Origin of the sequence: Campylobacter concisus (genome assembly GCF_902460575.1) — a bacterium.
GTDB classification, from domain to species: Bacteria; Campylobacterota; Campylobacteria; order Campylobacterales; family Campylobacteraceae; genus Campylobacter_A; species Campylobacter_A concisus_AW.
Window position 1 is genome coordinate 420,265 of the sequence record NZ_CABPUY010000002.1, and the last position, 57,671, is coordinate 477,935.

Sequence of the window (57,671 nt, forward strand, 5' to 3'; positions counted from 1 at the left end):
GACTCGAGTTACGAGGCCGTCCCCTTATCCCCCTTTTTAAATCCCCCAATCCCCTCGCACGTTCAAAGTGGCATGCCCCAGTGCTAACGCACTGCATGCATTTCAAAAACTAGGACAAATTTTAAAATTAGAGCTGGCATATAATGCTTCTAAATTTAGTGGCGAATATCTATGAGCCCTAAATTTAGTAAGTTGCTAAGGCGAGCGAGTAAGATTTAAAATTTGTCTTGCGATGTATGCATTTTATTGAAATCCCAGTAATTTTAAAATTTTATTCGCTCATAAATTTTAAAATTTACTAGAGTTTTTAACCGTATATTATTTGTTTTAAATATTAAATTTTCACTATAATTTTTCCTGTCATAAAACATATATAATTGTGACAAACCTTGCCAAATATTAAAAATATCTTGGATATAAATTTTTTAACATCATATCAATTGTATTTTCGAGAAATTGATTAAATAAAAAATAAATTTAACCCATTTTATATGTTACTTTTCTACACATCATTTAATAAAATTTTTAATATATTTTTTTAAGATTAATAAAAAATAAATCTATATAATAATTTATATTTTTGATTTTAAATTTACGATTTTGTGCTCTTGGCAAGGCTCTTTTTTATAAAAAATCTTTGAAGCAATTTATAATTTAAAAATTTAAGTTTCTCAAAATTTAGCCGATGTAAATCAGGTGTAAATTAAGCTTTGCAAAGTTAATATTTGTTTAACTTTGTGTTAAATCTTTCAAGGAGAAAAAATGAATCGACGAGATTTCATCAAAAGTGCTGCAGCTAGTGCTGCTTGTGCTAGTGCCGGTATCGCTGTGCCAAGCTCGCTAAGTGCGGCAAACGAAGCTGAAAAAGGCTGGCGTTGGGATAAGGCTGCCTGTAGATTTTGTGGAACCGGATGTGGCATCATGGTTGCTACAAAAGAGGGCAAGATAGTAGCTGTAAAAGGCGATCCAGAAGCGCCAGTAAACCGTGGTCTAAACTGTATCAAAGGCTACTTTAACGCTAAGATCATGTACGGCGAAGATAGGATCACTCATCCACTTTTACGTGTAAATGAAAAGGGCGAATTTGACAAAAAGGGTAAATTTAAGCAAGTAAGCTGGAAGCAAGCATTTGACGTGATGGAAGCTCAGTTTAGAAAGACTTATGACGAGCTTGGACCTCACGGCGTTGGCGTGCTTGGCTCTGGTCAATACACAATCCCAGAGGGCTATGCAGCAGTTAAGCTTATGAAAGGTGGCTTTAGAAGCAACAGCATCGATCCAAATGCAAGACACTGCATGGCAAGTGCGGTTGTTGGCTTTATGCAAGTTTTTGGTATCGATGAGCCAGCAGGCTGCTTTGATGACATCGAGCTAACTGATACCATCATAGCTTGGGGCGCAAATATGGCTGAGATGCACCCGATCCTTTGGGCGCGCGTGAGCGATAGAAAGCTTAGCGATCCTGATAGAGTAAAGGTCGTAAATTTAAGCACCTACTCAACTAGAACATCAAATTTAGCTGATATCGAGATCATTTTTGCTCCGTCATCTGACCTTGCTATCTGGAACTACATCGCTCGCGAGATAGTCTATAGCCACCCAGAGATGATAGACGAAGAATTTGTTAAAAAGCACTGCGTCTTCACAACTGGTCCAGCTGACATCGGATATGGCCTTCGTCCGGACATCCATCACAAAAAATATGCTCCAAGCGAGCTAGACACCGCTGCTACTGAGAAATCAAAAGTGTTAAGCGAGGCTGAGGGCGTTACGCTTTCTTATCTTGGTCTAAAAGCTGGTGATACACTAGAAAACAAAAATGCTGCCAAGGCTGATGCACACTGGCAAATAACATTTGAAGAGTTTAAAAAAGCTCTTGCGCCTTACACACTTGACTTTACAGCTAAGGTAGCAAAAGGCGATCCAAACGAAGATATCAATGAATTTAAGAAAAAACTAAAAGCACTTGCTGATCTTTACATCGAGAAAAACCGCAAAGTCGTTAGCTTCTGGACTATGGGCTTTAACCAACACCAACGCGGCACATGGGTAAATGAGCAAGCTTATATGGTGCATTTCTTGCTCGGCAAGCAAGCACTCCCAGGCTCAGGCGCCTTTTCTCTAACTGGCCAACCAAGTGCGTGTGGTACTGCAAGAGAGGTTGGAACATTCGTTCACCGCTTGCCAGCTGATATGGTTGTCGGCAATCCAAAACACAGAGAGATCACTGAGAAAATTTGGAAACTACCTGCTGGCACACTAAGCGGCACTCCAGGCTCACACTATGTAAAAATGATGCGTGATCTTGAAGATGGCAAGGTTAAATTTATCTGGGTTCAAGTAAATAACCCATGGCAAAACACTGCAAACGCAAACCACTGGATCAAAGCAGCTCGCGAAATGGACAACTTCATCGTCGTAAGTGACCCTTATCCAGGAATTTCAGCAAAAGTAGCTGACCTTATCCTCCCAACTGCGATGATCTACGAAAAATGGGGCGCATACGGCAACGCTGAGAGAAGGACACAGCACTGGAGACAGCAAGTGCTCCCTGTTGGCGAAGCGATGCCTGATATCTGGCAGATGCTTGAGTTTAGTAAGCGCTTTAAGCTAAAAGATGTTTGGGGCGAGAAAAAAGTAAATGACAAAGTGACACTTCCAAGCGTGCTTGAAGCTGCAAAAGCTATGGGATATAGCGAAGAAGATACGCTATTTGACGTGCTTTTTGCAAACGAAGATGCTAAGAAATTTAGCGCAAACGATCCGATCATGGAAAACTATGACAATACAGAAGTCTTTGGCGATAGCAGAAAGGTGATCGGCTCTGATGGTAAAGAATTTAAAGGATATGGATTTTTCATCCACAAATACCTTTGGGAAGAGTATAGAAAATTTGGCGTTGGCCACGGCCACGACCTAGCTGACTTTGACACTTACCACAAAGTAAGAGGTCTAAGATGGCCAGTCGTTGATGGCAAAGAGACTCAGTGGAGATTTAACACTAAATTTGACCCATACGCGAAAAAAGCTGCTCCAAATGATAAATTTGCATTCTACGGCAACAAAAACGCAGCTCTTCCAACAGGTGATCTAAAAGGCGTAAAAAATCAAGAGAAAACTCCTCTTGCAAACAAAGCAAAAATTTTCTTCCGCCCTTACATGGATCCATGCGAGATGCCAAGCAAAGATTATCCATTCTGGCTATGTACTGGCCGTGTCCTAGAGCACTGGCATACAGGCACGATGACTATGCGTGTTCCTGAGCTTTATAGAGCCGTCCCAGAGGCACTTTGCTACATGCACGAAGATGACGCTAAAAAACTTGGCGTGCTTCAAAATGAGATCGTTTGGGTCGAGTCACGCCGCGGCAAGGTAAAAGCTAGAGTAGATCTAAAAGGTAGAAATAAGCCGCCAGTAGGTCTTGTTTATGTGCCTTTCTTTGACGAAAACGTATTTATAAATAAAGTCTGCCTTGACGCTACTTGCCCGATCTCAAAAGAGACAGACTATAAAAAGTGCGCGGTTAAAATTTACAAGGCATAAAAGTGGCTGATATGGAATTTTCAAGTAGGCGTGAAGCTTTGAAATTTGGAGCTAAGGCAGCGATCTTAGCTCTTGGTGGAGGCTTTATATGGTCGCTTAGTGCCAAAGCCTCACCGCTTGTACTTCTTAGACCGCCTGGTGCGAAAGCGGAGAAGCAGTTTTTAAAGAGCTGTATTAGGTGCGGGCTTTGTGTAGAGGCCTGTCCATTTGATACGCTAAAACTCGCTACTCTTGAAGATGGCATAAGTGTCGGTACGCCTTATTTTGAGCCTAGAAAAATTCCTTGTCATATGTGCGAGCATATCCCTTGCGTGCCAGCCTGTCCGACTGGTGCGCTGGATGCAAATTTAGTAAGCACAGCTGGCAAACTCGATATCAACAAAGCCAAAATGGGCGTTGCAGTGGTCGATATGAAAAACTGCGTGGCATACTGGGGCATACAGTGCGATGCTTGCTACAGATCTTGTCCGCTCATAGATAAGGCCTTGTATCTTGAGTATCGCCGCAATGAAAGGACGCAAAAGCATGCGTTTTTGCTACCAGTAGTTGATAGTGATATCTGCACGGGTTGTGGCGTGTGCGAGCGAGCCTGTATCACCGAAAAAGCAGCCATTACCGTGCTAAACCGCGAAGTTGTGCTTGGCAAAGTTGGCGATAACTACGTCAAAGGCTGGGTAAAAGAAGATGAAAGGCGCGTAGATGATGCCGACAGCAAGATAAAGCTCGACATCAAAAAGGCGACTGACTATCTAAATGGTGGTGAGCTATGAAATTTTTAATCTTAAGACGAATAACTCAAATTTCTATCCTAGTGCTATTTATCCTAGGAAATGTTTATGGAGTTAAGATACTTAGTGGAAATTTAAGCTCATCTTTGCTTTTTGGACAAATTCCACTAAGCGATCCATTTGCAGTGCTTCAAATTTTACTAGCAGGCTTTAGCGTAGGCATAAATGCGGCAATCGGCGCGCTCATCGTCTTTGCATTTTACGCGCTTATCGCTTCTAGAGCATTTTGTTCGTGGGTTTGCCCAGTAAATTTACTAACCGACATTGCTTACAAGCTAAGAGAGAAATTTGGCTTTAAGGGTGAGAAAATTTTAAACGTAAGTAAAAATTTGCGCTACTACTTGCTAGCACTTGCTCTTATCTTAAACCTTGCTCTCTCGCTACCAGCGTTTGAGAGCATTAGCTTTGTTGGTATCATCCAGCGTGGCATCATCTATGGCTCAGTTAGCGCCATTGGCATCGCCCTTGGCATAGTTGCCTTTGATATGTTCGTGCTAAAGCGCGGAATTTGCTCACACGTCTGCCCGCTTGGTGCATTTTACGCGGTGATATCAAAATATGCACTCATCAGAGTAAAGCACGACGCAAATGCCTGCACAAAATGTATGAAGTGCAAGCTCGTCTGCCCAGAGGTGCAAGTACTAGATATGATCGGTAAAGAGAGCCGCGCAGTTAGCTCAAGCGAGTGCATAAGCTGCGGTAGATGCATCGACGTTTGCGGCGACGGGGCGTTAAATTTTAGTATTAGAAATTTAAGGAGAGAAAAATGAAAATGAAAATAATGGCGCTTGGAGCACTATGCGCTGCCTTTTTAGCGGCATGTGCATTGAATAATCCAAGCATTAGTGATTCGCAAATCGGCCTTAGAAATGTTGATTTGTTAGATGATAAAGACGTTGTTTTAAAAGACATCAACTACACAAAAGAGCCAGCAGGTATGGCAAAGAGATTTGACAGATCTTTTGAAAATGCACCTCCATTTATCCCACATGACACTGAGGGTTTGGTGCCTATCACAAAAGATTCAAATATGTGCGTAACCTGCCACATGCCTGAGTTTGCAAAAGATAGCGGAGCTACTCCTATCCCAGCTTCTCACCTTTATGACATCAGAAATAAAAAAGATCTTGCAGGCAAGCTTGATGATGAGAGATATAACTGCACAACTTGCCACGTCGAGCAACAAAATGGCGTAACGCAGCTTGTTGGCAATAAATTTAAGCCTGACTTTAGAGATAAAAACGGCTCACATAAGTCAAATTTACTAGACGTTTTAAATGACGGCGTTAAGTAATGCAAAGCAGGCGAGAGCTTTTTAGCAAAATTTTGGGGGCAAAACCTGCTCCCAAATTTATAGATCCACCCTTTTTTAGCGGAGAATTTGACTGCGCTGGCTGTGAGGCTAGCTGCGTCAGTGCCTGTGAAAAGGAGCTTCTTAGCTTTGAAAATGAAAGAGTTATTTTTAAAGTTAAAAAGCTAGGCTGCGACTTTTGCGAAGAGTGCGCGAAAGCGTGCCAAAATAGCGGTCACGCGACACTAAATTTAAGCTCACCAAAGAGCATAAACGCAAAGGTTAGCATCAATGTCGCTAGCTGCCTAGCGTGGAATGACACGATTTGCTACAACTGCCTTGATGCTTGTAAATTTAAAGCAGTTGAGTTTCTTGGTGTTTTTCGCCCTATAATCAATCAAAATTGCGTAAGTTGCGGCGAGTGCTTTGATGTTTGTTTTAAAAATTCGCTTGAGATGGAGGCTTTATGAGAGTTTTATTTTTTCTTTTTTGCTTGTTAAATTTTATCTTTGCAAATGAGATCACAACGCCTATTAAAGAGATAGAAGCTAGTGCAAACGTGCTTAATACTACGCTGATAAATGGCAAACTTTTTATCGCAACTGATGGTGGCACGGTTGAAATTTATGATCCAAAAGAGTCTAAATTTGACGAGATTATTAAAATGGATGATATAAAAACCTACGTTAGCGACCATGAAAGACCAAAAATTTTAAATGTCGATGAGCTAAATGGCAAGATACTCATCCTAAGCGAGGGCGACTACGCTACAAAGGTGCTTTATCTAAGAGAAAATGGGCAGATGAGAAGCATAAAGATGACTAATCAAGCGATAAAAAAGGCTCTATTTTTAGATGATGAGCATATAGCACTTGCCTCGATCAGCAATGAAATTTACTTTTTAAACCTAAAAAGTGGCGAAATTTATGATAGTTTTAAAATATCAATCGCAATGCTCTCAGACATGGAGATAAGCGAGGATAGAGGCACGCTAGCGATCGCTTGCGAGAGTGGTAAGGTCTATTTTTACAATGTTCGTACTAAAAAGATGGATAGAATTTTAGACATCCACACTGATAATATCTACGACATCGCCTATAAAAATGGCGTCATGATAAGTGGAGGCACCGACAGGATCGTTGGCATCTTCTCAGCTGGAACGCTAAAAAAGATAAACACTGGCTTTTTGGTTTATGGCGTGGGGCTTAGTAGTGACGGCAAGATCGCTGCATATATGAGCGATGAGATGAGCGATGTAAATTTAGTTGATAGTGCTAGTCTGGAAAATATCGCGATGCTAAAAACTGGACAAAGCACTATAAATAGCATAGTTTTCATAAGCGACAACGAGGTTGTGACCTCTGCTTATGAGAAGAAAATTTTATTTTGGAGAGTTAGATGAATATTTCAAGCCTGATAGTCTATACGGATAATAAAAACGAGAGCGTAAAAAGCGAGATAGGCAAGCTAAAAGAGTGCGAGATCATCACTGACGCAGAAGATAGGATCGTGGTGGTCGTTAGCTCAGAGAGCATAGAAGATGAGATCAGAGTTTTTAAGATGATAGAGGGTATTAGCGGTGTGGTGAGCGTTGCGATGGTTTATAGCTATCAAGAAGACGCTCAGGAGAATAGAGAAAGGCTTGAAGCAAACGGCAAGATAAGTGAAATCTTAACAAGTGATGACGTAAAAGCCGAAGACATCGCATATGGCGGTAGCGTGCATTATAAGGTGAGATGAAATTTAACTCCATTTTGAATAAAAAAGAAATTTAAAAATTTAATCAAACTATATTTGCAAATTTTAAACTTTCATTCACTCCTAAGAATTGACTACTAAAATTTGGCTTCGCTTAATGCTTAGCTCAAATTTTAGAGCCGAAATTACTCGTTCATGAAATTTTAAAATTTGCTAGAAATTTCTTAAAAATAAACCGCATGTAGTGCGAAGCACTGAGGCATGCTACCTATAACGTCGTCGGGGTTAGGGGATCGTTAAGGGGGAAGGGAGCTTCTTTGCTTCGCGAGCTCGCAACTGCAAGCAGACCGTAATTCAAGCCTCTTCCCCCTTAACAAAGAAGCAAATATTTAAATTTAATTAGGTTGTTTTGCAAATTTTAAACTTTCATTCACTCGCAAGAGTTGACTACTAAAATTTGGCTTCGCTTGCAGCTTAGCTCAAATTTTAGAGCCGAAATTACTCGTTCATGAAATTTTAAAATTTGCCTGACTTTCTATTACACAAAACGCATGCAATTGTGCTAAAGCACTGCATGCATTTTTGTTTAAGCTTTTTGATTATTAAATTTAAAGCAGTTGGATAAAAAATTAAATTTAAAAATATTAAACTCCAACCCAGTCTAAACCAGGTTGAAATTTATAAAGATTTATGAAGTAGTTTGATTAAAATTTATTCTTTCTTACTTCACTTACTATAGTCTTTGCCATGTTATCAACATCGCTTGTTACTTCATTAGCTCTATTGGCAATTACAACATTTTCTTTTGTTAGATTATCTATTTGAGCAACTGATTGATTGATCATATTTATGCCTTCACTTTGCTCTTTGATTGATTCACTCATCTCATTTATTGATTGAGCTAATACATTTGTATTTGCTTCTATCTCACCAAGTGATTTTTGAGTACGTTCAGCTAGTTTTCTAACTTCATCAGCAACAACTGCAAAGCCTCTGCCGTGTTCTCCTGCACGTGCTGCTTCTATTGCAGCATTAAGAGCTAGAAGGTTTGTTTGATCTGCTATATCTCTAATGATAGTTATGATGTTTTTAATTTCATCTGATTGTCTTATAACATCAGCTGTCTTTTGAGAGATGGCATTCATTGAGCTAGACATTTGCTCAACTGCAGCTGCACTTTCTTGAAGTGAGCTTGCTTGAGTGCTAGCACCTTGTGTGAGCTCTTTCATAGCCAAAGCCAAAGTTGTAGCCTTTTCTTCAAGCATCTTGGCGTCATTTAAATTTGAGTTTAGCATAGTGCAAATTACTTCACCCATATTAGATACTCCAAGTATCATAGCTTTTAGATCGGCCTCTAGCTCTTCATTTATCTCAACCTTTGCTGTAAAATCATTTTTAGTATATGAGCTAAGAACATTTGTTATGCCCTTTAAATTTGCTGAGATAGATGTAAAGAATTTATTTAGTAGCTCTTTTAGTTCATTTAGTGATGGGTTGTTTGGAGTTGAGCCTATCTTTGCTCCAAGGTTTCCTTTGATCATTAGATTTGCTACCTTATTTAGCTCATCTATCATAGTGCTATCTTTTTTGATGCCAGCTACGACTTTATCGATGTTTTCATTTATTGCTTTACTCATCTCGCCAAATTCATCATTTGATCTTACCTCTAGCTTGCTTGGTGCTTTTGCTTCGTAAGTTACAAATTTAAATAGATCATCAAGCTTAGACTGGATAGTTTTTATAGGGTTAAGAGACTTTTTAAGTAAGAAATAGACAAATGCTGAGAGGATAACGATAAATAGCACTGCTAAGATTAGCTGGATCTTTAGGAGGGGCATAGTATTTGACGTAAATACATCTTTTTGCATAGCAGATATAGCCAACCAGCCACGATCGTTTAGCTCTATAAAGTCAGCATATCTATCCTCGCCTTTTGTGTTTTTATAGGCAATTAGTCCATTTTCATTAAATTCTTTATTTTTATATCTAGCGACCAGATTGCTTGTGGTTGGATTGTCTTTACCGACTAGTTCTTTGTCGGGGTGGATGATGATCTTGCCATCTTTATCTATCACGTAAGCATAACTATAATCAGTCTTGCTGATACTCATGATCTCTTCACTGAGGCTTGAAATATCAGCATTCATGGCAGCGACACCTTTATTGCCGATAGGTGCTGAGAACGCTATCATCATGGCATTTGAGCTTGATGATTTGTAAGGATCAGAAAAAGTTGCTTTTGCGCCTTTTGCGATCTTATACCAGTCTCTTGTTCTTGGATCATAGCCATTGTCTTTTGGCATCTCATTCTTGCCATTTGAGCGGTACATCGCACCATCGCTCTCGTATCCCACAAAAATTCTCTCTATCTCAGGCGATACGATAAGCTTGCCTGTGCTTAAAATTTCATTTATCTGACTTCTGTCCTCTAACTTTTCTAGCCTTTGGGCGATGCCATTTGCGGCATGTGTATTCTCGTCAAAAAATGTATTCATAGCGTTTTTTACATCTTTTAGAATTTGACGTTGAGATTGGATGACTAGCTCGATGGTTTTGTTTTGAGCGGTGTAGTAACTAGCAGCTGACATAGCCACAAACGAAATACATAGAGCAACTATTAGCATTAGTGCTATTTTATTGGTGATTGACTTCACACGAATTCCTTTACATATGATTTACATTGTCGCAATATCGGCTAGTTTAAAAAGAATTGTATAGCTGTTTAAGAAGTTTTTCTTTAAAAATAAGAAATTTTGATCTAAAAGATAAATTTAAGGTCTATCTTTTATCAAATTTAAAAGATTTTCTCTGATATTTTCGCTAGTTAAATTTGAAATTTCGCCGTAGAAATTCCCCTCTTTATCTAGCAGATAGATAGCAGAGCTGTGAGCGACAGAGTAGCCCATAGCAGAGTTTTTAAGATGCACTTTTTGATATTTTACGCCGTAGTTTTTAGCAACTTTTGGCAGGTCGTTCAGTTTTAGCCCGTCTGCATCTTTGTAGAAATTTTTTGCCATTAGAGTTAAATTTTCAGGCGTGTCACGCTCAGGATCAAGAGTGATGAAAAGTAGCTCAAAGTCGTCTCTTTTTAGTTTATTTAGCTCATCGCCCACAAGAGAGAGCGTAGTAGGGCAGACATCGGGGCAGTAAAGATAACCAAAATATATCGCTTTATACTTGCCGTTATAATTTTTAAGGCTCACTTCGCCATGCTCTGAAAGCGCCTTAAAATCATACTTGTTTGGCTTTATAAAAAGCATCGCAAGACCAGCACATATTAAGATTATTATTAAGCCCCAAAGTGTCTTTTTCATCATTTGCCCTTACATTTTTAGATCAAGATCGACAAAAAATCCAGTATCCTTTTCGCCATCAAGCAGCTTAAACCTATACCTCATAAGATCGACCACGCAAGCACTTAGCACGACTTGTGCTATTAGATTATCGCCTCTTTGATCAAGCCTTGCCTTTATAGAACCCATGTTCATGTTTATGCCATCGATTACAAGGTTTGGATCTTTTAGCCCTAAATTTTTGCCATTAATGATCTTAAAGCTAAACGGCCTCATCGCAAAGATCGGTCTTGGCGAGATCTCTATCTTTAGCTTAACGCCATTAAATTTCACCTCGCAAGCATCTTTGTTTAGATCGCATTTTAGAGGATCAAGTGATGTATTTACATCGGCAAATTCAGGCGGATCCTCTTTGCTGACCATAAATTTATGACCCATCCAAAAAGCGCCTGCTACGATAAAGATGAGTGAAAAAATGATTAGAATTTTTTTCATTATTTAAAGTTTTTAGTTACTCCGATATTATCAAGCTTGATGCTTTCGCCGTTGCTAAATTTAAGCTCCAAATCAACCTTGTCGCCATCTTTTATGGGCTTATTTAGATCCATAAGCATGATATGAAGACCGCCAGGTGCTAGCTTTGTCTCGCCATTTTTTGGGATAACAGCGTCTTCAACCTGAACCATAGCCATCATGCCATTTTCCATCTTGTGAGTGTGAATTTCAGTGCTTTTACAAACACTTGAATGAACGCCAACTAGCTTTACATCGGCATTTGAAGCGTTTTTGATATTCATGAAAATAGCGCTGTTGTTTGTGCCAGGCTTTGTGTCTCTTGCTCTGACATTTTCTAGACTGATGTCAGCTGCCATTAGTGTAGAAGCCGCAAGTAATGCACCAAAAACAAGTTTTTTCATATTTTTTCCTTTGTGGTAAATTAATAATGGTTTTCAGATTATACATATAAAGAAACTAAAATTCCCTTTAAAATTTAAAAATTGAAATTTTTTAGGTTATAATTACGCACTAAATTTTACTTTTTGGGACACTTCATTTGAAAAAGATACTACTTTTCTTCATCGCGTTAGCGCCTTGTCTTTTTGCCCAAAATTACGAAGAAATTTACTTAAAAAATGGCCCATCTGCTGTCATAGAAGCCATTGAAAAAAACATTTTAAGTAAGGACTACTGGCTAAACAAGCTCAAAGACAAGGACGTTAGATACGGATATTACGACAACGAGATACTTCTAAGCGTGGTTGATAAGACTGACAAAGAGCTTGAGGTCATCTCTTATAAAGACGGAGTTACAAAAAAACTCTTTAGCTCAAGCGTCATCGTTGGCAAAAATGGCGATAAACTGCTTGAGGGCGACCTAAAAACGCCAGTTGGTGTCTATCAGCTCACACGTAGATTTACGCCAAATGATAGATACTTGGGGCCTCTTGCCTTTTCTCTTTCATATCCAAATTTGCTTGATAAACTTGCAAAACGTAATGGCAGCGGCATCTGGATACATGGCTATCCACTCGATGGCCAAAGGACAGATGAGCTAAAGACAAAAGGCTGCGTGGCTATGCAAAATGACATCTTGATGAAATTTGACGAAGTTATAGACCACAAAAAAACGCTCGCATTTATCTACGAGGACAAGCGTCCAGAAGCAAGCGCGAACGACATAGCGGTGATCATCTCTGGAATTCTTAACTGGAAAAAGACTTGGAGCGAGAGTGACATTGATAGCTATTTGAAATTTTATGATAAAGACTTTGAACGATATGATGGCATGAGCTTAGAAAATTTTAAAAATATGAAACGAGCGATCTTTTCTAAGAAAGAGAAAAAACATATCGCATTTTCAAATTTTCTCATCACACCTTATCCAAACCTTAAAAACGACAAGCTCTTTCGCGTGAGTTTTTATGAGGATTACGCTGCTGATACGCATAAATTTGCAGGTCAAAAGACCCTTTATGTCAAGCTTTATGGCGATGAGATGAAAATTTTTATAGAGGAGTAGAAGTGGAAAAATCTAAAGAAGTAAAAGAGAAGATAGAGAAAATTTTAGAGGCTAGGTCGGCATTTTTTGCTGAGTTTGACCGCCAAGTGCCAAAGAAAAATGGCACTGATGTCTTTGACTTTAGCAAGGTTAAAGAGGCTGATCTAAAAGAAATTTACGCTAAATTTTATGCATTTGACTACAACGTAAGAAAGCTCTTGCCTGACGTTTATAAAGCTTATGATGTGAATTTCAATGTCTGAGATACGCCTAAACAAAGCAGCTTACATCCACAATCTAACGAAAATTTGTGACAAAGCTGGCGGAAAAGAAAATGTTATCGTAGTGCTAAAAGATAACTCTTATGGGCACGGAGCAAGGCTCATAGCTAGCGAGGCTAAGAAATTTGGCATAAAAAACTGCGCTGTAAAGAGCGAGTGTGAAGCAAATGAGATCGCTGATATCTTTGAAAATATCTTGATCCTCTCGCACATCCCAACAGGCTATGAGAGCGCTAAATTTACCTACGCCATAAACGACATAGACGCACTTTTAAAGATAAAAGAAAATACAAAAATCAACCTCGCCATCGACACTGGCATGCATAGAAATGGGCTTGATATAAGCGAGCTTGATTATGCATTTGAAATTTTAGCCAGAAGAAATTTAGAGCTTCTTGGCGCTTATACTCACTTTCGCGCAAGCGATGAGCTAAATGCTGATTATTTCGTGCAAAGAGAGAATTTTAGCGCCGCAAAAGCAAAAATTTTAGCTCTTTGCGATGAGTTTGGTATAAAAAAACCGATCTTTCACTCTCATAACTCAGCCGCCCTTGAAAGAGCGAGCGAGATAAAAGATGAGATGGTGCGCGTGGGCATCGCTCAGTACGGATATGCCCAGTTTAATGGCTCTTTAAATTTAAAGCCAGTGCTTTCACTTTGGGCAAAGCGCGTTAGCAGGCGGGTCTTAAAAAGTGGTCAAAGCGTGGGATATGGGGCTAAATTTATAGCAAAAGACGATATAAACGTCGCTACTTATGATCTTGGATATGGCGACGGACTGCTAAGATACAATGGACTTGGTGAGCTAAGGCTTGCAAACGGCGAGCTGATACTTGGCAAAATTTCTATGGATAGTTTTAGCTGTAAAGATAGTGGCGAGTGGGTCTGTGTCTTTGAGGACGCAAATGTCTGGGCTAACTTTTTTGGCACGATAAACTACGACATCTTAGTCAAACTCTCGCCAAATATCACTAGAAAATTTATATAAAGGTAATATGTGAAAAAGATCGTTTTATTAGCTCTTGCAAGCCTTGCTTTTGGTGTGCAAGAGAGTGAGTTTAAAGTCTATGAGCAGATACTAAATCAGCTTGATACAAAGCAGATCCCAGCCTTTGTCGTCCAAACTGCGAAGCCAAATTTACCAAGCAGAGTCGATGAGATGATCACGCTAAAAGATGTAAGCAGTGACGGACTAAATATACATGGCGAGTTTGTCTTAAATGAGACCAAGACAAAGAAACTAAAAGGCTATAACAAGGCTCAAATTTCGGCTTTAAAAGATGAATTTTATCAAAACGGAAAAGAGGCGCTTTGTAACTCAGGCATGGCAAGAGCTGCGCTAAATCGCGGCATCACGCTAAGTGGTAGCTACGGCTTTGAGGGCAGGCATCTTTTTGATTTGAAGCTGGATAAGAGTAGTTGCGAGTAGCCATTTTTGCGCTGGTTTTTTGCTCGCTAGCTCTGGCTCTTACACCAGATATGGCAGCGAAAAATCACGCAACATACTACAAAAAAAAGCTCCCATTTATTTGCACGCCGACGCTAACGCTTAATGATATCTTAAACGTGGGCGACACGCTCATCTACAGATACGCCGTCAAACACGCAAGAAAGCAAGAGATCAAAAGGCTTGAAGAAAAAGAGCTTTTGGAATTTATCGAGGCTATAAAAAAAGAGAATTTAAGAACCGCCTGCAAGGATAAAGAAATTTTAAATATGCTAAGCATCGGCGTTAGCTTGGATGAAATTTTCTACTCAGAAAATGGCGAACTAATCTTTGAATACACCATAAAAGATGAAGATTGCAAGAAACTGCAGTGAAATTTGGGGTTAAATTTCAGTTTTTGGGTTGTAAATTTAGCTTTTAGCCAAGCTGTCTTTGTAAATTTTAACAAAAACGCATGCAGTGCAAAGCACTGAAGCATGCACCTCTAACGTCGTCGGGGTTAGGGGATTGTTAAGGGGGAAGGGAGCGACTTCGTAATTCAAGCCTCTTCCCCCTTAACAAAGAAACAAAACTTTAAATTTCTAAAAAACTATTTTTACAAATTTTAAAATTCCATTCACTCGCAAAAATTGACTACTAAAATTTGGCTTCGCTTATCGCTTAGCTCAAATTTTAGAGCCGAAATTACTCGTTCATGAAATTTTAAAATTTGCCTGACTTTCTATCTACACAAAACGCATGCAGGGCGTCAGCACTGTTGCATGTCCCTCTAGCGTGCGAGGGGTTTAGGGGATTTAAAAAGGGGGATAAGGGGACGGCCTCGTAACTCGAGTCCCCTTGTCTCCCTTTTGAATAAAAGAGTTTTTAAATTTAAGGTCTGTATTTTTAAAAATAGAAATTTATTATTTTTCAAATTTTAAAATTCCATTCACTCGCAAGAATTGACTACTAAAATTTGGCTTCGCTTACAGCTTAGCTCAAATTTTAGAGCCGAAATTACTCGCTCATGAAATTTTAAAATTTACTTGAAACTCACTTGATTTAATAAAGCAATTTTGCAAATTTTAAAATCTTATTCGCTTGCCTTAGCAGACTACTAAATTTAGGTCTCGTAGCCACTCGCCACTAAATTTAGAGCCGCGATATGCTCGTTCATAAATTTTAAAATTTGCCTGACGCTCACCTGATTTGACAAAGCAAATTTACAAATTTTAAATCTTTACTCACTCACCTTAGTAACTTATCAAATTTAGGTCACATTATCTCATGCTCTGAATTTGTAAGCGTAATATGCTCGTTCATGAAATTTAAATTTGCTTGCAAATGTCTAAATTTAAAGCCAAAAAAGATGGCAAAAAAGAAGATTAACCCAAATTTACTAAGGGCTAAATCTACATACCTCTTTTTATTTCTTGATCTAGTCTTTGAAGCTCAGCGATTCTGTCACTAGTGCTAGGATGCGTTCTAAAAAGCACGCCAAGCTTGCTAGTTAGCGAGCCAAATGGATTTACGATAAACATATGGGCGCTTTGCTCGCTTGCGTTTTGCATGACGTAAGAATTTGAGTAGTTTTCAAGCTTTGTTAGCGCGCTAGCTAGCCACTCTGGGTGTCCCGTTAGATAGGCTGCGCCTTTGTCCGCCTTGTACTCACGCTCCCTTGAGATCGCCATTTGGATGACTGTGGCAGCCAGAGGCATCACAACGGCGATGATTAGCATAATCACTGGGTTGGCGTTTCGCTGCGAGTTTTGATTTTGACCGGCGAGGGTGCCTATCTTGGCAAAATTTGCGACCATCGCGATAGCCCCAGCTAGTATGGCAGCGATTGAGCCAGTTAGGATGTCGTAGTGCCTTACATGGCTTAGCTCGTGAGCTAGCACGCCCTCGATCTCATTTTCATTTAAAATTTTTAAAAGCCCCTCAGTAACTGCAACGGCTGCGTGGCTTGGATTGCGGCCTGTGGCAAAGGCATTTGGCACCTCTTCTGGGATGATGTAAATTTTTGGCATCGGCAAATTCGCCTTTTGTGTGAGGCGTGAGACGATCTCGTAAAGGCCGTGAGCGTTGCTCTCATCGACTGGGATGGCGTTATATCTTTTTAGCACGAGCTTGTCGCTGAAAAAATAAGAAAAGATATTCATGCCAGCTGCCATCAAAAAGGCGATCATCATACCTTGTTCGCCGCCCACGTAACCGCCAACAGCGATGAAAACTAGCATTAAAGCAACCATTAAAAAAGCGGTTTTGAAAATTTCCATTTTTGTCCTTATTTTATAGCATTTGGCAAGATCGCTGCGTCGATCTCAAATTTCGCAAGCTCGAAAAGGCTTGCTTCACTCTCTATCAAAACAGCGATAAGTGCGTCAAATAGGTAGTTTTGCGCAACTTTTGCCAAATCTTTTGCTAGCGTAATATCGGCAATAATAAATTTTGCTCCAGCGGCGTTTGCGATGATGGCTTCGTTTATGTCATTTGCGATGATGCTAAAGCTTGCTCCAGCCTCTAACGCTCTTTTTATCAAATTTCTATCAAATTTAAAGAGATTTTGCCTGCCGTTTGAAATTTCATCTTCGCTTTTGCAAAGAAAAAGTGGTTCAAATTTGATCAGCTCATCACCCAAAATTTTCATCTCTCGCCCTTTATGCACTCTTTGCAGATGTATTTTCCGTCTCTTAGCACCATTTGATCGATATCGCTAAAGACGCCGCATTTGCTGCACTCTTCGAAGTTGCTGGTGCTTATCTTGTCGCTTTTTTTTCTATTTTTAAAAAATATGATGTAAATCGCAACCAAAATCGCTACAAAAAGCAAGTATTTCAACGTATCTCCCCTTGGTTTTTGAGATTAAAATATATGTAGTTTCTGTTTTTTTCATTATAAATTTGTGCGTCGATGCCTGAAATTTCATCCATGACGCTTGAGCCCTTGTAGATGAGAAATTTAGTATTTTCATCATAAAATCCCTCACAAATTTTTATAAGCTCTTTTGTCTTGCTAAGCGCCCTTGAGGTGATGAGATCAGCTGTAAATTTATCTGCAAGCTCGATTTTTTGGCTATGAACTTCTAAATTTTGCAAACCAAGCTCGATCTTAGCATAGCTTAGAAATGATGACTTTTTGGCTATTGGCTCAAAAAGATGCCACTTAGTGCGCGGCATCGCAAGTGCTAAAAATATCGCTGGAAAGCCAGCTCCACTACCAACATCGATCGCCGTTTTGGCGCTTAGGTCAAAAATCTCAAGCGGCTTTATGCTATCAAGCACCTGCTCGCTTATATCTTTATAGTTGCTTAAGCTATGAACCTTATTAAATTTAGCAAAAATTTGAGCGTAAGCCCTTACTTTTTCGTCAAATTCTGCTGGCAAGCAAAGCTCATTTTTCATCACAAGATGTGCCCCATTTGCTCTTTTTTTACTTTCAAGTAGCCTTCGTTAAATTTATTTGGCTTGATGACGATAGGCACGCGTTTTACGATCTTTACTGAGCTTAGTCCATGAAGTTTTAATGGGTTATTTGTGAGTAAATTTACCTCTTTTATGCCGTAGTGATTTAGGATAAAATCAACCACTTCATATGTTCTCTCATCGGCTTTAAAACCTAGCTGGTGATTAGCTTCTATCGTATCAAAGCCCTTGTCTTGCAGGCTGTAAGCGTTTATCTTATTTAAAAGCCCGATATTTCTGCCCTCTTGACGCAGGTAGATGACCATGCCGCCATTTTCTTCGATATATTTTAGACTCGCTTCAAGCTGGTCGCGGCAGTCGCACTTTAGGCTTCCGATCGCATCGCCAGTTAGGCATTCGGAGTGAATTCTAAGATTTACCACTTCGCTTAAAGGCTCTTTATAGATCGCAAGGTGCTCTTTTGCTCCTTCTTTGAAGGCTTGAACCTTATAAGTACCAAATCTTGAGGGTAGATTTGCGGCGTTTGAAATTTCTATTTTCATTTTAAATTTACTCCAACTGTGCTAAACTAGCTAAAAATCACGCATTTTAACAAAGAAAAGGCAAAAATATGTTTAAACGTTTTAGAAGATTGAGAATAAATCCAGCTTTAAGAGAGATGGTAAGAGAGACTAGCCTTAGCGTAAATGACTTTATCTATCCGCTCTTTGTAGTCGAGGGCAAGGGCGTTAAAAACGAGATCGCTTCGATGCCAGGCGTTTATCAAATGAGTATCGATGAAATTTTAAAAGAGTGTGAAGAGATAGTAAATTTAGGCATAAAATCGATCATTTTATTTGGCATACCAAGCCTAAAAGATAGCGTTGGCAGCGATGCACTAAGTAACGACGGCATCATCGCAACTGCGCTTAGAGCCATAAAGGATAAATTTCCAAATTTATTTGTCATCACAGATCTTTGCTTTTGCGAATACACAGATCATGGCCACTGCGGCATAATCGACCACGTGCACAACACTATCGACAACGACGCAACGCTTGAAATTTCAGCCAAACAAGCTCTGATACACGCTCAAAATGGCGCCGATATGATCGCACCAAGCGGTATGATGGATGGCATCATCGCAACGCTAAGAGAGGCGCTTGATAGCAATGGCTATGAAAATTTACCAGTCATGGCATACTCGACTAAATTTGCCTCAGCCTACTACGGACCATTTCGCGATGTGGCACAAAGCGCACCAAGCTTTGGCGATAGAAAGAGCTACCAAATGGACAGCGCAAACCGCCTTGAAGCTATAAATGAGAGCTTACAGGACGAGGCGCAAGGTGCTGATATCTTGATGGTAAAGCCAGCACTCGCCTATCTTGACGTCGTTAGAGAGCTAAGAAATTTGACACTTCTGCCACTTTGTGTATATAACGTAAGCGGCGAGTACGCACTGCTAAAAGCTGGCGCAAAAGCTGGCATCATCGACTATGAGCGCGTTATGATGGAGACCTTGATCGGCTTTAAAAGAGCAGGGGCAAATTTGATCATCACCTATCACGCAAAAGAAGCGGCTAAAATTTTAAGGGGCTAAGATGAGGCACTTTTTGACGCTAAATGACTTTAGCAAAGATGAAATCGAGCAGATGATAAATTTAGCCCGCAAGATCAAAAAAGAGGCGAAGGCTAGAGAATTTAAGCCATATCTTAAAGATCAAAAGCTTGCGATGATATTTGAAAAAAGCTCGACTAGAACTAGAGTGAGCTTTGATGTGGGCATGCATGAGCTTGGCGGATATGCGCTATTTTTAAGCAAAAATGATATACAAATAGGCCGCGGCGAGCCCATACGTGATACCGCTAGAGTGATAAGCAGAATGTGTGACATGGCGATGCTTAGGGTTGATCGTCACGAGACACTAGAAGAATTTGCTAAATTTTCAAGCGTGCCAGTGATAAACGGCTTAAGTGATAAATTTCACCCAGTTCAGCTCATGGCAGACTATCTAACCATGCTAGAATTTAGCGTAGGCGAGAAGGTCGCCTACGTAGGAGATGGCAACAACATGACCCACTCGTGGCTCATGCTAGCAAGCAAACTTGGCCTTGAGCTAAGAGTGGCTACGCCAAAAGGCTATGAGGCGGACGCTGAAATTTTAAAAATGGCTAATGAAAACGCAAAAATTTCAGGGGCTAAAATTTTTATCACAAATGATATAAAAGAAGCGGTAGATGGTGCCGATGTAGTGACTACGGACACTTGGGTATCGATGGGGCAAGAGGCTGAGAAAGAAAAGAGGCTAAAAGACTTTGCTGGATACTGCGTAGATGAAAATTTGATGAACCTAGCTAAAAAAGATGCGATATTTTTGCACTGCTTGCCAGCTTATAGAGGCTACGAGGTGAGCGAGGCGGTCTTTGAGAGGCACGCGGATGAAATTTTTAGCGAGGCGGAAAATAGACTTCATGCCCAAAAAGGCGTGATGGTCTGGTTAGACGAGAGAAGAAGATGAGTGAAGAGAAAAATATATATGATGAGATAGATGAGATCGGTAATAACCTTGGGCTAAGTAGCCCTGAAAAAACGATCTTTGAGATAGTTTCAACGAAAAATCCAAACGAGCACATTTTAAATTTAAAAAGTGGCTCTTGGGACTCGAAAGAGCCGTGGTTTGGCATTGATGAAAATCAAAATTTACACACTGTCATTTCAGTACAATCGCTCTCAGCTTTGATAGAGGCCTTAAAAGAGTCGCAAAAAGAGAATTTTGACCTAAGGCTTGAAAAGACGATCTGGCAAAATATCCCAGTTGATTTTAGCGATGTTTGGGTGGTTGCGATGGATGAGATCAAAAAGATCGCTCACGATAAAAAGAGCAGGCAGTTTAACATCGACCTTGATAAGCTGGTAAAAAATATCAAAAAAGAGCATCCAAATTTATTTGTAGATATAAAAGAGATGATCCAAATGGCAAGGAGCAGGGCAGATGATTGATTTTAGTGCGTATGTGAAGTATTCAAGGCCGGGGCCAAGATATACGAGCTATCCGACAGCACCGGAGTTTAGTGATAAATTTAGCTACGAAGATTATGTAAAAGAGCTTGAAAATCGCGATAAAAAAAGGCCGCTTTCGCTTTATTTGCACTTGCCTTTTTGCAGGAGCGCTTGCTATTTTTGTGGCTGTAACGTCATCTACACGAGCAAAGAGGACCGCAAAGAGAGATATATAAGATATATAGAAAAAGAGCTTGAAATTTTAGCTCGCCACCTAGATACTAGCACTGAGGTCTTGCAGATGCACTTTGGCGGTGGCACTCCGACATTTTATAATGCCGCTCAACTTGATGAGATCATCAAACTTATCAAGGCTAAATTTAAAAATTTCTCAAAAGAGGCTGAGATAAGCTGCGAGATAGACCCGAGATTTTTGACAAATGAGCAGCTTGATGTGCTCATATCTCACGGCTTTAACCGCATAAGCTACGGCGTGCAAGACTTTGATGAGAAAGTACAAAAAGAAATTCACCGAATTCAGCCCTATGAGATCACTCAAAATGCCGTAAAAATGGCTAGGCAAAAGGGCATAAAATCAATAAATATGGACCTGATCTACGGCCTGCCGTATCAAAGCTTAGAGAGCTTTAAAAAGACGCTTGAGCTTGCTCTTACGCTTGATCCAGATAGGCTTGCAGTATTTAACTACGCTCACGTGCCATGGATAAAAAAGTCAATGCGTAAATTTGATGAGACAACCTTGCCAAATCCAGAAGTGAAGCTTGAAATTTTAAAATTTACAGCTGAGTTTTTAACTAAAAATGGCTACAAAATGATAGGAATGGATCACTTTGCAAAGCCAAATGATGAGCTTTTTGGCGCTCTTGCAAATGGCACTTTGCATAGAAATTTTCAAGGATATACGACAAAAGGTGGCGCTGATCTTATCGGCATAGGTATCACAAGTATCGGAGAGTGCAAAAGACACTATGCGCAAAATCATAAAGATATGGATGAGTATGAAAAAGCGATCGATAGTGGAAAATTGCCATACGCAAAGGGAATTTATTTAAGCGATGAAGACTTGCTTAGAAAAAGTGTGATCATGAGTTTGATGAGTAATTTTGGGCTTAATATCAAGGCTGTCGAGGATGAATTTCATATAAATTTCTTTGAACATTTCAAAAGTGAGCTTGAAGAGCTAAAGAATTTAAGTGAATTTGTCGATGTTACGACAGATAAAATCAGTGTAAATGAGACAGGAACGCTGATAATACGAAATATTGCAATGTGTTTTGATGAGTATCTTAAGAAAATTCCAGAGAATTTAAGGCGATTTTCTAAGACGATATAAAAATTATTTTTTTGTCATAAGGTATTTAAAATACGTTTAATATTTCTTGGTGTATAATTCGCACTAAAAGTCGAGCCAAAGCTTGACAATAAAAAGGTAAAAGGATCTAGTTATGAAAAAGATGTTAGCAATTAGTGCTTTGGCCGCAGCAACGTTGCTGTCTGCTCAAGATGTCCCTTACAGGATTTTTCTAGCTTCATTCGCTCAAGATGATAGCGCTGCTAGAATCGATAGTGCTGTTAGCAAAGTAAACAGCAAAATATCAGATAGCAGACTAACTACTGGCGTTTATGAAGTTGGTGGAAGAAAGTTTTTATATGTTGATACAACTCCAGTTTCTGAAAATGAAGCTAATGAGTTGTTAGCTAAAGTTCAAAATGAGTCAGGTTATAAAGATGCTTTAATGAGAGCTAAGTCACCTGTAACAAATGCTCAGTCAGCTAAAAAATCTAATATAGAGCAAACTATATCAGCAGAGCCTAAAGCAGCAGCTACAGCACAAGCTGATGATAGTGTATTGACTTTGGATCAAGTTGTAAAAACTATTTTAAATGAAAACCCAAGCTTAAAAGCTACAGAATTTAACTACTTACAAGTTGGTAAAGATCTAAAAATAGCTAAAAATGCCTACTATCCAACACTTGATGCAGCTGCTAGAGTAGGATATGAGAGAAAACGTCTTGATGATGGTCTTACAACAAGAAGAGGCGATGGCAGAGTATCTGGCGCATCTTTAACTTTAGTTGAAAACCTTTATAATGGTGGTGCTGATAAAAATAGAATCAACTCTCAAAGTGCAAGACTTGACTCAGCTGCTTACACAGTGGCTCAAGCTGCAGATAGACTAACACTAAGCGCTGCAAATGCTTACCTACAAGTTCTTCAAACAAAGAGAATTCTTGATATTGAAGAAGAAAACGTAAAAAGCCATGAAGAAATTTATAGCCAGATCAAAGATAGAGCAAGATCAGGTTACGGCGTAGCTTCTGAAGAGAGACAAGCTGGATCACGCTATACTTTGGCTCAATCAAACTATATAGCTGCAAAAAATAACTATGAAGACGCACTTTCTACATTCGAAAAACTATATGGAAGAAAAGTTGCAGCTAAAAACCTAGTAATGCCTGAATTTAATCTGCCATTACCAAGCACTAAAGAGGCTGTCTATGATAAAGCTGTTCTTTGCAACCCAACACTTCTAGTTCAAAGATCAAACATCGCTATGGCAGAGTCTGTTGTAAAAGAGAAAAATGCACCATTCTTACCAAAACTAGATCTTGTTGTGTCAGGTGCTTATGATCACTCAAATGTTTTATATGATGATTATGAAGAACAAACATTTGATGCCCTTTTAAGACTAAACTACAACCTTTACAACAAAGGTAACGATAAGCTAGATAAAGAGAAGAGCCAACTTGCTGTTCAACAAGAGCAACAAACTATGGACAACCTTGTAAGAGAGCTTAAAGAGTCTTTAGAATTCTCATGGCAAAACTATGTTCTTAACCAAGAAAAAATGGGATATCTAAATCAACACGTTGAATATGCAAAAGCTACACTTGATGCTTACCAAGATGAGTTTAGAATCGGTCGCCGCGACCTTATCAACTTACTTGATGCAGAAAACGAGTACAACACAGCTTTAAAAGAGATTGCTACAACTGAGACTGCACTATCTTATGCAAAATATAGATTGCTAGATAACATGGGTATGGTTTCAGATAGTTTTGAGCCAGGCTTTGCTAAGAGATATATTCAAGGCGCTTGCAGTATTCAAAACGACTTAAGATAAAAATTTAAAAAGTGATGACCATGAGGGTCAAAGCAAAATTCTGGACGCTTACTTTAAGCGTCCTTTTTTCGTTATTAGCATTAAATGCTGTCGGGGATTTTATAAAACAAACAACGATAGCAAAGGTGGCTAAAATTTATGGAGAAGATGCAAGAAGAAGGGCATCGGCATTAAATTCTTTAATGACTTCATTGCAAGATGCAACCGAACAAGAGAAATTAATAAAAGTAAATGATTTTTTTAACTCTTTTAGGTGGGTTGATGATATGCAACTTTGGCACAAAAAAGATTACTGGGCTACCAGAATGGAATTTGTAGGAAAAGGCGCTGGTGACTGCGAAGACTACGTTATCGCAAAGTATTTCACTCTAAAGCAACTTGGAATTCCAACTCAAAAATTATACTTCACATACGTTAAAGCCTTAAGATACAACCAAGCACATATGGTTTTGGCATATTATGATACACCAAAGTCTATTCCATTAATTTTAGACAACATAAATGGTAAAATAAAAATCGCAACTCAAAGAACAGACCTTGTGCCAGTTTATAGTTTCAACGGTGATTCGCTATACTTGGCAAAACAAGAAGGTCTTGGTCAGGCAATACCAGGTGGAAATAAAAAACAAAATCCTAAGTGGATGGAACTAATAGATAGGATAGGAAAAGAGGATTTATGACGCTATTTAAACAGATTATGATCGCTGTGATAGCTTTTGGCATCGTGATTTTTATGGCTGTTGGCTACTTAAATTTTAAGAGCCTAAATGGATACATCAACGACCAGCTCGGTGAAAACGCAAGGCACACAGCAAACTCACTTGGACTTGCTTTAAAGCCGATTGTTGATCCTGAGGATATGTCTTTGGCGCAAACGATGATAAATTCTATGTTTGATAGCGGCAGATACAAGCTCATTAAACTTGAAGATGTCGATGGTAAGGTGCTTATAGAAAATTCTCAACAAACTATCGTTAAAGACATCCCTGAGTGGTTTTATAAGATTGCTAAATTTGAAGCTCCTGTTGCAACTAGCGAGATCATGACTGGCTGGGCTAAATTTGGTACTCTCTATGTTCAAGGCAGCACAGCACTTGCCTACAACGAGCTTTACTCAAACTCAAAAAATATTTTTAACTTTCTAGCTTTAATGATCATCATCGCTCTTGTCGTGGCGTTTTTCGCTCTTAAGGCGATATTTAGACCACTTGTTAAGGTGCAAGATCAAGCTGAAGCGATACTTGATAATAAATTTATCATCCAAAAGAGAATTCCATTCACAACCGACCTTAAAAAGATGGTGCTTGCCATGAACTCGATGGTTAGTAAAGTTCAAGACATATTTGAAAGAGAGGCCGCAACACTTAGCAAGTATCAAGAGCTTTTATATAAAGACTCTATGAGTGGCACTTACAATAGAAGATTTTTCCAAACTAAATTTAGTGAGTATCTAGCAAGCGAAGAGTATTCAAGCGGTGTTGCATCACTTGTTAGCTTTAAAGATCTAGCAGGGCTAAAAGGCGCTCTTGGCTTTGAAAAATGGCAAAGTGTCATCATAAAAATAGCCCAAATTTTACAAGAAAAATCAACCGAAAATGACCAAAATGCGATCGTTGCAAGGCTAAATGACAACGACTTTATCTTGCTTTCTTACGGTAAAAACTCGTCAAATTTCTCAGCTTTAGACGATAAGATCATGGCTGAGTTTAAAAAACTCTATGCAAATTTCTCTATAAACGATAGCGAATGCCCAGTCAATGCTGCTATTGTCGAGTACTCGCCAAGCACTGACATGAGGACACTACTTACATCAGCTGACGTTACTTTGGCTAGTGCAAGACTGGCTGGCTGCTTTACTTGCAAAGAATTTAATGCAAATCAAAACACCCTAGTCATCGGCAAAGAGAAATACAAAGAGCTTATCTTTGACTCTATAAAAGAGGATAAATTTAAATTTGCAGCTCAAAAAGTAGTTGGTTTTGACTCAAGCTTTGAGCAGTATGAGCTCTATCTAAGGCTAGTTGATAGCGAGGGCAAATGGCGCATGGCATCATACTTTATGCCAATGGTAAATGAGCTAAATTTAGGTGCGATGCTCGATCTTCATATCCTAAATAGGATCGCTAGAATTTTGCCTGAAAATATCTTGCCTCAAGGAAGCTTGGCGATAAATTTAGGAAAAGAGATATTAAGCTCAGATGAAAATTTCTCAAAACTTGAAGCCACACTTAAAAAAATCGCTCAAATTTCAAAATCTAAAAACTATATAGAAATTCCAAACAAAGACGATATTAGTATCGAAAGTATAGTTAGACTTACTAAAAAATTAAAAGAACTTGGCTTTGGTTTTGGATTTGACCACTTTGAACTCAGTGCAAAAGGCATTGAGAAGTTAAAAGAATTTAATCCAGACTATGTAAAGATCCAGTCAAGCGTCTTAATCGACTTTTTAAGTGACAAATCAGGAGCAAATACAAAACAATCACTAGATGTTGTTTTAAGCTCAAAAGATATCATTTTGATTGCGATCGGTGTTGAGAGCGAAGAGCAAAAGAGTAAGCTAATTGAGCTTGGCATTAAAAATATGCAAGGAATTTACATAGATGAAATCAAAAATATTGGATGATAGATGCATAGCGATAAGATAAAAGACGAACTGCTTCAATGTTTGGTGATCTTTACCAAACTTCATAACAACCCATATAGTGCCGATGCTTTGACTATCGGTCTGCCTGTAAAAGATGGCGAAGAGATCGAGCTTTTTTCACTAAAGAGCTCGAAGTCTTTATTTTCTCGTGCAGCTTCACGTGCTGGCTTTGCATCAACGCTTGTCAGAAAAGACCTTGATCAAATTTCGCCTTTAGTTTTGCCTTGTATCTTGATGCTTAGAGGCAAAAAAGCGTGCATATTGCAATCTTTCAGCGAAGACAAAAAGATGGCAAACATCATCACGCCTGATCTTTCAACTGGCACTAGCACGATAGAGACAAGTAAGCTAAAAGATGAGTATCTAGGCTATGCTTACTACCTAAAACGTGAATTTGTCCCAGAAGATACAAGCTCGACAAAACTTATCGACGCTGGTAATGACCACTGGTTTTGGGGCACTTTAAAGCGCTCTAAGAAAATTTACTTTGATGTCGTGATAGCAAGTTTTATCATAAACTTATTTGTCCTTGCAAGCCCGCTCTTTACTATGAACGTCTATGACCGCGTTGTGCCAAATAACGCAGTTGAGACACTTTGGGTTCTAGCGCTTGGCGTGAGTGTCGTTTATGGCATCGATCTATTTTTAAAATTTGTTCGTTCATATTTTCTTGAGATCGCAGGCAAGAAGAGTGATATCATTATGAGCTCTATCTTGTTTGAGCGCGTAATGGATATGAAATTTAGCAATAAGCCAAAGTCAGTTGGTTCATTTGCTAGCAACTTAAAAGAATTTGACACAGTTAGAAATTTCTTCTCATCTGCGTCGCTTGCTGCCATTGTGGATCTACCATTTGCGTTAATCTTCTTGATAGTTACCTACTTTATAGGGAGCTACCTTGTGCTTGTGCCTATCGTCATCATGATAGCTATTTTGTGCTACACATTTTTTATAAAAGACCCACTTCAAAACGCGATCAAGAGCACATTTGAGGCTTCAGCTATGAAAAATGGAATTTTGATAGAGAGCCTTAGTAGCTTAGAGACCATTAAAACTCTTGGTGCTAGTGGTCACGTGCAGTGGAACTGGGAGGAGGCGACTGGCGAGATAGCAAACAGAAGTATCAAGTCAAAGATCATCACTACTTCGATCACAACCGTGACTTCATTTTTGGTTCAGTTAAACACTATCGCTATCATAGTTCTTGGCGTTTATATGATACAAGATACGCACCTTACAATGGGTGGTTTGATCGCTGCTGTTATGCTTAGCTCTCGTGCGATCGCCCCTATGGGTCAAGTAGCCTCTCTAGCTGCAAATTTCGAGCAGACAAAGACAGCTTACCAAAGCCTTAGTAAGATCATGCAGATGCCAGTTGAAAGACCTGAGGGTAAAAAATTTGTTAGAAGAAATTCTTTTGAGGGCAAGATAGAGTTTAAAAACGTTAGCTTTACTTATCCAGATACTACAAAAGGCTCACTTGATAGGATAAATTTTGTCATTCAGCCGGGTGAGAAAGTAGGCATCATCGGTAGAAATGGCTCTGGTAAGACAACCTTACAAAAGATAATCCTAGGCCTTTATGCACCGACAGAAGGCTCAGTGCTAATTGATGGTATAGATATCAACCAGATAGACCCAGCTGACCTTAGAAGAAATATCGGCTACGTGCCACAAGATGTTGTGCTATTTAAAGGAACAGTTAGAGAAAATATCGTTCAAAAAGCTCCTTATGTCGACGATATGCAGATCATTAAAGCTGCTAAGGTAAGTGGCGTAGATGAATATGTCAATGCTCACCCACTTGGTTTTGATATGCCAGTATTTGAAAGAGGTGATGGCATTAGCGGCGGTCAGCGTCAAAGTATAGCCGTGGCTAGAGCATTTTTGCTAGATAGTCCTATCATCTTGCTTGACGAGCCTACAAATTCACTAGACAATACAGTTGAGAGCAAGCTAAAAGCAAATTTAAAGGTAAATACCGTAAATAAAACTATGATCTTAGTAACTCACAGAACATCGATGCTTGATCTTGTTGATAGGCTCATAGTGATGGATAACGGCAAAATTTTACTAGATGGTCCAAGAGACGAAGTTTTAGCTAGACTTAGTGGGAAGTGATTATGCAAGAAGATATAAAAAATCAACAAAATGAAAATTTAAAGCCAGACGAAAAGCCAGTCCAAAAAAGCGACATAAAAGAGCAAGAGAGCGCTGGAGATCAAATTTTAAATAGCGTAGATGGCATCAAGTCAAACATCCAAGCAAAAAACTACGATGCTTATGACTTGAAATTTATGTCAAGCCTCTCAGAAGCGGTTTTGGCAAAGGCTCCATCAACCTCAAAAAAGATACTTTATGCAGTTAGCATAACTGTATTTTGGCTGCTTTTGTGGGCTTCATGGGCGCAGATAGATGAGATAACAAGAGGTAGCGGCAAGATCATCCCATCAGGCAAAAACCAAGCGATACAAAACCTTGAAGGTGGTATCGTGGATCAAATTTTTGTAAAAGAGGGCGATGAGGTTAAAAAAGATCAAATTTTAATCAGGCTTGATAATAAAAACTTTACAAGTAGCTACGGCGAGTCAAAGCTAAGACTTGATGAGCTTCAGGCTAAATTTATGAGGCTTGATGCTGAAGCAAATGATAAAGAATTTGACTATAACGAAACAAGAGATGCGAACAATAGCAAGGCTATAAAATACGAGATAAGCTTGCATAACTCAAACATCGATCACTTAAATGAGCAAATAGGAATTCTAACAGAGCAGATCCATCAGCGCCAAAGCGAGCTAAATGAGCTTAGAAATAAAATTTCTCAAACTCAAAATAGCTACAACCTTGTTTTAAAAGAAAAAGCGATCATGGAGCCTATCTTTAAAAAGGGTCTTGTTAGTGAGGTCGAGTATATCCAGCTTCAAAGACGTGTAAATGATCTAAAGGGCGAGCTTGACGCATCTGTGCTTGCTGTACCAAGGGTCGAATCAACCATAAAAGAGGCAAAAAATAAGATAGAAGAGGCAAAGCTGGCATTTAAAAACAATGCAAAAAAAGAGCTAAATGAAGTCTCTGCTGAGATCGCAAGGATAAACGAGTCGCAAATCAGCCTAAGCGATAGGGTTGAAAGAACTTATGTGAGATCTCCGGTAAATGGTATCGTTAGTAAGATGATGGTGCATACCGTCTCAGGTGTCATCAAACCTGGTGAAAATATCGCAGAGATCGTCCCATTAGAAGATAAGCTCATCGCCGAGGTAAAGGTTAAGCCAGCTGACGTTGCGTTCTTAAGACCTGGGCTTGATACGATGGTTAAATTTACGGCGTATGATTTTAGTATTTATGGCGGTTTAAAAGGCAAAGTAACGCAGATCAGTGCCGATACCGAGACAAACGAAAAAACAGGTGAGAGCTACTATCTAGTCAGGATAGAAACTGAGAAAAACTATCTTGGTAGCGAAGAGAAGCCACTTAGGATAAAGGTTGGTATGATAGTTTCAGCTGATATCATCACTGGTAAAAAGACGATACTTGACTATCTGTTAAAACCTATCTTAAAAGCAAAACAAAACGCTTTAACGGAGCGATAATGCAAAAGTCAGCTAGCTTTGAGCGAAATTTTATCGAATATCAAATTTCAAGAGCAAAGCTGGCTGATGAATTTGTCATTGTAAATGATGGCAAAATATGCGATTTAATCGGAAGAGAGATCGTCAAATTTCTCTTTAAAGACTGTGAAAAAAGCTTTGATGAGATGATAAATTTAAAAAGAGAAGAGCATATCAGCTTAGCTGGACTAAAGATAGAAGATGAGCTAGTAAGCAGCATCAAGATATCAATTAGCGGCTACGATGAAAGCAGCGATAGCTTGGACTTTGATCTAAATTTACTATCTCTTAGCGTGCCATATAGATACGCTATATCAAATGGTTGTTTTGAGATGAGTATCTTTTTAAAAGAGAGAAATGAAGTGGTTGAGAAATTCTTATCCACTTTTAGTTATAAATTTGAGGCAAAAAGTGGCAAGGAGCGCTACTTGATCGTTTTCGTAAATGAGTCAAAAATTTACGAGCAAACCTATATGTGATATAAGGAAATATAATTATGAATGTGGTTTTTTTTACTCAAAATGGTTCGCTTAATAATCTTTGGCGAGGGTATTTTTCAGATGATAATGTGAAATTTACTCACAATAAAAAGGATTTTTTTGCAAATTTAAGCGATGAGGTTGATATCGTCGGTATCGATACAAATGCTTTTAAAGATAGCCTTGATGAAAATATTAAAACCATTCATGAAAGTTTTCCAAATATAAAATGTCTAATCCTTGCAAACGAACCAAAATTTAGTGAAGGTAAACATCTGCTGGCTCTTGGTGTCAAAGGATATGCAAACTCACACATGAGAAAGACACACTTTGAAGATGCCTTTGAGACGATTTTAAATGGCAAAGTTTGGCTTTATCCAGAATTTATCCAAGCGATGATCGGAGAACTAACTGGCTCATATATAAATAATGAAAGTGAAACTTTGGAGAAAAAGTCTGATCTAAGTGAGCTTAGCTCACGTGAAAAAGAGATCGCAAACTTAATCTACCAAGGTCTAACAAACAATGAAATTTCAGAGCAAACAGGCATTACTTTAAGGACGGTAAAGGCGCACACTACGTCGATTTACAGCAAGCTAAATGTGAAAGATAGAATAGGTCTTGTGCTTTTGATGAAGCAGCTGCATGCGTAAAATTTTGCTTCTTTTCTTTTTTGTTTCTTCTCTTTTTGCAAATAATTTTGAAATTTCTCCAAAAAATATATCTCAATGTAAAAATCAAATTTGTAAAAATATCCTAAATCACTATGCAAATTTTATGAAAAAAATAGAAAACGAAAGCTTTATAAGAAAGTTAGAACTCATAAATTCATACTTAAATTCTTTGATGCCAAGATATGATGATTTTTACAATACAAATGTCGATGTATGGAGCACTAGGGGTGAGTTTTTAAGGCGAGGTGGCGGAGACTGCGAAGAGTACGCGATATCAAAGCGCGATAGCCTAAAAGATCTTGGCGTGGATAATCAAAAATGCCTTCTAGTAGTTCAGGAAAAAAATACAAAAAAATATCATATGGTGCTAGCTGTTTGGGAAAATTTAAACAAAGAGCCTTTGATACTGGACAATCTAAGCTTTAGAGTTTTGCCGCTTTCGAAGCGCTATGACTTAGTGCCAGAGTATTGCTTGATGGACGGGAAATATTTTAAGATAAAAAAAGATGGTATAAATTTAGAGCCTGTAAATATAAGAATGCAAACTTATGAAAATTTGATAAAAAAGGAAAAAGAAGAGAAATTTTGGAAGAATTAATCTTCCAAGTCGATGTCTATTTTTTCAACATTTGTTGTAATATCTTTAGTATTTTTCTCAATGTTGTGTTTATTTTTCTCGATTAGTGATCTGTTTTGACCTATAAGGTCTCTATTTTCTTTGATACCATCACTATTTTGCTCGATCATTTTGCTTAGTGTCGCTATCTTTTTTTCATAGCGGATCATTAAGAAGTAGATCACATAAATTAGCAGTAAAATTACCGCCCAAGGTAAAAATTGCATATTAAATCCTTTGTATTTTTTCGTAATTATAGAAATTTTAGCTTTTAAAAAAAATAAAATTATAAAAAATGAAATTTTATATATGTAAAATTTATCTTTGTTTTTTGGTAAAAGTGGCTCAGATTAGTGGGCTATTTTTGAAATTTTTTATAAAATTTATAGATTTTTTATTGCAAAAAAATTAGATAAAATATTTTTCAAAATCTCCTTGACTTTTATTTTATTTTGGGCTATAATTGCCACTTCACAAAACAGGTGCTGGTGTAGCTCAGTTGGTAGAGCTACTGCCTTGTAAGCAGTGGGTCGGCGGTTCAAGTCCGTTCACCAGCTCCATTTTGTAACAGTGTTTGACCAGAAAATACCAAAATAACTTATTAATGTTTAAGGTGAGATACTCAAGCGGCCAACGAGGGCAGACTGTAAATCTGCTGACTATGTCTTCCGTGGTTCGAATCCACGTCTCACCACCATTGTTATGCGGGAGTAGCTCAGTTGGCTAGAGCATCAGCCTTCCAAGCTGAGGGTCGCGGGTTCGAGCCCCGTTTCCCGCTCCAAAATTTGGGAAAGTAAACTGGGAGCTGTATCTAGATTTTACTAAACACAGTTATTCCATCTTTATTTTCATGAATTTTTAGTTGTTTGTATGTTGATTAAAATCATCTCAGCCAAGCGTTTTTCGCTCATATGGCTCAGAGGTAGAGCACTTCCTTGGTAAGGAAGAGGTCGCGGGTTCAAGTCCCGCTATGAGCTCCACTGGTTTATATGATTTTATATTACTATACGAATTTGAATTAGATAAAGACACATATCATAACGGAGGAAAAGATGGCTAAAGAAAAATTTTCACGCAACAAGCCACACGTAAACATAGGCACTATCGGTCACGTTGACCATGGTAAAACTACTTTAACAGCTGCAATATCTGCTGTTCTTTCACGCAAAGGTCTTGCTGAGCTAAAAGATTATGATAATATTGATAATGCTCCAGAAGAGAAAGAGCGTGGTATTACAATTGCTACTTCACACATTGAGTATGAGACAGAAAAACGTCACTATGCTCACGTTGACTGCCCAGGCCACGCCGACTATGTAAAAAACATGATTACAGGTGCTGCTCAAATGGACGGTGCTATTCTAGTTGTTTCTGCAGCAGACGGCCCAATGCCACAAACAAGAGAGCACATCTTGCTATCTCGCCAAGTTGGTGTCCCTTATATCGTTGTTTTCATGAACAAAGCAGATATGGTTGATGACGCTGAGTTACTTGAACTAGTTGAAATGGAAATTCGCGAACTACTTAACGAGTACAACTTCCCAGGGGATGATACTCCAATAGTTTCTGGTTCAGCACTTAAAGCTCTTGAAGAGGCAAAAGCTGGACAAGATGGCGAATGGTCAGCAAAAATTATGGAACTAATGGATGCGGTTGATAGCTATATCCCAACTCCAGTTCGTGCTACGGACAAAGATCTTCTTATGCCAATCGAAGATGTTTTCTCAATTTCAGGTCGTGGTACAGTTGTAACAGGTAGAATTGAGAAAGGTGTTGTTAAAGTTGGTGACACAATAGAAATCGTTGGTATCAAACCTACACAAACAACAACAGTTACTGGTGTTGAGATGTTTAGAAAAGAGATGGATCAAGGTGAAGCTGGCGATAACGTTGGTGTTCTTCTTCGTGGTACTAAAAAAGAAGACGTTGAACGTGGTATGGTTCTTTGCAAACCTAAATCAATTACTCCTCACACAAAATTTGAGGGTGAGGTTTATATTCTAACTAAAGAAGAGGGCGGTCGCCACACTCCTTTCTTTAATAACTATAGACCACAATTCTATGTAAGAACAACTGACGTTACTGGTTCTATTACATTGCCAGAAGGTACAGAGATGGTTATGCCAGGTGATAACGTAAGAATTTCTGTTGAGCTTATCGCTCCAGTTGCACTTGAAGAAGGTACCCGTTTTGCTATCCGTGAAGGTGGTAGAACTGTTGGTTCAGGTGTTGTTTCAAAAATACTTGGTTAATTTATAAAATTATGCCAAAGGGGAAACCCTTTGGCTTTCTATAAGGAATATATATGAGAATTAAAATCGGTTTAAAATGCTCTGAGTGTGGTGATATCAATTACACTACTACAAAAAACAGCAAAACCACTACAGATAAGGTTGAGCTCAAAAAATATTGCCCAAGATTAAAAAAACATACTGTTCATAAAGAAGTTAAGTTAAAAAGCTAATTAAGAATAAGTAGCTATTAGGGCAATAGCTCCAACGGTAGAGCGCTGGATTCCAAATCCAATGGTTGGGGGTTCGAATCCCTCTTGCCCTGCCACAATTAAGGTTAAGATTATGGAAAAATTTATAAATTATATAAAGCTATCTAAATTGGAAATAATGAAAGTTATCTTTCCTACTAAAGAACAAATTAGAAATGCTTTTATTGCAGTTTTTATCGTGGTCGCTGTTGTTTCACTTTTTTTAGCTCTTGTTGATGTTATTATGTCCTTTGTTCTTTCTAAAGTTATATAGGGTAAGGGAAAAATAATGTCACATAAATGGTATGCTATACAAACTTACGCTGGTAGCGAAATGGCAGTAAAAAGAGGAATTGAAAATTTAGTTAGAGATCACGGTATTGAAGATCAACTAAAAGAAGTTATAGTTCCAACAGAAGACGTAATAGAGATAAAAAACGGTAAGCAAAAAATTAATGAAAGAACTCTTTATCCTGGATATGCTTTTGCATGTTTAGATCTTGATACAGCTCTTTGGCATAAGATTCAGTCTTTGCCAAAGGTTGGACGTTTTATCGGTGAGGCTAAAAAGCCTACACCATTGACTGAAAAAGATATAAATACTATCTTGGAGAAAGTTCAAAAAAGAGCGGCACCAAAACCTAAAATATTTTTTGAGGATGGTGAAAGCGTTCGCATAACAGAAGGTCCTTTTGCTAACTTTACAGGTATCGTTGAAGAATACGATATGATACATGGTAAGCTTAGACTCAATGTTTCTATTTTTGGTAGAAGTACCCCTGTTGATATTTTGTATTCACAAGTTGAGAAGATAATTTAAGGAGCAAGAAATGGCTAAAAAAGTTATAGGTGAAATAAAATTACAAATTGCCGCAACAAAAGCAAATCCTAGCCCGCCAGTTGGTCCAGCATTAGGACAAAAAGGCGTTAATATTATGGAATTTTGTAAAGCCTTTAATGAAAAAACAAAAGATATGGTTGGATTTAATATCCCGGTTGTTATAACAGTTTATGCTGATAAAAGTTTTACATTTATCACAAAGCAACCACCTGCTACAGACCTTATTAAAAAGGCTGCGGGTATAACAAAAGGAACAGATAATCCTTTAAAAAATAAAGTAGGCAAATTAACAAAAGCTCAAGTTTTAGAAATTGTTGAGAAAAAACTTGTTGATTTAAATACAAATGATAAAGAGCAAGCAGCTAAGATTATCGCTGGTTCAGCTCGTTCAATGGGTGTCGAAGTAGTAGACTAAAACCTTTACCGTCAGGTTGATTTTCAAAAGACGGAAGCAATTTATATGCGGAGAAATTTATGGGAAAAACTAGTAAGAGATTTCAAGAATTGCTCAAAAAAGTAGAGCAAGACAAAATTTATAATCTTAGCGAGGCTATCGATACAGTTAAAACTCTAGCTTCTGCTAAATTTAATGAGACAGTTGAGATTGCGTTAAAATTAAACGTTGATCCAAGACATGCAGATCAAATGGTTCGTGGTTCAGTTGTTTTACCAGCTGGTACAGGCAAAGTTGTAAGAGTTGCTGTTATAGCAAAAGATGCTAAAGCTGATGAGGCAAAAGCTGCTGGTGCTGACATAGTTGGTGCCGATGATCTAGTTGAGGATATCCAGAAGGGTATAATGAACTTTGATGTTCTTATAGCTACTCCAAATTTAATGGGTCTTGTAGGTAAAGTTGGTAGAATTTTAGGACCGAAAGGTTTAATGCCAAATCCAAAAACTGGAACAGTTACAATGGATGTTGCACAAGCTGTTAATAATGCAAAAAGTGGACAAGTAAATTTCCGTGTTGATAAGCAAGGAAATATACATGCAGGTCTTGGTAAGGTCAATTTTACTAAAGAGCAATTAAATGAAAATATTTCAACATTTATTAAAGCTATTAATAAACATAAACCTGCGACTGCAAAAGGTAGATATGTAAAAAATGCTTCATTGTCTTTAACAATGAGCCCTTCTGTAACTCTTGATACTCAAGAAGTTATGGACTTAAAATAAAAATTTAGACAAATTTATATCTTAGATTGGAGATAGCCGAGGCCATTGGGCTTAATTGATTCGACCCGCTCTGCTTGAAATTACCGGTCGGAAAGGAGAAAAAGTGACACGTAACGAAAAAACTGAAGTTGTTGCAAAATTAGAGAGTGAATTTAAAACTGCTGAAGCTATTGTAGTTTGTGACTATCGTGGTCTTTCAGTTAAAAAACTTGAAGTTTTAAGAAATTCTGCTAAAGAACAAAATGTAAAAGTTCAAGTTATTAAAAATACTCTTGCAAATATTGCTCTTAAAAATTCTGATAAAGTCGGAATGGAACTCAAAGATACAAATATCTATCTTTGGAGTGAAGATCAATTAGCAGTAACTAAAGTAGCCGCAAAATTTGAAGAGTCAAATTCTGATCTTTTCAAAATTAAAACAGCTTATATTGATGGCGAAGTTGCAAGCGTTGATAAAGTTAAAGCTCTATCTAAAATGCCTAGCCGTGATGAGCTTATTGCGATGCTTTTGCAAGTTTGGAATGCGCCAATTCAAAATTTTACAATTGGTTTGAATGCGCTTAAAGAGAAAAAAGAACAATCAGCTTAATTAAATTAAAAAATAATAAGGATTAAAAATGGCAATTACAAAAGAAGACGTATTAGAGTTCATATCTAATCTTTCTGTACTTGAACTTAGCGAACTTGTAAAAGAGTTTGAAGAGAAATTTGGTGTTAGCGCAGCTCCTGTAATGGTAGCTGGTGGTGCAGTTGCTGCTGGTGGTGCAGCTGCTGCTGAAGAAAAAACAGAATTTAACATCGTTCTTGTTGATTCTGGTGATAAGAAAATCAACGTTATTAAGGTTGTTAGAGCACTTACTGGTCTTGGTCTTAAAGAGGCTAAAGACGCAGTTGAAGGAACTCCATCTGTTCTTAAAGAAGGCGTTAGCAAAGACGAAGCTGAAGCAGCTAAAAAAGAGCTTGAAGAGGCTGGTGCTAAGGTTGAACTTAAATAATTTTTTATTATTTAGGCTTAATATTTCAAGAGAGGGCAGAGGCTCTCTCTTTTTTAAATTTTAGATGCCTTGTAAAAGGCTATACTTTTCTTTCAAAATTACCACGAGGTAGATGCAATGTTAAATAGCTTATACTCAGGAAATCGTCTTAGAGTTGACTTCTCTAATGTCGTTAAAGAGATAGACGTTCCGAACCTACTACAACTACAAAAAAAGAGCTTTGATAATTTTTTAAATCTAAATAACAATCAGACAGAAAGCGGTATCGAAAAAGTTTTTAAGTCGATTTTCCCTATACATGATCCGCAAAATCGTTTGACTTTAGAATATGTTAGCTCAGAGATTGGAAAACCAAAATATACAATCAGAGAGTGCATAGAAAGAGGTCTTACATACTCTGTAAATTTAAAAATGAAAATACGCCTTATCGTGCATGAAAAAGATGATAAGACTGGTGATAAAGTTGGCGTTAAAGATATAAAAGAGCAAGAAATTTTTATACGTGAAATTCCATTGATGACAGATAGAATTTCATTTATTATAAATGGTGTTGAGCGTGTTGTTGTAAATCAACTTCATAGAAGCCCTGGCGTTATCTTTAAACAAGAAGAGAGTGCGACTGTTGCAAATAAACTTATCTATACAGCTCAAATAATCCCAGATCGCGGCTCTTGGTTGCACTTTGAATATGATACAAAAGATATTTTATATGTTAGGATAAATAAGCGCAGAAAAGTGCCTGTAACTATCTTGTTTAGGGCATTAGGATATAAAAAACAAGACATTATTAAGCTATTTTATCCGATACAAAATTTGGTTATTAAAAATAATAAATTTTTAACTCTTTTCAATCCAGAGGATTATCTAGGAAGAGTTGAGTATGATATAAAAAATGAAGATGGAGAGGTTCTTCACCAAGCTGGGAAGCGCCTAACAAAGAAAAAAGCTGATAAATTAATCGAAGATGGCGTTAAATTTGTCGAGTATCCTATCGAAGCACTTATTGGTAGATATTTGGCAAACCCTGTGATAAACACAGAAAGCGGCGAAATTTTATATGACACACTATCTGCTCTTGATGAGAATAAACTTGCAAAAATTTTAGCTGAGCATGAAAGCATCGATATTATAAACAACTCTGCAGCTGGTGTTGACGACGCTATAATAAATTCATTTATCGCCGACAACGATATGCTTAAGGTTTTAAAACAAACTGAGGGTGTAGATGATGAAAATGACCTTGCTGCGATTAGAATTTACAAGGTCATGAGACCTGGCGAGCCAGTAGTTAAAGAGGCTGCAAAAAGCTTTGTAAATGATATATTGTTTAACCCTGAAAGATATGACCTAACAAAAGTTGGTCGTATGAAGATGAACCACAAGCTCTCACTTGATGTGCCAGAGTACGTTACATTGCTAACTAGTGAAGATATCATCAAAACTGCAAAATATCTTATAAAAGTTAAAAACGGACAAGGCCACATTGACGACCGCGACCACCTTGGCAACCGCCGTATAAGATCGATCGGCGAGCTACTTGCTAGTGAGCTTCACCTTGGTTTTGTTAAGATGCAAAAGGCTATCCGTGATAAATTTACAAGCCTAAGCAATAACACTGATGAGATCATGCCTTATGATCTTATCAATCCAAAAATGATCACAGCGACAATCATGGAATTTTTCACAGGCGGTCAGTTAAGTCAGTTTATGGATCAGACAAACCCACTTAGCGAGGTTACACATAAGCGCCGTCTATCTGCGCTTGGTGAGGGCGGCTTGGTAAAAGAGCGTGCTGGATTTGAGGTGCGTGACGTTCACCCAACTCACTACGGCAGAATTTGTCCAGTTGAGACTCCAGAAGGTCAAAATATCGGTCTTATCAACACTCTTTCAACTTATGCAAAAGTAAATGACCTTGGCTTTGTTGAGGCGCCTTATAAAAAGGTCGTCGATGGCAAAGTGACTGATGAGATAGTCTATCTAACAGCGACTCAAGAAGAGGGCAATGTTATCGCTCCAGCATCAACTAAGCTTGATGAAAATGGGCATATCGTTGAGGACTTGATCGAGGTTAGAAAAGAGGGCGAGATGATGCTTGCTCGTAGAGAAGATGTTACCTTGATCGACCTTTGCTCTGGTATGATAGCTGGCGTTGCAGCTTCGCTTATTCCATTCCTAGAGCACGACGACGCTAACCGTGCGCTTATGGGTTCAAACATGCAGCGTCAAGCAGTGCCACTACTTCGTTCAACTGCTCCTATTGTTGGAACAGGTATGGAGAGTGTTATCGCAAGAGATGCTTGGGAGAGCGTAAAAGCAAAACGAGGCGGCGTGGTTGAAAAGGTTGATAATAAAAACATCTTTATCCTTGGTGAGGATGAAGCTGGTCCATATATTGATCACTACTCTTTAGAGAAAAATTTAAGAACAAACCAAAATACAACATTTTCACAACATCCGATCGTTAAAAAAGGCGACGAGATCGAGGCTAATCAAATCATAGCTGATGGTCCAAGTATGGAAAAAGGTGAGTTAGCTATCGGTAAAAACGCGCTAATAGCATTTATGCCTTGGAATGGATACAACTACGAGGACGCGATCGTTATTAGTGAAAAAATGATACGTGAAGATGCCTTTACAAGCGTTCATATCTATGAAAAAGAGATTGAGGCTCGTGAGCTAAAAGATGGCGTTGAAGAGATAACAAAAGATATACCAAACGTCAAAGAAGAGGAGCTTATGCACCTTGATGAAAGTGGTATCGTTAAAATCGGTACAGAGATCAAGCCTGGCATGATCCTTGTTGGCAAAGTATCTCCAAAAGGCGAGGTTAAACCAACTCCAGAAGAGAGACTTTTGCGTGCGATCTTTGGTGAAAAAGCTGGCCATGTTGTAAATAAATCGCTCTATGCTTCAGCTTCAATGGAAGGCGTGGTTGTTGATGTTAAAATTTTCACCAAAAAAGGCTATGAAAAAGATAGCAGAACAAACAAGGCTTATGAAGAAGAGAAGACACTTTTAGAAAAAGAGCACCACGATAGACTGCTTATGCTAGACCGCGAAGAGATGCTAAAAGTTACAGCGCTTCTTTCTAAAAACCCATTAGCGAGCGATCAAGAGGTAAATAAAAAAGAGTATAAAAAAGGCTCAAAGATCAACAAGGCTGACTTTGAAAATATCAACAGATTTACTCTAAATGCCATCGTAAAGAGCTTTTCAAAAGATATCCAAAAGAAATATGATGAGCTAAAAAATTACTTCCAAAATGAGAAGAAAAAGCTCAAAGAAGAGCACGACGCTAAGATAGAAATTTTAGAAAAAGATGATATTTTACCAAGCGGCGTTGTAAAACTTGTAAAAGTTTATATAGCTACAAAACGCAAACTAAAAGTTGGCGATAAGATGGCTGGACGTCACGGTAACAAAGGTATCGTTTCAAATATAGTTAGAGAAGTTGATATGCCTTATCTTCCAAGCGGACAGATCGTAGACATCGTGCTAAACCCACTTGGCGTTCCAAGCCGTATGAACATCGGTCAAATTTTAGAGAGCCACCTTGGTCTTGTTGGCTACCGCTTAGGCGAGCAGATCAATGAAATTTTTGAGACCAAAAAAGGCGAGTGGATAAAAGAGCTAAGAGCTAAGATGATAGAGATCGCAAGCGTTGCTAAGCTAATGGACGCTAAAAAAGCTCTTGGCAAGATGAGTGATGAGAAGCTTCTTGAGTATGCAAAAGATTGGAGCAATGGCGTAAGATTTGCAACTCCGATTTTTGAAGGCGTTAAAGCTGACGAATTTGCAAAACTATTTGAGATGGCAAAGATAGATAGCGACGGCAAAACTGAGCTATATGACGGACGCACAGGCTCAAAGATAAGAGAACGCGTTAATGTTGGTTGTATGTATATGCTAAAACTTCACCACTTGGTTGATGAAAAAGTTCACGCAAGAAGTACTGGACCATACAGCCTTGTTACACAACAACCAGTCGGTGGTAAGGCGCTATTTGGTGGTCAAAGGTTTGGTGAGATGGAGGTTTGGGCACTTGAGGCTTATGGTGCTGCTCATACACTAAGAGAGATGCTAACTGTAAAATCAGATGATGTTGAGGGAAGACTTTCTGCTTATAAAGCTTTAACAAGAGGTGAAAACGTTCCTGAGACTGGTATCCCTGAGACGTTCTTTGTTCTAACAAACGAGCTAAAATCACTAGCTCTTGATGTGGAAGTATATGATGAGGATGAGACAAATGAAACTAACTAATTTAAAACCAGTTGAGATAAAAGAAGAGCATAGACCTCGTGATTTTGAAGCTTTCCAACTTCGTTTAGCAAGTCCTGAGAAGATAAAATCTTGGAGTTATGGCGAGGTTAAAAAACCAGAAACTATCAACTACCGCACGCTAAAACCTGAGCGTGACGGCTTGTTTTGTGCCAAAATTTTTGGACCGATCCGTGATTACGAGTGTCTTTGTGGTAAATATAAAAAGATGCGCTACAAAGGTATCAAATGCGAAAAGTGCGGCGTTGAAGTAACAACATCTAAAGTTCGTCGTTCTCGCATGGGCCACATCGAGCTTGTAACTCCAGTGGCTCATATTTGGTATGTAAATTTCTTACCAAGCCGTATAGGTGCGCTTCTTGGTATTAAGATGAAAGACCTTGAACGCGTACTTTACTATGAGGCATACATTGTTGATAATGCTGGCGAGGCTTATTATGACAATGAAAATTCTAAAAAAGTTGAAAAATATGATGTTTTAAACGAAGAGCAATATCAAAGCCTAGCTTCAAGATATGAAGAGAGTGGCTTTAGTGCTAGAATGGGTGGCGAGGTCATCTATGATATGCTAGCTGAGCTTGACCTAACTCAAATTTTAAATCAGCTACAAGAAGAGATGGAGGCTACAAATTCTGAGGCTAAGAAAAAGACTATCGTAAAACGTCTAAAGGTTATCGAGAGCTTTTTAAATTCAGGCAACCGCCCAGAGTGGATGATGATAACAAATTTACCAGTTCTTCCGCCTGATCTTAGACCACTTGTTAATCTTGATGGCGGTAAATTTGCTGTTTCAGACGTAAATGATCTATATCGCCGTGTAATAAATAGAAATAGCCGTTTAAAACGCCTACTTGAGCTTGACGCACCTGAGATCATTATCAGAAACGAAAAGAGAATGCTTCAAGAGGCTGTTGATGCGCTATTTGATAATGGCCGTAGAGCAAATGCAGTAAAAGGTGCAAATAAACGCCCACTAAAATCACTAAGCGAGATCATCAAAGGTAAGCAAGGCCGCTTCCGTCAGAATTTGCTAGGTAAGCGTGTTGACTTCTCTGGACGTTCTGTTATCGTCGTTGGTCCAAAGCTAAAAATGGATCAGTGCGGTCTTCCAAAGAAGATGGCTTTAGAGCTATTTAAGCCACATTTGCTTGCTCGCCTTGAAGAAAAAGGCTATGCGACAACCGTTAAGCAAGCTAAAAAAATGATAGAAGATAAGACAAATGAGGTTTGGGAGTGCCTAGAAGAGGTCGTTAAAGACTATCCAGTTATGCTAAACCGTGCTCCGACACTTCACAAGCTCTCTATCCAGGCGTTTCACCCAGTGCTTGTTGAGGGCAAGGCGATCCAGCTTCACCCACTAGTTTGTGCGGCGTTCAACGCTGACTTCGACGGTGACCAAATGGCTGTTCACGTACCACTATCGCAGGAAGCTATCGCTGAGTGCAAAATTTTGATGCTTAGCTCAATGAACATCTTGCTTCCTGCAAGCGGTAAGGCTATCACAGTCCCTTCACAAGATATGGTTTTGGGAATTTATTACCTAAGCCTAGAGAGAAACGATGAAAAAGGTGCAAATAAAATTTTCTCAAGCGTCGATGAAGTAATGATCGCTGAAGAGGCTAACACTCTTGGTCTTCACGCTAAAATTAAGACAATGGTTGATAACAAGATCATCTTTACAACGGCTGGTCGCTTGATCCTAAGAGCGATACTTCCTGATTTTGTCCCTGAAAATATGTGGAATAAGATCATGAAGAAAAAAGATATTGCAAATTTGGTTGATTATGTTTATAGAAATGGCGGCCTTGAAGTAACGGCTGACTTCCTTGATAAGCTTAAAAATTTAGGCTTTAGATATGCTACAAAAGCTGGAATTTCTATCTCTATCGCAGATATCATCGTGCCAGACAGCAAGCAAAAATATATCGACGAAGCTAAGAAAAAAGTTCGTGAAATTCAAAAGCAATATGGCGCTGGTCTTTTAACAGATAGTGAGAGATACAACAAGATCATCGATATCTGGACAGATACAAACAATAGCGTTGCAAGCGAGATGATGAAGCTTATCCAAAGTGATAAGGGCGGATTTAACTCAATTTATATGATGGCTGACTCTGGTGCGAGAGGTAGTGCAGCGCAAATTCGCCAGCTAGCTGGTATGCGTGGTCTTATGGCAAAACCGGATGGCTCGATCATCGAAACACCGATCATTTCAAACTTCCGTGAAGGTCTAAATATAATGGAGTACTTCAACTCAACCCACGGAGCTAGAAAGGGTCTTGCAGATACAGCGCTAAAAACTGCCAACGCTGGTTACCTAACAAGAAAGCTAATCGACGTTGCTCAAAACGTTAAAGTCACGATGCACGACTGCGGTACGCACGAGGGCGTTGAGATCACAGATATCACAGAGAGCGGCGAGCTAATAGAGAGCCTTGAAGAGAGAGTCTTGGGCCGTGTTTTAGCAGATGATGTGATCGATCCTATAACAAATGAAATTTTATTTAGCGAAGGCACATTGCTTGATGAGGAGAAAGCTAAGGCAATAACAGAAGCTGGCATAAAATCAGTAAGCATTAGAACACCTATCACGTGCAAGGCGCCAAAAGGCGTTTGCGCAAAATGCTACGGCTTAAATTTGGGTGAGGGCAAACTTGTAAAACCAGGCGAGGCTGTCGGTATCATCTCAGCTCAATCAATCGGTGAGCCAGGTACTCAGCTAACGCTAAGAACATTCCACATCGGTGGTACGGCTTCTACTGAGCAGCAAGATCGTCAAGTCATCGCTCAAAAAGAGGGCTTTATTAGATATTACAACCTTAGCACATACGAGAACAACGGCAAGAAAATCGTTGCAAACAGAAGAAGTGCAGCTGTACTACTTGTTGAGCCAAAGATAAAATCAACAATCGATGGTAAAATCGAGATCGAATATGCTCACGAAGATGTAAATATCGTTATCAAAGGCAAAAAAGAAGAGATAAAATATACCATCAGAAGAAACGACCTTGCTAAGCCAAATGAACTAGCTGGCGTTAGCGGTAAGATCGAAGGCAAGATGTATATCCCTTACGTAAATGGCGATAAGGTAAAAGAGAATGAGAGTATTGTTGAGATCATCAAAGAGGGTTGGAACATTCCAAATCGTATCCCATATGCTAGTGAGCTTAAAATTTCAGACGGCGATCCAGTAACTAGAAAGATCACAGCAGATGCAAATGGTGTGGTTAAATTTTTCATACTAAAAGGTGACTTCCTTGATAGACTAAAAGATATCAAAAAAGGTCACAAAGTAACTGAAAAAGGCTTCTTTGTTGTCGTTTCTGACAAGGATGGACGTGAGGCAGTTCGCCACTACATCCCAAGGAATTCTATCATCCAAGTATCAGATAATGATGCGGTAGAAAGAGCGACAGTAGTCTCACTACCTGAAAAAGATGACAAGCTAATAATCGCTGAGTGGGATCCATACTCAACTCCAACTATCGCAGAAGAAGCTGGTGTGGTTAGCTTTGAAGATGTCGAGCCAGGATATAGTGCGACTGAGCAAGCTGATGAGGCAACTGGTCAAAGACGTCTTGTCATCAACGAGTATTTGCCAAGTGGCGTAAAACCAGCGATCATTATCACTACAAAGAGCGGACATTTGATCAAGTATCCGCTTGATCCAAAAACTGCGATCTTTGTTTCAAGTGGCGATGAAGTGGCCCAAGCTGACATTTTGGCTAAGACTCCAAAAGCTGTTGCTAAGTCAAAAGATATCACTGGTGGTCTTCCAAGAGTTAGTGAGCTATTTGAAGCAAGACGCCCTAAAAATACAGCTATCGTTGCAGAGATCGACGGTGTTGTTAGATTTGACAAGCCACTTCGCTCAAAAGAGCGTATCATCATCCAAGCAGAAGATGGCACGACAGCTGAGTATTTGATCGAGAAGAGCCGCCAGATCCAAGTAAGAGACGGCGAATTTGTCCATGCTGGCGAGAAACTAACAGACGGACTTATCTCAAGCCATGATATCTTAAGAATTCTTGGTGAAAAGGCACTTCACTACTATTTGATCAGCGAAATTCAGCAAGTTTATCGTCGCCAAGGTGTTGCGATCGCTGACAAGCATATCGAGATCATCGTCTCTCAAATGCTTCGCCAAGTCAAAATCGTCGATAGCGGAAATACAAATTTCATCGTTGGCGACATGGTTTCAAGAAATAAATTTAAAGAAGAGAACGAGCGCATCATGAAAATGGGTGGCGAGCCAGCTATCGCTGAGCCGATCCTTCTTGGTGTCACAAGAGCGGCTATCGGAAGTGATAGTGTGATCTCTGCTGCGTCATTCCAAGAGACAACTAAGGTCTTAACAGAAGCGTCAATCGCTGCTAAATTTGACTATCTTGAAGATCTAAAAGAGAACGTCATCCTTGGACGTATGATCCCAGTTGGTACTGGTTTTTACAAAGATAAAAAGATAAAGATCAAAGAAAACTAATATATTAAGCCCCACCTCTGGGGCTTAATCCTCTTATAAATTTCTCACTTAAATTTACAAAATTTCAAAATTTACAAGCCGTTAATCAATATTAAATAAAATCCATAACTAAAAATATGTAACGGAGATATTATGAAAAATGTCGATCTTGGACTTTTATTTCTGCGCTTAGGCCTTGGAATTTGCCTTTTTATGCACGGCTTTGGCAAAATTCTACACGGAGTTGGCGGTGTAAAGAGTATTTTAGTTGATGCTGGACTACCTAGTTTTCTGGCGTATTTTGCCTATCTTAGCGAGGTTTTAGCCCCTATTATGATCGCTGTTGGTTTTTACTCAAGGCTTGGCGCGCTCCTAGTTTTTGGCTCTAGTCTTGTCATTTTGTATTCATATTTTGGTTTATCAAATTTACTTGAGCTAACTAATGTAAATGGCTTTAAAGCAGAGCTTATATATCTTTATATCGCTATGTCACTTTGCATCATCTCGACTGGTAGTGGTAAATACGCTATCAAGCAAGACTGATCCAAATTTAGCACATATCAGATGTGCTAAATTTTCACACATTTTATTTAAATTTTAATTTTATTTTATTTTTTTATAACAATTTAAGTTTGTAGCCTTTAAATTCAAAAATATCTCAAATCTAAAGGACACATGATGAACTCTATAAAAAAAGAGCCTTCGTTTCTGCTAGCCCTTACGCCTATCTTGGTTATGATCGTAGGCCTTGCGCTTGGCGTTGGTTATATGAAGCTAAAGGTTGAGCCGATCATTTTGATAGCTGCCCTCGTGGCTGGTGGCATCGCTTGGAGACTAGGATATAGTTGGAGCGAACTTCAAGAAGGGGTGATAGAGAAAATTTCAAGCTCATTGCCAGCACTTATGATACTTTGGGCAGTCGGTCTGCTTATTGGCTCGTGGGTATTTTCAGGCACTATCCCTATGATTATCTACTACGGCGTAGATCTTATAAGTCCGCAGTATCTAGTCCTAACTGCTTTTGTCATCGCAGCTATCATCTCAACCGTAACTGGCACATCTTGGGGTTCTGCTGGCACAGTCGGTGTCGCCATCATGGGCATAGCTCAAGGTCTTGATGTAAATTTAGCGGCAACTGCTGGCGCGGTAGTTGCAGGAGCATATTTTGGCGATAAGCTCTCTCCGCTCTCAGACACGACAAACCTAGCTCCGATAGCAGCTGGCTCAGAGCTTTATGAGCACATCAGACATATGTTTTATACAACTATCCCAGCAACTATCGTTGCGATAGCGGCTTATCTATTTTTTGGTAGCGAGGCCGCAAGTAGTGGCGCAAATGTTTCAGAGTCGGTTTTGGCGCTTCAAGGTCAGCTTGATAAAATTTTTCACTGGAACATCATCTTACTTTTGCCTGTGCTTTTTGTCTTGGCTGGCTCGGTGCTAAAGTGGCCAACGATACCTGTCATGATCATCGCATCTCTATTTTCAGTGCTTCTTGGTGTGATCGTTCAAGATTTTAGCTTTAAAAATGGCTTTATCTCAGTGATGACTGGCTTTAACGTCACAATGAGTGGCGTCGAGATGGAGTTTTCAAAAGATATCACGAAGCTTCTAAACAGAGGCGGCGTGAGCTCGGTAAATTCAACCACCATCCTAGTTATCTGCGCTATGGGCTTTGCTGGTATCATCTCAAAAACTGGCATGCTTACAAAGGTGCTTCACACCATTATGGCAAAGGTCAAATCAGCAGCAGGCGTCATCATCTCAACTATCGGCTCATGCTTAACTGTCGCATTTGTCACAGGTAGTTCATATCTTTCTATCCTCATCCCTGGCGAGATGTTTAAAGACTTTTATAAAGAGAAAAATTTAGCAGCCAAAAACCTATCAAGAACACTTGAAGACTCTGGTACCGTGATCGTTCCACTCATCCCTTGGTCAGCAGCAGGCGCATATATGACAGCTACACTTGGAGTGCCAACGGTAGAGTACTTGCCTTGGGCGATACTAAACTACATGGGCGTTGTCTTTGCTATCATCTTAGCAATCACTGGCATTGGCATAGCTAAGATAAACAAGGATGCCAAATGATACTTATAAAAAACGCCAAAATTTACTCGCCAAAATTTCTTGGCAAAAAAGATATATTTATATGTAACGGCAAGATCGTCTACATAGCTGAAAATATAGAGCCAAATTTACCAAACATAAAGGTGATCGACGCTTCAAATTTAGTAGCCATACCAGGCCTTATCGATAAACACGTGCATATCACTGGAGGCGGCGGCGAAGGTGGCTTTAAGACTAGGGTGCCTGAGATCATGCTTTCAAATTTAATAGAAGCTGGCATAACGACAGTCGTTGGTCTGCTTGGAACTGACAGCACCACAAGAAGCGTTGAAAATTTGGTCGCAAAAGCACACGCACTAAACGACGAGGGCATCACATGCTACGCTCACACCGGTGCATACAGCTCTAAAACGCCAACTATAACTGGAGAGATCGAAAAAGATATTGTCTTTGTTGGTCCCATAATCGGAACTAAGCTAGCCATAAGTGATCACCGCTCATCAAGCGTGAGCAAAGATGAGCTAGCTCACATAGTCTCAGCTGGCAGGGTCGCTGGTATGATCAGCTCGAAGTCAGGCCACACCACGCTTCACATGGGTGACGGTAAAAAGGGCTTAAATTTGATCTATGAAGTGCTAAATGAGTACGACATGCCAATCACGCTATTTCAGCCAACGCACGTAAATAGAAACGAGGAGCTTTTTAAACAAAGCTTTAAATTTATAAAAGATGGCGGCTATATCGACTTTACCTGCATGCCAGGTCTTACGCCACTTGAGGCTGTAAAGCGCATCAAAAAAGAAAATTTACCAACAAACAAGCTCACGATAAGCTCAGACGGCTTTGGTAGCTACTCTAGCTATGATAGCGACGGAAATTTACTAAAAATTGGCATCGCTAGCGTTAAGAGCCTATATGAAGAGTTTATAAATTTTGTAAAAGATGGCTTTAGTATCGAAGAGGCACTGCCATATTTTACGACAAACGTGGCAAGAAGCGTTGCTCTGCAAAATAAAAAAGGCGAGATAAAAGAGGGTTTTGATGCTGATATTTTGCTAGTTAGCGATGAGCTTGATATTAAATTTGTCGTTGCAAAAGGTGAAATTTTAAAAGATGACAGCGGTTTTATAAAAAAAGGAACGTATGAATAAATCTAATTTATTAACCGATATTTAAGTTTTTTTTAAATAAAATTAGGTCTTTTTAATAAATTTAGTTGAAAGGAATTATTGTGCCAACCATAAATCAATTGGTCAGAAAAGAACGCAAGAAAGTGACTGTTAAGTCAAAATCTCCAGCGTTAAAAGAGTGCCCTCAAAGAAGAGGAGTTTGCACTAGGGTTTATACTACAACTCCTAAAAAACCAAACTCAGCTTTGAGGAAAGTTGCCAAAGTTAGGCTAACAAGCGGTTTTGAAGTCATCAGCTATATCGGCGGTGAAGGTCACAACCTACAAGAACACAGTATCGTTTTAGTTCGCGGTGGTAGGGTTAAAGACTTACCAGGCGTTAAATATCACATCGTTCGTGGTGCACTTGATACTGCTGGTGTTGCAAAAAGAACAGTTTCTCGTTCTAAATATGGTGCAAAACGCCCTAAAGCTGGCGCTGCAGCTGCAACAAAAAAGTAAAAATTTAGGTTCGCAGACGTTGCTAAAATTTGCAAACGTTTGAGTAAAATTTCATAAAAATTTGAAGGAAAGATCAAAATGAGAAGAAGAAAAGCTCCTGTAAGGGAAGTCTTACCTGATCCGATTTACGGAAACAAAATAATCACTAAATTTATTAATTCTCTTATGTATGATGGCAAAAAAAGCGTCGCTACTGAGATAATGTATGGTGCTATCAAAGCTATCGAAAAGAAAAATGCTGAAGTTAAAGGCATTGACGTTTTTAACGACGCTATCGAAAATGTTAAGCCTATTTTAGAAGTTAAATCACGCCGTGTTGGTGGTGCTACTTATCAAGTGCCAGTTGAGGTTCGCCCAGCTCGCCAACAAGCTCTTGCTATCCGCTGGCTTATAACTTACGCTAGAAAAAGAAGCGAAAGAACAATGGTTGATAAACTAGCCAATGAGCTTTTAGATGCGGCAAATTCAAAAGGTGCATCTTTCAAGAAGAAGGAAGATACTTACAAGATGGCAGAGGCTAATAAAGCATTTGCTCACTACCGCTGGTAAGAAAGAATTAGTATGGCAGAGAGAAAAACGCCTTTACATAAGGTAAGAAATATCGGTATTGCGGCTCACATTGATGCTGGAAAGACAACTACTAGTGAGAGAATTTTGTTCTTCACTGGTATGAGCCATAAGATAGGTGAGGTTCATGATGGCGCTGCTACTATGGACTGGATGGAACAAGAAAAAGAGCGTGGTATTACTATTACATCAGCTGCAACTACAGCGTTTTGGAAGGGCTACCAAGTAAACCTAATCGACACTCCGGGACACGTTGACTTTACTATTGAGGTTGAGCGTTCTATGCGTGTTCTTGACGGTGCTGTTGCGGTATTTTGTTCTGTTGGTGGTGTTCAGCCACAGTCTGAAACTGTTTGGAGACAAGCAAATAAATATCACGTACCAAGAATTGTTTTTGTTAATAAAATGGACAGAATTGGTGCAAATTTCTTTAGAGTTGAAGAGCAGATTAGAGAAAGATTAAAAGCAAATCCAGTGCCTATCCAAATTCCTATCGGTGCAGAGGATAACTTTAAAGGTGTGGTTGATCTTGTAAGAATGAAAGCATACGTTTGGAATGACGAGAAAAAGCCAACTGACTATGTAGAAGAAGAAATTCCAGCTGAAGTTAAAGATAAAGCTGAAGAATACCGCGCAAAACTAATCGAAGCTGTTTCTGAGACAGACGATAGCTTGATGGAGAAATTCTTTGCAGGCGAAGAACTAACTGAAGAAGAGATCAAAAAAGGTATAAAAGCAGGCTGCTTAAGAATGACTATTACACCTATGCTTTGCGGAACTGCGTTTAAGAACAAAGGTATCCAACCTCTACTTGATGCTGTTGTTGATTATTTACCAGCTCCAGATGAGATCGCAGCGATAAATGGTGTTTACGAAGATGGCACTGAGGTGACTGTTGAAAGTACAGATGATGGCGAATTTGCCGCTCTTGCGTTTAAAATTATGACTGACCCATTTGTTGGACAGCTAACATTTATCCGTGTTTATAGAGGAAGCCTTGAAAGTGGTAGCTATGCTTACAACACAGTTCAAGACTGCAAAGAGAGAATCGGCCGCTTACTAAAAATGCACTCAAACAAACGTGAAGAGATTACCGAACTTTTCGCTGGTGAAATCGGCGCCGTTGTTGGTCTAAAAAATACTCTAACAGGCGATACTCTTGCAAGTGAAAAAGATAAAGTTATCCTTGAGAGAATGGACTTCCCAGAGCCAGTTATTAGTGTTGCGGTTGAGCCAAAAACAAAAGCAGATCAAGAAAAAATGGCGATCGCTCTTCAAAAACTAGCTCAAGAAGATCCAAGCTTTAGAGTTAGCACTGATGAAGAGAGCGGACAAACTATCATTAGTGGTATGGGTGAGCTTCACCTAGAGATCATTGTTGATCGTATGCTTCGTGAATTTAAAGTTGATGCTGAAGTTGGTCAACCACAAGTTGCTTACCGCGAGACTATCCGTAAGGCAGTTGAGCAAGAGTATAAGTATGCTAAACAATCAGGTGGTCGTGGTCAATACGGTCACGTATTCTTACGCATCGAGCCACTTCCAGCTGCTAGCGGATTTGAATTTGTTAACGACATCAAAGGTGGTGTTGTTCCAAAAGAGTATATCCCAGCTGTTGAAAAAGGTTGTAAAGAAGCGCTTCAAAGTGGTGTTCTTGCAGGATATCCAGTTGAAGATGTTAAGGTTACACTTTTTGATGGTAGCTACCACGAAGTTGACTCATCTGAAATGGCATTTAAACTTGCTGCTTCTATGGGCTTTAAAGAGGGCGCTAGAAAAGCAGGTGCGGTTATCCTTGAGCCTATGATGAAAGTTGAAGTTGAGACTCCAGAAGAGTATATGGGCGATGTTATCGGTGACCTTAACAAACGCCGTGGCCAAGTAAATTCAATGGATGATAGAAATGGCATCAAGATCATTGCTGCTTACTGCCCACTAGCTCAAATGTTTGGCTACTCAACAGATCTTCGCTCAATGACTCAAGGTCGTGCGACTTACTCTATGGAATTTGATCACTACGAAGAAGTTCCTAAAAACGTAAGCGAAGAGATTATTAAAAAGAGAAATGGCTAATTAGTCAAAATAGGGCAGAGCGATCTGCCCTTTAAAATTTAACTACTTGAGTAAAAATTTAAACTAACTTGCAATTTGTCCTCATAGCTCAGCTGGATAGAGCGCAGAATTCCTAATTCTGAGGCCACAGGTTCGAACCCTGTTGGGGACACCACTCCTGCTTTTAATACCACGCAATAATAATCTTTTATAGAGTGCTTTAAATCATTTATATTTAGAATTCTTATTTTTATAAGTAGTTGTGTTTGGCATATAAATAAATTTATTTTTTAATGAATTATTTGTATGACCTTACTATCAATAAAATTTATCAAAAAAAATTCTATATATTTAATAATCCATGCTAACATTTCAAAAATTTATTTAAGGAGAGTAGATGAAAAAAATTTTACTTTTAGGAGCCGTTTGTTGCATGTTGTCAGCTGATGTTAAAACTGTTAATATAAGTCCAGATGAGATCAAAAAATATGATCAGATCGTTGATATTAGAACTCCATCTGAGTGGCAAGAGACTGGCATCATAGCTGGTGCAAAGACCATCACTTTTGATCCAAGCAATAAGAGTGCATTTTTATATGAGCTTTCAAAGGCGGTTGATATCAAAAAGCCTATCGCTCTTGTTTGTAGAAGTGGTAGAAGAAGCACAGCAGCAGCTGCAGCGATAGATAGTACAGATCTTAAGATTATAAATTTAGATGGTGGCATGAGTAGTTTGCTCGAGCAAGGCTACAAAACTACACCTTATAAAAAATAGACAAATCTCTAAATTCTACATTTGACTACAAGATAAATTTATTTTGTAGTCAAAATTTATACTAAATAATAAATTTTATTATTTGATTAACCAGTGATTAACTCTAAGTCAATATAATTTCATCACATTTAAACAATAAAGAAGGAGACAAAATGTCAAAAGTTATTTTACAGTTAAACACAATTCAGGCTGATGCAAATGCACTTTATATCAAATTTCATGATCTTCACTGGAATGTAAAAGGCATCCAATTTTTTAGCGTCCACGAGTACACTGAAAAAGCCTATGAGGATATGAGCGAGATTTTTGATGACGCAGCTGAGAGAGCTCTTATGCTTGGCGGCAGACCTATTGTTAAGGCCGAAGAGCTAGCAAAAGTCGCTCACATCAAACATGAGCCAAAAGAGAGCTACACACCAACTGAAGTTTTAGAGATCGTTTTGGCTGATTACAAGCACCTTTTGGGCGAGTTTAAAAAGCTTGATGAGCTTGCAGAGGGTGACACAACAACTCAGATGTACGCACAAGATCAAATAGCTAAATTTGAAAAAGCCATCTGGATGCTAAACGCAACACTTGGCAAATAATCACAGCGGGAGCTCTCCCGCTTTACCCTAAATAAATTCCACCTTTTGGCGATATAGTTTTTATAAACTTATAGGAGCCAAATATGCAAATCAGTCAAATCGTAAGCTCATACAACACTTCAAGCGTAAAAGAAAATGTAAAATCAGAAATTTCACTTCACAAAGATGAAAAAGAAGTTTCTAAAAAGCAGCCTGAGGTTTCAAATTTAAGCGCAAAAGAGATTTCAAATAGCTATTTTTTGCAGTATCAAAAAGAGATCACTCAAAGCGCTAGCTCAAATTTACTAGCACAAGGCGGCCTAAGCTTTAACGTACCTGAAAATTTATCAGACATTTTAGCTGGACTTGATCTAGCAGGCATCGGCTACAACGGCAAAGCTCTAGGAGAGCTAAGTAGCGATGAGGCGAGTGAGCTAGTTAGTGAAAATGGTTTTTTTGGCATCGCAAATACAGCTGATAGGATAGCCGGCTTTGTACTAAATGGCGCAGGTGATGATGTAGAGAAGCTAAAAGCTGGTAGAGAGGGCGTGGCAAAGGGTTTTGAGGATGCAAAGAAAATTTGGGGCGGAGAGCTTCCTGAAATTTCACAAAAGACTATTGAAAAGACCCTTGAGACGCTCGATAAAAAGATCGCCGAGTTTGGCGGTAACGTCTTAAACGTATCAGCTTAAATTCCTTGGGGTCTCTCCCAAGAAATTTATATATTAATGTAAGCACAAAACTCAAATTTTAAAATTCGCAAATTTTATTTAATCTTAAAAGCTATACTTTGCTCTTTATATTAAGGAGAAAAGATGAAAGCTAAAATTTTACTTCCTCTAGCAGTAGCCACTATGTTTTTGGGATGTTCATTTTTTAATGACAACCCACCAGTCCGCAAGCAACCAAGGCAAGCTACTAAAACTATACCTGCAAAAAGCTCCATTAAAGGCTTTATAAAAGATGTTAGCTATAAAGATTCGAAATACTGCTACGAGATAGTAGCCAGCGATGTGAAAAATCACAAACTAAACAAAGCAAATTTTTGTGCAAACAGATATTATTACGATAAGGGCGATCTTGTCTATGCGACTTTTTACGCAGATAAGCTCATAGACATGCTTCTTATAAAAGAGGGCGGCTCTAGAGGCGCATATAATGGCATAAGAAAACCACAAAATGAAGTAGTCGTTAAAAGAAAAAATATAAAAACAAATATCGAAGTACCAAAAGAGGAAAAAATTTCTTTTTAGATTACCGTTGATTTACTGCTAGCATATATAATTTCATCAGCAATCAAAACTAGAACTCCTTTTAAGGGGCAAAGCAACGGCCCCTTTTTCTTTTTATCCCTTTTTTAAAAGTCTCATTTGTAAAAGTTAAATTATCAAAATATGCCTCTTTTTGGTTAAAATCGGTAAACGATCGGTAACAAAAATGCAAAATTTTATGATTTTTTAAGCTTCATCTTAAAATTTATTGATTATAATCGTCGACACAAAAACCTTAAAAGGAGAAAAAATGAAACTAACAAAAATTAGTTTAGCCGCTTTGGTTGCTTTAGGCGCATTCTCAAGTGTAGCAAGTGCTACTCCACTTGAAGAAGCTATAAAAAATGTTGATCTTTCTGGTATGGCAAGATACAGATATACTCATGTACATGATTATGACAAAACACAAAAAAATGTTAAAAAATCAAATGAGGCTGGCCATAACTTTAAAATGATCACAAATTTTAAAGCTGCTATCGATGATAACTTCTTTGGCGTTGTTGGTTTAAGATACAATGCTACTGATGGCTCAGGTGATAATGCTGGTACTGGTACAGATAAAACAAACACAACTGGAACTTTTGGTGTTCACCAATTCTATCTTGGCTATAAGATCGGCGGTACTACTATAACAGCTGGTAAACAAACTATTGACTCATACTTTACTGATGACGCAATCGGTACTGGCGTAAGAGTAGTAAATGAAGATATTGAAGGTCTTACTCTAACAGCTTTAGCTTTTGATGCTCTTGAAGGCAATGGCGAGAGCGATGGCAAATTATATGATGCAGCTGTAACTAATAAATTAGATAGATATGATGTTGGTAACTTATATGCAGCTGGTATTGCTGGTTCATTTAATCCAGTTAGCTTCCAACTATGGTATGGCACATTAACTAATCTAGCTGATGTACTTGCAGCTGACGTTTCAGCTAAATTCGACATCACTAATGACTTTGCCCTAGGTGCAAGACTTAACTATGCAAATAGCACAGCTGATAAAGAAGCTAAAAACATCCTTGGCTACAATGATGGTAACTTCTATGCTGGCGAACTTTCAACTTCACTATTTGGTTTTGATTTAGCTGCTGGTTATATCGGCTGGAAAGCTCAAGATAAAGGTATATCAGCATTTACATTTGAAGATCAAGGTAGCCTAATAACTGCTGGTGAAGATGTATTTGACTGGACATATGCAGAGGGTAAAGGCAACTTCTTCTATGCAACAAGTGCATATACATTTGATAAATTCACAGTTGGCTTAGATTATGTTAAAGGTACTCAAAAAACTTCAGCTGGTGCTGGTAACCCAGATGTAAAAGATAAAGTTGAAGAATTTGTTCCAAGATTTGCTTACCAATACAACAAAAAGCTAACATTTAGCTCATTCTACTCTTTCCAAACTCACAAACTACCTAATGATGTGAAGACAAAAGAAGACAAATTTAGATTTGAAGCTAAATATTCATTCTAATTCATAGCTAGTTAATCAACTTATGATATAATCCCGGGTCGGAGCAATCTGATCCGGGATTTTTAAATTTAGAGCAAAATTTCAAGGAAACTCATGAAAAATATCAAAATTTCTTTTTTGGCGTGTTTTTTGGTGGCAAATGCCTTTGCAGCTTCTCAGGTTTATTATATAGAAGCTCGTGGAGAGTTTGGTAAAGAGCTTGCCGAAATGGCAAAAAAGCAGGCTAATGACAGAAATGAAAAAGTAAATGTCTATGTCGATGAAGATCCAAGACGCTATAAAGACAATAGAATTTTAAAATTTGGCGTTGATAGAAAAGGTAGATATAGTGTCTCTTTAGGAAAAGAGCTTTATGAGAAACAATGTGCTAGCTGCCATGGCGAAAGTGCAGATAAAAGACCATTTGGCTCAACACCACTCAAAAATATGGATGCTAAAGATATAGAAGATAGCATCATCTCTTATAGAAGCGACTCAAGCTTTGGTGGTAGCGGTAAAAACGTAATGCAAAACCAAGCTAAGATCGTCTCAAACAATGATCTAGGTGCAATACTTGCTTATCTAAAAGGTAAAGATGCACTTGCAGATCAAGATACAAACGAAAATAAACCAGTTTCAACCGAAACAAAGCAGGGCAGTTATTTAAGATAAATTTCACTTCGGTAGCTTTGCCACAATATAAATAAAAGGAAGCAGATGTTAAATCCAAAAACATTATTTTTAAGTATGGGCTCAGCTATCGTTTTGATGATAATCTTTGCCATAGCTAGTGGAGCCGCCACAATAATAGAGAGCAAAACCAGCACTGAAGCAGCTTGGTACTATGTTTATGGGGCTGGCTGGTTTGCGCTCATCCAACTACTTCTTGGTATAAATTTAGCCTTCAATATCTTTAGATACAACCTAATCGATCCTAAAAAACTCCCATCACTCATCTTTCACTTAGGTTTTATCGTCATCTTAATCGGTGCTGGCATCACAAGATACCTTGGCTTTGAAGCTGATATGCATATACGCGAAAACACTGCTTCAAACGTCGTTAGCACAAAGGTTTCGTATATAAATTTAACAGCGCTTAACGACAAAGGCGAAGAGATCAGCTCGGCTATGCCTTTGGGACTTGCTGATGTGA

57 protein-coding genes, 6 tRNA genes and 1 pseudogene (1 of these 64 running past the window's edge) are annotated in these 57,671 nt (G+C 38.7%); 53 read left to right on the forward strand and 11 right to left on the reverse strand.

Annotation, left to right across the window (positions count from 1 at the left end):
* The first annotated feature begins 762 nt into the window (after positions 1–762).
* Genes napA through F3G76_RS06030 form a run of 7 tightly spaced genes read left to right on the forward strand, consistent with a single transcriptional unit; the run spans position 763 to position 7,362 of the window.
* Positions 763–3,543 carry a nitrate reductase catalytic subunit NapA gene (gene napA, locus F3G76_RS06000; RefSeq protein WP_149706203.1) on the forward strand — a complete coding sequence of 927 codons (2,781 nt, stop codon included), beginning with the start codon at positions 763–765 and terminating at the stop codon, positions 3,541–3,543.
* Positions 3,544–3,554: 11 nt separating this feature from the next.
* Positions 3,555–4,313, forward strand: coding sequence for a ferredoxin-type protein NapG (gene napG, locus F3G76_RS06005; RefSeq protein WP_034901590.1), 759 nt, complete (start codon positions 3,555–3,557; stop codon positions 4,311–4,313).
* Positions 4,310–5,101 carry a quinol dehydrogenase ferredoxin subunit NapH gene (napH, locus tag F3G76_RS06010; protein WP_149706204.1) on the forward strand — a complete coding sequence of 264 codons (792 nt, stop codon included), beginning with the start codon at positions 4,310–4,312 and terminating at the stop codon, positions 5,099–5,101. Before napG ends, napH begins: the two co-directional genes overlap by 4 nt.
* Positions 5,098–5,625: a nitrate reductase cytochrome c-type subunit gene (locus F3G76_RS06015; protein WP_012001478.1), complete on the forward strand. Its 528-nt coding sequence runs from the start codon at positions 5,098–5,100 to the stop codon at positions 5,623–5,625. The genes napH and F3G76_RS06015 overlap by 4 nt, the downstream gene beginning before the upstream one ends.
* Positions 5,625–6,092 (forward strand): 4Fe-4S dicluster domain-containing protein, encoded by a 468-nt coding sequence (locus F3G76_RS06020; protein WP_149706205.1) that lies wholly within the window; start codon positions 5,625–5,627, stop codon positions 6,090–6,092. The genes F3G76_RS06015 and F3G76_RS06020 overlap by 1 nt, the downstream gene beginning before the upstream one ends.
* Positions 6,089–7,024, forward strand: coding sequence for a WD40 repeat domain-containing protein (locus F3G76_RS06025; protein ID WP_149706206.1), 936 nt, complete (start codon positions 6,089–6,091; stop codon positions 7,022–7,024). The genes F3G76_RS06020 and F3G76_RS06025 overlap by 4 nt, the downstream gene beginning before the upstream one ends.
* On the forward strand, positions 7,021–7,362 hold the full coding sequence (locus tag F3G76_RS06030; protein ID WP_103574268.1) for a chaperone NapD: 342 nt from the start codon (positions 7,021–7,023) through the stop codon (positions 7,360–7,362). The genes F3G76_RS06025 and F3G76_RS06030 overlap by 4 nt, the downstream gene beginning before the upstream one ends.
* Before the next feature lie 662 nt (positions 7,363–8,024).
* Here F3G76_RS06030 and F3G76_RS11125 read toward each other — a convergent pair.
* From F3G76_RS11125 to F3G76_RS06050, 5 genes and pseudogenes are all read right to left on the reverse strand, one after another.
* A complete protein-coding gene (locus F3G76_RS11125) occupies positions 8,025–9,188 on the reverse strand; it encodes a methyl-accepting chemotaxis protein (RefSeq protein ID WP_411160714.1) in 1,164 nt (387 codons plus the stop codon).
* A gap of 36 nt (positions 9,189–9,224) precedes the next feature.
* Positions 9,225–9,944 (reverse strand): annotated as a pseudogene (locus tag F3G76_RS11130) (cache domain-containing protein); the annotation flags it as partial.
* 147 nt (positions 9,945–10,091) lie between these two features.
* Positions 10,092–10,634: an SCO family protein gene (locus F3G76_RS06040; protein ID WP_149706208.1), complete on the reverse strand. Its 543-nt coding sequence runs from the start codon at positions 10,632–10,634 to the stop codon at positions 10,092–10,094.
* 9 nt (positions 10,635–10,643) lie between these two features.
* Positions 10,644–11,108, reverse strand: a complete 465-nt coding sequence (locus F3G76_RS06045; protein WP_107930354.1) for a hypothetical protein — start codon at positions 11,106–11,108, stop codon at positions 10,644–10,646.
* Positions 11,108–11,530 carry a copper chaperone PCu(A)C gene (locus tag F3G76_RS06050; protein ID WP_009294266.1) on the reverse strand — a complete coding sequence of 141 codons (423 nt, stop codon included), beginning with the start codon at positions 11,528–11,530 and terminating at the stop codon, positions 11,108–11,110. The genes F3G76_RS06045 and F3G76_RS06050 overlap by 1 nt, the downstream gene beginning before the upstream one ends.
* 137 nt (positions 11,531–11,667) lie before the next feature.
* Between F3G76_RS06050 and pgp2 the strand changes: the two genes are divergently transcribed.
* Genes pgp2 through F3G76_RS06075 form a run of 5 tightly spaced genes read left to right on the forward strand, consistent with a single transcriptional unit; the run spans position 11,668 to position 14,714 of the window.
* The gene (gene pgp2 / locus F3G76_RS06055; protein ID WP_149706209.1) at positions 11,668–12,633 is read left to right on the forward strand and encodes a cell shape-determining L,D-carboxypeptidase Pgp2; all 966 of its coding nucleotides are present in this window, start codon (positions 11,668–11,670) and stop codon (positions 12,631–12,633) included.
* A gap of 2 nt (positions 12,634–12,635) precedes the next feature.
* Complete coding sequence (gene cmeU / locus F3G76_RS06060) at positions 12,636–12,875, forward strand: CmeU family protein (protein WP_149706210.1); 240 nt, start codon at positions 12,636–12,638, stop codon at positions 12,873–12,875.
* A complete protein-coding gene (locus F3G76_RS06065; protein WP_149706211.1) occupies positions 12,868–13,881 on the forward strand; it encodes an alanine racemase in 1,014 nt (337 codons plus the stop codon). The genes cmeU and F3G76_RS06065 overlap by 8 nt, the downstream gene beginning before the upstream one ends.
* 9 nt (positions 13,882–13,890) lie before the next feature.
* A complete protein-coding gene (locus F3G76_RS06070) occupies positions 13,891–14,322 on the forward strand; it encodes a hypothetical protein (RefSeq protein WP_021088382.1) in 432 nt (143 codons plus the stop codon).
* A complete protein-coding gene (locus F3G76_RS06075; protein ID WP_107830242.1) occupies positions 14,313–14,714 on the forward strand; it encodes a flagellar protein FlaH in 402 nt (133 codons plus the stop codon). Before F3G76_RS06070 ends, F3G76_RS06075 begins: the two co-directional genes overlap by 10 nt.
* A 1,017-nt stretch (positions 14,715–15,731) precedes the next feature.
* Here the strand turns inward: F3G76_RS06075 and htpX are convergent.
* Genes htpX through ribA form a run of 5 tightly spaced genes read right to left on the reverse strand, consistent with a single transcriptional unit; the run spans position 15,732 to position 18,286 of the window.
* Positions 15,732–16,598: a zinc metalloprotease HtpX gene (htpX, locus tag F3G76_RS06080; RefSeq protein ID WP_149706212.1), complete on the reverse strand. Its 867-nt coding sequence runs from the start codon at positions 16,596–16,598 to the stop codon at positions 15,732–15,734.
* An 8-nt stretch (positions 16,599–16,606) separates the two neighbouring features.
* The gene (locus F3G76_RS06085; protein WP_149706213.1) at positions 16,607–16,969 is read right to left on the reverse strand and encodes a hypothetical protein; all 363 of its coding nucleotides are present in this window, start codon (positions 16,967–16,969) and stop codon (positions 16,607–16,609) included.
* The gene (locus F3G76_RS06090) at positions 16,966–17,160 is read right to left on the reverse strand and encodes a hypothetical protein (RefSeq protein ID WP_009294554.1); all 195 of its coding nucleotides are present in this window, start codon (positions 17,158–17,160) and stop codon (positions 16,966–16,968) included. The genes F3G76_RS06085 and F3G76_RS06090 overlap by 4 nt, the downstream gene beginning before the upstream one ends.
* Complete coding sequence (gene rsmG / locus F3G76_RS06095) at positions 17,157–17,723, reverse strand: 16S rRNA (guanine(527)-N(7))-methyltransferase RsmG (protein ID WP_149706214.1); 567 nt, start codon at positions 17,721–17,723, stop codon at positions 17,157–17,159. The genes F3G76_RS06090 and rsmG overlap by 4 nt, the downstream gene beginning before the upstream one ends.
* Positions 17,723–18,286, reverse strand: a complete 564-nt coding sequence (gene ribA / locus F3G76_RS06100; RefSeq protein WP_103648043.1) for a GTP cyclohydrolase II — start codon at positions 18,284–18,286, stop codon at positions 17,723–17,725. The genes rsmG and ribA overlap by 1 nt, the downstream gene beginning before the upstream one ends.
* 68 nt (positions 18,287–18,354) lie before the next feature.
* Here ribA and hemB point away from each other — a divergent pair, with 68 nt between their 5' ends.
* The 12 genes from hemB (at position 18,355) to F3G76_RS06160 (ending at position 31,879) form a co-directional block, all read left to right on the forward strand.
* The gene (gene hemB / locus F3G76_RS06105) at positions 18,355–19,326 is read left to right on the forward strand and encodes a porphobilinogen synthase (RefSeq protein WP_149705021.1); all 972 of its coding nucleotides are present in this window, start codon (positions 18,355–18,357) and stop codon (positions 19,324–19,326) included.
* A gap of 1 nt (position 19,327) precedes the next feature.
* A complete protein-coding gene (argF, locus tag F3G76_RS06110; protein WP_149706215.1) occupies positions 19,328–20,245 on the forward strand; it encodes an ornithine carbamoyltransferase in 918 nt (305 codons plus the stop codon).
* Entirely contained in the window at positions 20,242–20,727 is a 486-nt protein-coding gene (locus F3G76_RS06115) for a DUF2603 domain-containing protein (RefSeq protein WP_103570818.1), read from the forward strand. The genes argF and F3G76_RS06115 overlap by 4 nt, the downstream gene beginning before the upstream one ends.
* Positions 20,720–22,081 carry an oxygen-independent coproporphyrinogen III oxidase gene (hemN, locus tag F3G76_RS06120; protein ID WP_149706216.1) on the forward strand — a complete coding sequence of 454 codons (1,362 nt, stop codon included), beginning with the start codon at positions 20,720–20,722 and terminating at the stop codon, positions 22,079–22,081. Before F3G76_RS06115 ends, hemN begins: the two co-directional genes overlap by 8 nt.
* 112 nt (positions 22,082–22,193) lie before the next feature.
* Positions 22,194–23,873, forward strand: coding sequence for a TolC family outer membrane protein (locus tag F3G76_RS06125; protein ID WP_103596751.1), 1,680 nt, complete (start codon positions 22,194–22,196; stop codon positions 23,871–23,873).
* 20 nt (positions 23,874–23,893) lie between these two features.
* On the forward strand, positions 23,894–24,553 hold the full coding sequence (locus F3G76_RS06130) for a transglutaminase-like cysteine peptidase (RefSeq protein ID WP_012001497.1): 660 nt from the start codon (positions 23,894–23,896) through the stop codon (positions 24,551–24,553).
* The gene (locus F3G76_RS06135) at positions 24,550–26,499 is read left to right on the forward strand and encodes a bifunctional diguanylate cyclase/phosphodiesterase (RefSeq protein ID WP_107714441.1); all 1,950 of its coding nucleotides are present in this window, start codon (positions 24,550–24,552) and stop codon (positions 26,497–26,499) included. Before F3G76_RS06130 ends, F3G76_RS06135 begins: the two co-directional genes overlap by 4 nt.
* Before the next feature lie 3 nt (positions 26,500–26,502).
* Positions 26,503–28,641 (forward strand): type I secretion system permease/ATPase, encoded by a 2,139-nt coding sequence (locus F3G76_RS06140; protein ID WP_002941147.1) that lies wholly within the window; start codon positions 26,503–26,505, stop codon positions 28,639–28,641.
* A 2-nt stretch (positions 28,642–28,643) separates the two neighbouring features.
* Positions 28,644–30,110 (forward strand): HlyD family type I secretion periplasmic adaptor subunit, encoded by a 1,467-nt coding sequence (locus F3G76_RS06145; protein ID WP_103609664.1) that lies wholly within the window; start codon positions 28,644–28,646, stop codon positions 30,108–30,110.
* The gene (locus F3G76_RS06150; RefSeq protein ID WP_149706217.1) at positions 30,110–30,607 is read left to right on the forward strand and encodes a DUF5416 family protein; all 498 of its coding nucleotides are present in this window, start codon (positions 30,110–30,112) and stop codon (positions 30,605–30,607) included. Before F3G76_RS06145 ends, F3G76_RS06150 begins: the two co-directional genes overlap by 1 nt.
* Before the next feature lie 17 nt (positions 30,608–30,624).
* Positions 30,625–31,260, forward strand: a complete 636-nt coding sequence (locus F3G76_RS06155) for a response regulator transcription factor (RefSeq protein ID WP_107850137.1) — start codon at positions 30,625–30,627, stop codon at positions 31,258–31,260.
* A gap of 124 nt (positions 31,261–31,384) precedes the next feature.
* Complete coding sequence (locus F3G76_RS06160; RefSeq protein WP_223227433.1) at positions 31,385–31,879, forward strand: transglutaminase-like cysteine peptidase; 495 nt, start codon at positions 31,385–31,387, stop codon at positions 31,877–31,879.
* On the opposite strand, the gene F3G76_RS06165 is transcribed toward F3G76_RS06160, so the two are convergent.
* Positions 31,876–32,124, reverse strand: a complete 249-nt coding sequence (locus F3G76_RS06165) for a hypothetical protein (RefSeq protein WP_002941090.1) — start codon at positions 32,122–32,124, stop codon at positions 31,876–31,878. The two genes, F3G76_RS06160 and F3G76_RS06165, sit on opposite strands and share 4 nt — an antisense overlap.
* Positions 32,125–32,381: 257 nt before the next feature.
* Between F3G76_RS06165 and F3G76_RS06170 the strand changes: the two genes are divergently transcribed.
* From F3G76_RS06170 to F3G76_RS06310, 29 genes are all read left to right on the forward strand, one after another.
* Positions 32,382–32,457: transfer RNA gene (locus tag F3G76_RS06170), tRNA-Thr, on the forward strand.
* A 52-nt stretch (positions 32,458–32,509) separates the two neighbouring features.
* Positions 32,510–32,594 (forward strand) — tRNA-Tyr (locus F3G76_RS06175).
* A gap of 7 nt (positions 32,595–32,601) precedes the next feature.
* Positions 32,602–32,678, forward strand: a tRNA-Gly gene (locus F3G76_RS06180).
* A gap of 124 nt (positions 32,679–32,802) precedes the next feature.
* Positions 32,803–32,877 (forward strand) — tRNA-Thr (locus F3G76_RS06185).
* A 72-nt stretch (positions 32,878–32,949) separates the two neighbouring features.
* The gene (tuf, locus tag F3G76_RS06190) at positions 32,950–34,149 is read left to right on the forward strand and encodes an elongation factor Tu (protein ID WP_002941132.1); all 1,200 of its coding nucleotides are present in this window, start codon (positions 32,950–32,952) and stop codon (positions 34,147–34,149) included.
* Between the two features lie 53 nt (positions 34,150–34,202).
* A complete protein-coding gene (gene rpmG, locus F3G76_RS06195) occupies positions 34,203–34,361 on the forward strand; it encodes a 50S ribosomal protein L33 (protein WP_002941157.1) in 159 nt (52 codons plus the stop codon).
* Between the two features lie 19 nt (positions 34,362–34,380).
* Positions 34,381–34,456: transfer RNA gene (locus tag F3G76_RS06200), tRNA-Trp, on the forward strand.
* A 17-nt stretch (positions 34,457–34,473) separates the two neighbouring features.
* The gene (gene secE / locus F3G76_RS06205) at positions 34,474–34,653 is read left to right on the forward strand and encodes a preprotein translocase subunit SecE (protein WP_002941070.1); all 180 of its coding nucleotides are present in this window, start codon (positions 34,474–34,476) and stop codon (positions 34,651–34,653) included.
* A gap of 12 nt (positions 34,654–34,665) precedes the next feature.
* Entirely contained in the window at positions 34,666–35,199 is a 534-nt protein-coding gene (gene nusG / locus F3G76_RS06210; RefSeq protein WP_180385147.1) for a transcription termination/antitermination protein NusG, read from the forward strand.
* A 10-nt stretch (positions 35,200–35,209) separates the two neighbouring features.
* Positions 35,210–35,635 (forward strand): 50S ribosomal protein L11, encoded by a 426-nt coding sequence (rplK, locus tag F3G76_RS06215; RefSeq protein WP_002941145.1) that lies wholly within the window; start codon positions 35,210–35,212, stop codon positions 35,633–35,635.
* A 59-nt stretch (positions 35,636–35,694) separates the two neighbouring features.
* The gene (gene rplA, locus F3G76_RS06220) at positions 35,695–36,396 is read left to right on the forward strand and encodes a 50S ribosomal protein L1 (RefSeq protein ID WP_002941167.1); all 702 of its coding nucleotides are present in this window, start codon (positions 35,695–35,697) and stop codon (positions 36,394–36,396) included.
* A gap of 103 nt (positions 36,397–36,499) precedes the next feature.
* Entirely contained in the window at positions 36,500–36,985 is a 486-nt protein-coding gene (gene rplJ, locus F3G76_RS06225) for a 50S ribosomal protein L10 (RefSeq protein ID WP_009294520.1), read from the forward strand.
* Between the two features lie 28 nt (positions 36,986–37,013).
* The gene (gene rplL / locus F3G76_RS06230; RefSeq protein ID WP_012001504.1) at positions 37,014–37,391 is read left to right on the forward strand and encodes a 50S ribosomal protein L7/L12; all 378 of its coding nucleotides are present in this window, start codon (positions 37,014–37,016) and stop codon (positions 37,389–37,391) included.
* A gap of 117 nt (positions 37,392–37,508) precedes the next feature.
* Positions 37,509–41,654 (forward strand): DNA-directed RNA polymerase subunit beta, encoded by a 4,146-nt coding sequence (rpoB, locus tag F3G76_RS06235; RefSeq protein WP_103576216.1) that lies wholly within the window; start codon positions 37,509–37,511, stop codon positions 41,652–41,654.
* Positions 41,641–46,155, forward strand: a complete 4,515-nt coding sequence (gene rpoC, locus F3G76_RS06240; protein WP_149706218.1) for a DNA-directed RNA polymerase subunit beta' — start codon at positions 41,641–41,643, stop codon at positions 46,153–46,155. Before rpoB ends, rpoC begins: the two co-directional genes overlap by 14 nt.
* Before the next feature lie 132 nt (positions 46,156–46,287).
* Positions 46,288–46,677, forward strand: a complete 390-nt coding sequence (locus tag F3G76_RS06245) for a DoxX family protein (RefSeq protein WP_009294512.1) — start codon at positions 46,288–46,290, stop codon at positions 46,675–46,677.
* A gap of 135 nt (positions 46,678–46,812) precedes the next feature.
* Positions 46,813–48,225 carry a Na+/H+ antiporter NhaC gene (gene nhaC, locus F3G76_RS06250; RefSeq protein ID WP_149706219.1) on the forward strand — a complete coding sequence of 471 codons (1,413 nt, stop codon included), beginning with the start codon at positions 46,813–46,815 and terminating at the stop codon, positions 48,223–48,225.
* Entirely contained in the window at positions 48,222–49,355 is a 1,134-nt protein-coding gene (gene iadA, locus F3G76_RS06255) for a beta-aspartyl-peptidase (RefSeq protein WP_149706220.1), read from the forward strand. Before nhaC ends, iadA begins: the two co-directional genes overlap by 4 nt.
* Before the next feature lie 80 nt (positions 49,356–49,435).
* Positions 49,436–49,834: a 30S ribosomal protein S12 gene (gene rpsL / locus F3G76_RS06260; protein WP_021090705.1), complete on the forward strand. Its 399-nt coding sequence runs from the start codon at positions 49,436–49,438 to the stop codon at positions 49,832–49,834.
* A gap of 78 nt (positions 49,835–49,912) precedes the next feature.
* Positions 49,913–50,383, forward strand: coding sequence for a 30S ribosomal protein S7 (gene rpsG / locus F3G76_RS06265; protein WP_103608426.1), 471 nt, complete (start codon positions 49,913–49,915; stop codon positions 50,381–50,383).
* Between the two features lie 12 nt (positions 50,384–50,395).
* Complete coding sequence (gene fusA / locus F3G76_RS06270) at positions 50,396–52,474, forward strand: elongation factor G (protein WP_103572176.1); 2,079 nt, start codon at positions 50,396–50,398, stop codon at positions 52,472–52,474.
* Positions 52,475–52,551: 77 nt separating this feature from the next.
* A tRNA-Arg gene (locus tag F3G76_RS06275) sits at positions 52,552–52,628 on the forward strand.
* A 222-nt stretch (positions 52,629–52,850) separates the two neighbouring features.
* Positions 52,851–53,228 (forward strand): rhodanese-like domain-containing protein, encoded by a 378-nt coding sequence (locus tag F3G76_RS06280; protein ID WP_149706221.1) that lies wholly within the window; start codon positions 52,851–52,853, stop codon positions 53,226–53,228.
* A 152-nt stretch (positions 53,229–53,380) separates the two neighbouring features.
* A complete protein-coding gene (locus tag F3G76_RS06285; protein WP_009294499.1) occupies positions 53,381–53,815 on the forward strand; it encodes a Dps family protein in 435 nt (144 codons plus the stop codon).
* A gap of 83 nt (positions 53,816–53,898) precedes the next feature.
* Positions 53,899–54,486: a hydrogenase-4 component G gene (locus F3G76_RS06290; protein ID WP_149706222.1), complete on the forward strand. Its 588-nt coding sequence runs from the start codon at positions 53,899–53,901 to the stop codon at positions 54,484–54,486.
* A gap of 123 nt (positions 54,487–54,609) precedes the next feature.
* Positions 54,610–55,047: a hypothetical protein gene (locus F3G76_RS06295; RefSeq protein WP_103607052.1), complete on the forward strand. Its 438-nt coding sequence runs from the start codon at positions 54,610–54,612 to the stop codon at positions 55,045–55,047.
* A 268-nt stretch (positions 55,048–55,315) separates the two neighbouring features.
* Complete coding sequence (locus F3G76_RS06300; RefSeq protein ID WP_148823577.1) at positions 55,316–56,539, forward strand: major outer membrane protein; 1,224 nt, start codon at positions 55,316–55,318, stop codon at positions 56,537–56,539.
* A 93-nt stretch (positions 56,540–56,632) separates the two neighbouring features.
* Positions 56,633–57,190 (forward strand): c-type cytochrome, encoded by a 558-nt coding sequence (locus F3G76_RS06305; RefSeq protein WP_002941036.1) that lies wholly within the window; start codon positions 56,633–56,635, stop codon positions 57,188–57,190.
* 45 nt (positions 57,191–57,235) lie between these two features.
* On the forward strand, positions 57,236–57,671 hold the 5' portion of the coding sequence (locus F3G76_RS06310; RefSeq protein WP_149706223.1) for a cytochrome c biogenesis protein CcsA. It continues 2,660 nt past the right edge of the window; 436 of the gene's 3,096 nt are visible here — the first part of the coding sequence; the start codon lies at positions 57,236–57,238; the stop codon falls past the right edge of the window.

Bases quoted from the DNA above. Each gene is read 5' to 3' on its own strand.
- F3G76_RS06130 (WP_012001497.1), top strand. From the start codon at position 23,894: ATGAGGGTCAAAGCAAAATTCTGGACGCTTACTTTAAGCGTCCTTTTT.
- rpsG (WP_103608426.1), top strand. From the start codon at position 49,913: ATGAGAAGAAGAAAAGCTCCTGTAAGGGAAGTCTTACCTGATCCGATT.
- F3G76_RS06155 (WP_107850137.1), top strand. From the start codon at position 30,625: ATGAATGTGGTTTTTTTTACTCAAAATGGTTCGCTTAATAATCTTTGG.
- nhaC (WP_149706219.1), top strand. From the start codon at position 46,813: ATGAACTCTATAAAAAAAGAGCCTTCGTTTCTGCTAGCCCTTACGCCT.
- ribA (WP_103648043.1), bottom strand. From the start codon at position 18,286: ATGAAAATAGAAATTTCAAACGCCGCAAATCTACCCTCAAGATTTGGT.
- F3G76_RS06140 (WP_002941147.1), top strand. From the start codon at position 26,503: ATGCATAGCGATAAGATAAAAGACGAACTGCTTCAATGTTTGGTGATC.
- F3G76_RS06050 (WP_009294266.1), bottom strand. From the start codon at position 11,530: ATGAAAAAACTTGTTTTTGGTGCATTACTTGCGGCTTCTACACTAATG.
- F3G76_RS06025 (WP_149706206.1), top strand. From the start codon at position 6,089: ATGAGAGTTTTATTTTTTCTTTTTTGCTTGTTAAATTTTATCTTTGCA.
- F3G76_RS06160 (WP_223227433.1), top strand. From the start codon at position 31,385: ATGAAAAAAATAGAAAACGAAAGCTTTATAAGAAAGTTAGAACTCATA.
- hemB (WP_149705021.1), top strand. From the start codon at position 18,355: ATGTTTAAACGTTTTAGAAGATTGAGAATAAATCCAGCTTTAAGAGAG.
- htpX (WP_149706212.1), bottom strand. From the start codon at position 16,598: ATGGAAATTTTCAAAACCGCTTTTTTAATGGTTGCTTTAATGCTAGTT.
- rpoB (WP_103576216.1), top strand. From the start codon at position 37,509: ATGTTAAATAGCTTATACTCAGGAAATCGTCTTAGAGTTGACTTCTCT.
- hemN (WP_149706216.1), top strand. From the start codon at position 20,720: ATGATTGATTTTAGTGCGTATGTGAAGTATTCAAGGCCGGGGCCAAGA.
- F3G76_RS06085 (WP_149706213.1), bottom strand. From the start codon at position 16,969: ATGAAAATTTTGGGTGATGAGCTGATCAAATTTGAACCACTTTTTCTT.
- napA (WP_149706203.1), top strand. From the start codon at position 763: ATGAATCGACGAGATTTCATCAAAAGTGCTGCAGCTAGTGCTGCTTGT.
- rpmG (WP_002941157.1), top strand. From the start codon at position 34,203: ATGAGAATTAAAATCGGTTTAAAATGCTCTGAGTGTGGTGATATCAAT.
- rplK (WP_002941145.1), top strand. From the start codon at position 35,210: ATGGCTAAAAAAGTTATAGGTGAAATAAAATTACAAATTGCCGCAACA.
- rplL (WP_012001504.1), top strand. From the start codon at position 37,014: ATGGCAATTACAAAAGAAGACGTATTAGAGTTCATATCTAATCTTTCT.
- tuf (WP_002941132.1), top strand. From the start codon at position 32,950: ATGGCTAAAGAAAAATTTTCACGCAACAAGCCACACGTAAACATAGGC.
- napH (WP_149706204.1), top strand. From the start codon at position 4,310: ATGAAATTTTTAATCTTAAGACGAATAACTCAAATTTCTATCCTAGTG.
- fusA (WP_103572176.1), top strand. From the start codon at position 50,396: ATGGCAGAGAGAAAAACGCCTTTACATAAGGTAAGAAATATCGGTATT.
- F3G76_RS06015 (WP_012001478.1), top strand. From the start codon at position 5,098: ATGAAAATGAAAATAATGGCGCTTGGAGCACTATGCGCTGCCTTTTTA.
- F3G76_RS06020 (WP_149706205.1), top strand. From the start codon at position 5,625: ATGCAAAGCAGGCGAGAGCTTTTTAGCAAAATTTTGGGGGCAAAACCT.
- argF (WP_149706215.1), top strand. From the start codon at position 19,328: ATGAGGCACTTTTTGACGCTAAATGACTTTAGCAAAGATGAAATCGAG.
- F3G76_RS06245 (WP_009294512.1), top strand. From the start codon at position 46,288: ATGAAAAATGTCGATCTTGGACTTTTATTTCTGCGCTTAGGCCTTGGA.
- F3G76_RS06150 (WP_149706217.1), top strand. From the start codon at position 30,110: ATGCAAAAGTCAGCTAGCTTTGAGCGAAATTTTATCGAATATCAAATT.
- F3G76_RS11125 (WP_411160714.1), bottom strand. From the start codon at position 9,188: ATGCAAAAAGATGTATTTACGTCAAATACTATGCCCCTCCTAAAGATC.
- F3G76_RS06305 (WP_002941036.1), top strand. From the start codon at position 56,633: ATGAAAAATATCAAAATTTCTTTTTTGGCGTGTTTTTTGGTGGCAAAT.
- rplA (WP_002941167.1), top strand. From the start codon at position 35,695: ATGGGAAAAACTAGTAAGAGATTTCAAGAATTGCTCAAAAAAGTAGAG.
- F3G76_RS06115 (WP_103570818.1), top strand. From the start codon at position 20,242: ATGAGTGAAGAGAAAAATATATATGATGAGATAGATGAGATCGGTAAT.
- F3G76_RS06040 (WP_149706208.1), bottom strand. From the start codon at position 10,634: ATGAAAAAGACACTTTGGGGCTTAATAATAATCTTAATATGTGCTGGT.
- F3G76_RS06295 (WP_103607052.1), top strand. From the start codon at position 54,610: ATGAAAGCTAAAATTTTACTTCCTCTAGCAGTAGCCACTATGTTTTTG.
- F3G76_RS06290 (WP_149706222.1), top strand. From the start codon at position 53,899: ATGCAAATCAGTCAAATCGTAAGCTCATACAACACTTCAAGCGTAAAA.
- rsmG (WP_149706214.1), bottom strand. From the start codon at position 17,723: ATGAAAAATGAGCTTTGCTTGCCAGCAGAATTTGACGAAAAAGTAAGG.
- F3G76_RS06065 (WP_149706211.1), top strand. From the start codon at position 12,868: ATGTCTGAGATACGCCTAAACAAAGCAGCTTACATCCACAATCTAACG.
- F3G76_RS06285 (WP_009294499.1), top strand. From the start codon at position 53,381: ATGTCAAAAGTTATTTTACAGTTAAACACAATTCAGGCTGATGCAAAT.
- napG (WP_034901590.1), top strand. From the start codon at position 3,555: ATGGAATTTTCAAGTAGGCGTGAAGCTTTGAAATTTGGAGCTAAGGCA.
- F3G76_RS06165 (WP_002941090.1), bottom strand. From the start codon at position 32,124: ATGCAATTTTTACCTTGGGCGGTAATTTTACTGCTAATTTATGTGATC.
- F3G76_RS06030 (WP_103574268.1), top strand. From the start codon at position 7,021: ATGAATATTTCAAGCCTGATAGTCTATACGGATAATAAAAACGAGAGC.
- secE (WP_002941070.1), top strand. From the start codon at position 34,474: ATGGAAAAATTTATAAATTATATAAAGCTATCTAAATTGGAAATAATG.
- iadA (WP_149706220.1), top strand. From the start codon at position 48,222: ATGATACTTATAAAAAACGCCAAAATTTACTCGCCAAAATTTCTTGGC.
- F3G76_RS06135 (WP_107714441.1), top strand. From the start codon at position 24,550: ATGACGCTATTTAAACAGATTATGATCGCTGTGATAGCTTTTGGCATC.
- F3G76_RS06280 (WP_149706221.1), top strand. From the start codon at position 52,851: ATGAAAAAAATTTTACTTTTAGGAGCCGTTTGTTGCATGTTGTCAGCT.
- rpoC (WP_149706218.1), top strand. From the start codon at position 41,641: ATGAAACTAACTAATTTAAAACCAGTTGAGATAAAAGAAGAGCATAGA.
- F3G76_RS06300 (WP_148823577.1), top strand. From the start codon at position 55,316: ATGAAACTAACAAAAATTAGTTTAGCCGCTTTGGTTGCTTTAGGCGCA.
- F3G76_RS06145 (WP_103609664.1), top strand. From the start codon at position 28,644: ATGCAAGAAGATATAAAAAATCAACAAAATGAAAATTTAAAGCCAGAC.
- F3G76_RS06125 (WP_103596751.1), top strand. From the start codon at position 22,194: ATGAAAAAGATGTTAGCAATTAGTGCTTTGGCCGCAGCAACGTTGCTG.
- F3G76_RS06045 (WP_107930354.1), bottom strand. From the start codon at position 11,108: ATGAAAAAAATTCTAATCATTTTTTCACTCATCTTTATCGTAGCAGGC.